The 57,671-nt window shown below is 50.3% G+C and carries 52 protein-coding genes and 1 pseudogene (1 of these 53 running past the window's edge); 29 read left to right on the forward strand and 24 right to left on the reverse strand.

Annotated elements, in window-relative coordinates; all coding sequences use genetic code 11:
• The 4 genes from ACO0LG_RS12050 to ACO0LG_RS12065 all read left to right on the forward strand — a co-directional run.
• Positions 1–227 (forward strand): hypothetical protein (locus ACO0LG_RS12050; RefSeq protein WP_423026596.1); only part of this gene is annotated, 227 nt, incomplete at its 5' end.
• Entirely contained in the window at positions 224–2,371 is a 2,148-nt protein-coding gene (locus ACO0LG_RS12055; protein ID WP_423026598.1) for a hypothetical protein, read from the forward strand. The genes ACO0LG_RS12050 and ACO0LG_RS12055, both read left to right, overlap by 4 nt.
• A 135-nt stretch (positions 2,372–2,506) precedes the next feature.
• Positions 2,507–3,583 (forward strand): RHS repeat-associated core domain-containing protein, encoded by a 1,077-nt coding sequence (locus tag ACO0LG_RS12060; RefSeq protein ID WP_423026600.1) that lies wholly within the window; start codon positions 2,507–2,509, stop codon positions 3,581–3,583.
• A 6-nt stretch (positions 3,584–3,589) separates the two neighbouring features.
• The gene (locus tag ACO0LG_RS12065) at positions 3,590–4,504 is read left to right on the forward strand and encodes a hypothetical protein (protein ID WP_423026602.1); all 915 of its coding nucleotides are present in this window, start codon (positions 3,590–3,592) and stop codon (positions 4,502–4,504) included.
• 242 nt (positions 4,505–4,746) lie between these two features.
• On the opposite strand, the gene ACO0LG_RS12070 is transcribed toward ACO0LG_RS12065, so the two are convergent.
• Positions 4,747–5,598, reverse strand: coding sequence for a transposase (locus tag ACO0LG_RS12070; RefSeq protein ID WP_423026604.1), 852 nt, complete (start codon positions 5,596–5,598; stop codon positions 4,747–4,749).
• A gap of 52 nt (positions 5,599–5,650) precedes the next feature.
• Between ACO0LG_RS12070 and ACO0LG_RS12075 the strand changes: the two are divergent.
• A pseudogene (locus ACO0LG_RS12075) lies at positions 5,651–6,269 on the forward strand (hypothetical protein).
• 8 nt (positions 6,270–6,277) lie between these two features.
• Here ACO0LG_RS12075 and ACO0LG_RS12080 read toward each other — a convergent pair.
• The 4 genes from ACO0LG_RS12080 to ACO0LG_RS12095 form a co-directional block, all read right to left on the reverse strand.
• Complete coding sequence (locus tag ACO0LG_RS12080; protein ID WP_423026605.1) at positions 6,278–7,099, reverse strand: substrate-binding periplasmic protein; 822 nt, start codon at positions 7,097–7,099, stop codon at positions 6,278–6,280.
• A 195-nt stretch (positions 7,100–7,294) separates the two neighbouring features.
• Positions 7,295–8,095 (reverse strand): hypothetical protein, encoded by an 801-nt coding sequence (locus ACO0LG_RS12085; protein ID WP_423026606.1) that lies wholly within the window; start codon positions 8,093–8,095, stop codon positions 7,295–7,297.
• Between the two features lie 328 nt (positions 8,096–8,423).
• Positions 8,424–10,763 carry a DUF6600 domain-containing protein gene (locus tag ACO0LG_RS12090; protein ID WP_423026607.1) on the reverse strand — a complete coding sequence of 780 codons (2,340 nt, stop codon included), beginning with the start codon at positions 10,761–10,763 and terminating at the stop codon, positions 8,424–8,426.
• A gap of 143 nt (positions 10,764–10,906) precedes the next feature.
• Entirely contained in the window at positions 10,907–11,887 is a 981-nt protein-coding gene (locus ACO0LG_RS12095; protein WP_423026609.1) for an alpha/beta fold hydrolase, read from the reverse strand.
• 87 nt (positions 11,888–11,974) lie between these two features.
• Between ACO0LG_RS12095 and ACO0LG_RS12100 the strand changes: the two genes are divergently transcribed.
• Positions 11,975–12,598 (forward strand): TetR/AcrR family transcriptional regulator, encoded by a 624-nt coding sequence (locus ACO0LG_RS12100; protein ID WP_423026611.1) that lies wholly within the window; start codon positions 11,975–11,977, stop codon positions 12,596–12,598.
• A gap of 162 nt (positions 12,599–12,760) precedes the next feature.
• Here the strand turns inward: ACO0LG_RS12100 and ACO0LG_RS12105 are convergent, their stop codons facing one another.
• On the reverse strand, positions 12,761–14,749 hold the full coding sequence (locus ACO0LG_RS12105) for an OPT family oligopeptide transporter (RefSeq protein ID WP_423026613.1): 1,989 nt from the start codon (positions 14,747–14,749) through the stop codon (positions 12,761–12,763).
• 318 nt (positions 14,750–15,067) lie between these two features.
• Between ACO0LG_RS12105 and ACO0LG_RS12110 the strand changes: the two genes are divergently transcribed.
• A complete protein-coding gene (locus tag ACO0LG_RS12110; protein WP_423026615.1) occupies positions 15,068–16,279 on the forward strand; it encodes a hypothetical protein in 1,212 nt (403 codons plus the stop codon).
• On the opposite strand, the gene ACO0LG_RS12115 is transcribed toward ACO0LG_RS12110, so the two are convergent.
• Positions 16,276–16,971 carry a flavin reductase family protein gene (locus tag ACO0LG_RS12115; RefSeq protein ID WP_423026617.1) on the reverse strand — a complete coding sequence of 232 codons (696 nt, stop codon included), beginning with the start codon at positions 16,969–16,971 and terminating at the stop codon, positions 16,276–16,278. The two genes, ACO0LG_RS12110 and ACO0LG_RS12115, sit on opposite strands and share 4 nt — an antisense overlap.
• Before the next feature lie 596 nt (positions 16,972–17,567).
• Positions 17,568–18,014: an Lrp/AsnC family transcriptional regulator gene (locus ACO0LG_RS12120; protein WP_423026619.1), complete on the reverse strand. Its 447-nt coding sequence runs from the start codon at positions 18,012–18,014 to the stop codon at positions 17,568–17,570.
• 131 nt (positions 18,015–18,145) lie between these two features.
• On the opposite strand from ACO0LG_RS12120, the gene ACO0LG_RS12125 reads away from it, so the two are divergent.
• Entirely contained in the window at positions 18,146–18,769 is a 624-nt protein-coding gene (locus tag ACO0LG_RS12125) for a LysE family translocator (RefSeq protein WP_423026621.1), read from the forward strand.
• Between the two features lie 33 nt (positions 18,770–18,802).
• Here ACO0LG_RS12125 and ACO0LG_RS12130 read toward each other — a convergent pair whose 3' ends face one another.
• The 4 genes from ACO0LG_RS12130 to ACO0LG_RS12145 form a co-directional block, all read right to left on the reverse strand.
• Complete coding sequence (locus ACO0LG_RS12130) at positions 18,803–19,108, reverse strand: putative quinol monooxygenase (protein WP_423026623.1); 306 nt, start codon at positions 19,106–19,108, stop codon at positions 18,803–18,805.
• A 39-nt stretch (positions 19,109–19,147) separates the two neighbouring features.
• A complete protein-coding gene (locus ACO0LG_RS12135) occupies positions 19,148–19,969 on the reverse strand; it encodes a helix-turn-helix domain-containing protein (RefSeq protein ID WP_423026625.1) in 822 nt (273 codons plus the stop codon).
• Between the two features lie 19 nt (positions 19,970–19,988).
• Positions 19,989–21,563: a DUF4139 domain-containing protein gene (locus ACO0LG_RS12140; protein ID WP_423026627.1), complete on the reverse strand. Its 1,575-nt coding sequence runs from the start codon at positions 21,561–21,563 to the stop codon at positions 19,989–19,991.
• 124 nt (positions 21,564–21,687) lie between these two features.
• Positions 21,688–22,440 carry a substrate-binding periplasmic protein gene (locus ACO0LG_RS12145; RefSeq protein ID WP_423026629.1) on the reverse strand — a complete coding sequence of 251 codons (753 nt, stop codon included), beginning with the start codon at positions 22,438–22,440 and terminating at the stop codon, positions 21,688–21,690.
• Between the two features lie 20 nt (positions 22,441–22,460).
• On the opposite strand from ACO0LG_RS12145, the gene ACO0LG_RS12150 reads away from it, so the two are divergent.
• Positions 22,461–22,625: a hypothetical protein gene (locus tag ACO0LG_RS12150; RefSeq protein ID WP_423026631.1), complete on the forward strand. Its 165-nt coding sequence runs from the start codon at positions 22,461–22,463 to the stop codon at positions 22,623–22,625.
• Positions 22,626–22,802: 177 nt separating this feature from the next.
• Entirely contained in the window at positions 22,803–23,393 is a 591-nt protein-coding gene (locus ACO0LG_RS12155) for a DUF938 domain-containing protein (RefSeq protein WP_423026633.1), read from the forward strand.
• A gap of 108 nt (positions 23,394–23,501) precedes the next feature.
• Here ACO0LG_RS12155 and ACO0LG_RS12160 read toward each other — a convergent pair whose 3' ends face one another.
• The 5 genes from ACO0LG_RS12160 to ACO0LG_RS12180 all read right to left on the reverse strand — a co-directional run bounded on the left by ACO0LG_RS12160 (position 23,502) and on the right by ACO0LG_RS12180 (position 31,939).
• Complete coding sequence (locus tag ACO0LG_RS12160; protein WP_423026635.1) at positions 23,502–23,810, reverse strand: single-stranded DNA-binding protein; 309 nt, start codon at positions 23,808–23,810, stop codon at positions 23,502–23,504.
• 145 nt (positions 23,811–23,955) lie between these two features.
• Complete coding sequence (locus ACO0LG_RS12165) at positions 23,956–25,458, reverse strand: PPC domain-containing protein (protein ID WP_423026637.1); 1,503 nt, start codon at positions 25,456–25,458, stop codon at positions 23,956–23,958.
• A gap of 203 nt (positions 25,459–25,661) precedes the next feature.
• Complete coding sequence (locus tag ACO0LG_RS12170; protein ID WP_423026639.1) at positions 25,662–29,486, reverse strand: SbcC/MukB-like Walker B domain-containing protein; 3,825 nt, start codon at positions 29,484–29,486, stop codon at positions 25,662–25,664.
• Positions 29,483–30,730, reverse strand: a complete 1,248-nt coding sequence (locus ACO0LG_RS12175) for an exonuclease SbcCD subunit D C-terminal domain-containing protein (RefSeq protein WP_423026641.1) — start codon at positions 30,728–30,730, stop codon at positions 29,483–29,485. Before ACO0LG_RS12175 ends, ACO0LG_RS12170 begins: the two co-directional genes overlap by 4 nt.
• A 93-nt stretch (positions 30,731–30,823) precedes the next feature.
• Entirely contained in the window at positions 30,824–31,939 is a 1,116-nt protein-coding gene (locus ACO0LG_RS12180) for a GNAT family N-acetyltransferase (RefSeq protein WP_423026643.1), read from the reverse strand.
• A 284-nt stretch (positions 31,940–32,223) separates the two neighbouring features.
• Here ACO0LG_RS12180 and ACO0LG_RS12185 point away from each other — a divergent pair, with 284 nt between their 5' ends.
• Entirely contained in the window at positions 32,224–33,225 is a 1,002-nt protein-coding gene (locus tag ACO0LG_RS12185; RefSeq protein ID WP_423026645.1) for a M20/M25/M40 family metallo-hydrolase, read from the forward strand.
• A gap of 94 nt (positions 33,226–33,319) precedes the next feature.
• Here ACO0LG_RS12185 and ACO0LG_RS12190 read toward each other — a convergent pair whose 3' ends face one another.
• Positions 33,320–34,000, reverse strand: coding sequence for a Bax inhibitor-1/YccA family protein (locus ACO0LG_RS12190; protein WP_423026647.1), 681 nt, complete (start codon positions 33,998–34,000; stop codon positions 33,320–33,322).
• A gap of 432 nt (positions 34,001–34,432) precedes the next feature.
• On the opposite strand from ACO0LG_RS12190, the gene ACO0LG_RS12195 reads away from it, so the two are divergent.
• The 11 genes from ACO0LG_RS12195 (at position 34,433) to ACO0LG_RS12245 (ending at position 45,209) form a co-directional block, all read left to right on the forward strand.
• On the forward strand, positions 34,433–35,857 hold the full coding sequence (locus tag ACO0LG_RS12195; protein ID WP_423026649.1) for a sodium:solute symporter family protein: 1,425 nt from the start codon (positions 34,433–34,435) through the stop codon (positions 35,855–35,857).
• 92 nt (positions 35,858–35,949) lie between these two features.
• Positions 35,950–36,273 carry an FmdB family zinc ribbon protein gene (locus ACO0LG_RS12200; protein WP_423026651.1) on the forward strand — a complete coding sequence of 108 codons (324 nt, stop codon included), beginning with the start codon at positions 35,950–35,952 and terminating at the stop codon, positions 36,271–36,273.
• Positions 36,274–36,326: 53 nt separating this feature from the next.
• Entirely contained in the window at positions 36,327–36,929 is a 603-nt protein-coding gene (locus tag ACO0LG_RS12205) for a DUF502 domain-containing protein (protein ID WP_423009111.1), read from the forward strand.
• Between the two features lie 61 nt (positions 36,930–36,990).
• On the forward strand, positions 36,991–38,793 hold the full coding sequence (gene aspS, locus ACO0LG_RS12210; RefSeq protein WP_423026653.1) for an aspartate--tRNA ligase: 1,803 nt from the start codon (positions 36,991–36,993) through the stop codon (positions 38,791–38,793).
• A 76-nt stretch (positions 38,794–38,869) separates the two neighbouring features.
• On the forward strand, positions 38,870–39,658 hold the full coding sequence (locus ACO0LG_RS12215; protein WP_423026655.1) for a CsgG/HfaB family protein: 789 nt from the start codon (positions 38,870–38,872) through the stop codon (positions 39,656–39,658).
• Positions 39,659–39,944: 286 nt separating this feature from the next.
• Positions 39,945–40,424, forward strand: a complete 480-nt coding sequence (locus ACO0LG_RS12220) for a cache domain-containing protein (protein WP_423026657.1) — start codon at positions 39,945–39,947, stop codon at positions 40,422–40,424.
• A gap of 175 nt (positions 40,425–40,599) precedes the next feature.
• The gene (nudB, locus tag ACO0LG_RS12225; protein ID WP_423026659.1) at positions 40,600–41,049 is read left to right on the forward strand and encodes a dihydroneopterin triphosphate diphosphatase; all 450 of its coding nucleotides are present in this window, start codon (positions 40,600–40,602) and stop codon (positions 41,047–41,049) included.
• Positions 41,050–41,068: 19 nt separating this feature from the next.
• A complete protein-coding gene (locus ACO0LG_RS12230) occupies positions 41,069–41,884 on the forward strand; it encodes an endonuclease/exonuclease/phosphatase family protein (RefSeq protein ID WP_423026661.1) in 816 nt (271 codons plus the stop codon).
• Positions 41,881–43,044: a phospholipase D-like domain-containing protein gene (locus tag ACO0LG_RS12235; protein ID WP_423026663.1), complete on the forward strand. Its 1,164-nt coding sequence runs from the start codon at positions 41,881–41,883 to the stop codon at positions 43,042–43,044. The genes ACO0LG_RS12230 and ACO0LG_RS12235 overlap by 4 nt, the downstream gene beginning before the upstream one ends.
• The gene (locus tag ACO0LG_RS12240) at positions 43,041–43,853 is read left to right on the forward strand and encodes a DUF429 domain-containing protein (protein ID WP_423026665.1); all 813 of its coding nucleotides are present in this window, start codon (positions 43,041–43,043) and stop codon (positions 43,851–43,853) included. Before ACO0LG_RS12235 ends, ACO0LG_RS12240 begins: the two co-directional genes overlap by 4 nt.
• A gap of 48 nt (positions 43,854–43,901) precedes the next feature.
• Positions 43,902–45,209, forward strand: coding sequence for a hypothetical protein (locus tag ACO0LG_RS12245; protein ID WP_423026667.1), 1,308 nt, complete (start codon positions 43,902–43,904; stop codon positions 45,207–45,209).
• 134 nt (positions 45,210–45,343) lie between these two features.
• Here ACO0LG_RS12245 and ACO0LG_RS12250 read toward each other — a convergent pair whose 3' ends face one another.
• The 6 genes from ACO0LG_RS12250 to ACO0LG_RS12275 all read right to left on the reverse strand — a co-directional run bounded on the left by ACO0LG_RS12250 (position 45,344) and on the right by ACO0LG_RS12275 (position 48,986).
• Entirely contained in the window at positions 45,344–46,216 is an 873-nt protein-coding gene (locus ACO0LG_RS12250; RefSeq protein ID WP_423026669.1) for a hypothetical protein, read from the reverse strand.
• Between the two features lie 72 nt (positions 46,217–46,288).
• Positions 46,289–47,062, reverse strand: a complete 774-nt coding sequence (locus tag ACO0LG_RS12255) for a hypothetical protein (RefSeq protein ID WP_423026671.1) — start codon at positions 47,060–47,062, stop codon at positions 46,289–46,291.
• 31 nt (positions 47,063–47,093) lie between these two features.
• Positions 47,094–47,462, reverse strand: a complete 369-nt coding sequence (locus ACO0LG_RS12260) for a hypothetical protein (RefSeq protein WP_423027251.1) — start codon at positions 47,460–47,462, stop codon at positions 47,094–47,096.
• A gap of 107 nt (positions 47,463–47,569) precedes the next feature.
• The gene (locus ACO0LG_RS12265; protein ID WP_423026673.1) at positions 47,570–47,860 is read right to left on the reverse strand and encodes a tRNA(His) guanylyltransferase Thg1 family protein; all 291 of its coding nucleotides are present in this window, start codon (positions 47,858–47,860) and stop codon (positions 47,570–47,572) included.
• The gene (locus ACO0LG_RS12270) at positions 47,857–48,297 is read right to left on the reverse strand and encodes an AAA family ATPase (protein WP_423026675.1); all 441 of its coding nucleotides are present in this window, start codon (positions 48,295–48,297) and stop codon (positions 47,857–47,859) included. Before ACO0LG_RS12270 ends, ACO0LG_RS12265 begins: the two co-directional genes overlap by 4 nt.
• Positions 48,298–48,347: 50 nt before the next feature.
• Positions 48,348–48,986, reverse strand: a complete 639-nt coding sequence (locus tag ACO0LG_RS12275) for a TetR/AcrR family transcriptional regulator (protein WP_423026677.1) — start codon at positions 48,984–48,986, stop codon at positions 48,348–48,350.
• A 273-nt stretch (positions 48,987–49,259) separates the two neighbouring features.
• Here ACO0LG_RS12275 and ACO0LG_RS12280 point away from each other — a divergent pair, with 273 nt between their 5' ends.
• From ACO0LG_RS12280 to ACO0LG_RS12310, 7 genes are all read left to right on the forward strand, one after another.
• The gene (locus ACO0LG_RS12280; protein ID WP_423026679.1) at positions 49,260–49,643 is read left to right on the forward strand and encodes an RNA-binding S4 domain-containing protein; all 384 of its coding nucleotides are present in this window, start codon (positions 49,260–49,262) and stop codon (positions 49,641–49,643) included.
• Positions 49,644–50,081: 438 nt separating this feature from the next.
• Positions 50,082–50,684, forward strand: a complete 603-nt coding sequence (locus ACO0LG_RS12285) for a TetR/AcrR family transcriptional regulator (protein ID WP_423027253.1) — start codon at positions 50,082–50,084, stop codon at positions 50,682–50,684.
• Positions 50,685–50,750: 66 nt separating this feature from the next.
• A complete protein-coding gene (locus ACO0LG_RS12290; RefSeq protein WP_423026681.1) occupies positions 50,751–52,541 on the forward strand; it encodes an acyl-CoA dehydrogenase C-terminal domain-containing protein in 1,791 nt (596 codons plus the stop codon).
• A gap of 57 nt (positions 52,542–52,598) precedes the next feature.
• Entirely contained in the window at positions 52,599–54,986 is a 2,388-nt protein-coding gene (locus ACO0LG_RS12295) for a 3-hydroxyacyl-CoA dehydrogenase/enoyl-CoA hydratase family protein (protein WP_423026683.1), read from the forward strand.
• A gap of 180 nt (positions 54,987–55,166) precedes the next feature.
• A complete protein-coding gene (locus ACO0LG_RS12300; RefSeq protein ID WP_423026685.1) occupies positions 55,167–56,363 on the forward strand; it encodes an acetyl-CoA C-acyltransferase in 1,197 nt (398 codons plus the stop codon).
• Positions 56,364–56,435: 72 nt separating this feature from the next.
• Positions 56,436–57,308, forward strand: a complete 873-nt coding sequence (locus ACO0LG_RS12305) for an alpha/beta fold hydrolase (protein ID WP_423026687.1) — start codon at positions 56,436–56,438, stop codon at positions 57,306–57,308.
• 30 nt (positions 57,309–57,338) lie between these two features.
• Positions 57,339–57,671 carry the 5' end (the start) of an enoyl-CoA hydratase gene (locus ACO0LG_RS12310; protein ID WP_423026688.1) on the forward strand. It continues 444 nt past the right edge of the window, so the window shows 333 of its 777 coding nt (coding positions 1–333); the start codon lies at positions 57,339–57,341; the stop codon falls past the right edge of the window.

The following is a 57,671-nucleotide window of genomic DNA, read 5'->3' on the forward strand; positions in this document are numbered from 1 at the left end:
AATACTACAAACTCACCACAGAAGATAACTACGAATACTATCTGACCGATGGTATCGGCATCACCAGCATCAAAGACCCGAACGGCAACACACTGACCTACAGCGACAGTGGTGTCACCCATTCCAATGGCACGGCTGCCACCTTTACCAGAGACGCCAGCCACCGCATCACCGCCATCACTGACCCGGCAGGCAAACAGCTCCGTTCAACAATCAGCAGACGGTGACTGACCGCAGGGGCAATAAGACGACCTATACGTATGACAATAACGGTAACGTCACCAAGGTCGTCAATGCGTTGAATCAAACAACGACTTATACCTATGATGCCAATGGGAATCAGGCGACGGTGACTGATCCCTTGGGCAACACTACCAAGAGCACATATGATCCGCAGACTTATAAGCAACTGAGTGAGACTGATCCGTTAAATAAAACGACAACTTGGGATTACGATACGAATACGCGTACTCAACTGAAAACCAGCACGGATGCTAAAGGTAATGTGACATTCTTTAGTTACTTCGCCAAAGGCACGCGTGTAGATCAGCCATTAGGTAGTTACACCCATATTGGTAATGATGATGCAGGTAACATCACATCATTGACGCTCAGTGATCAACTGACACGTTATCAGAATGACGTTAAGGGCAACAGGATCAGCGAGACTGATGCAGCGGGCAAAGTCACGACTTATGCCTATGATGACAATGGTAAAGAACTCAGCCGAAGCTGGATCGCTATAGTAAACGTCAATGGTGTACCGACACAAAAAACCGTTAGTGTCACCAGAACGCTGGATGCAGAAGGACGTGTTATCAGCGAGACGGATGCATTAGGCGCGACCACCAAAACGGAATACACCGCTGGTGGTAAAGTCAGCGCAACGACCGACCCGCAAGGCCGCCGTACCAGCTACAGCTATGACGACACCGGCAAGCTGACGACCACTACCCATCCTGATGGTAAAACTACTACGACTGCTTACGATGCAGGCGGCAACAAGGTCAGTGAGACTGATCGTCAGGGTAGAAGCGTACGTTATGAATATGATGCGCTGAACCGTCTCATCAGAGCAACCGCCGCTGATGGTACCAGTACCAGCACAGGCTATGATGATTCGGGGCGTGTTGCCAGTACGACTGATGCACAAGGCAACACAAGCACCAATGGTTATGATGCTGCTGGTCGTCTGACCAATCTGACCGATGCGAAAGGCAAACAGACGAAGTACGAGTATGACAGCGTTGGTAACCGCACCAAGATCATTGATGCCACCAGCAAAGTAACGCAGTTTGAATACGATGCACTGAATCGCCTCGTCAAAACAACGTATCCAGACAACAGCACCAGTAGTACGGTTTGGAATACGACAGGTACTAAGCAATCAGAAACAGATCAGGCAGGTAATACCACAGTTTATGGCTATGATCCGGTAGGCAGGCTGAACCAGGTCACGCAGACCAATGCGGCCACACAACAGCAAACCATTTATGGCTACGATGTCAATGGCAACAAGACCAGCCAGACCGACGCCCAAGGTCACGTCACAAGCTGGAAATATGATGTAGATAGTCGCGTTACCAGCAGGACTCTGCCAGCAGGTCAGACAGAAAGCTTTGCGTATGACGTGGCAGGCAACCTGACACAGAAGACTGACTTTGCAGGCAAGGTAACAAGCTATGTCTATGATGTTCTAGGTGAACTGATTCAGACAAATTACCCGGATGGCAGCAGTGTCAGTACAACTTATACGGCGGCAGGACAAATCGCTAGCAGCACCATATCGGGCGGTAGCAACAGTAATGGACGACAAAATGGTCAGGCGACATATACTTATGATGCTAATGACAGGATCACGAAACAGGTCAAACCGGATGGCAGTTACCTCGCGTATGCCTATGACGCCAACGGCAATATCAGCCAGCGCAGTACCGCAGCAGGCACAGTCAGCTATGGCTACGACAAGAATCAAAGGCTCATCAACGTAACCAATAGTGCGACCAATAGCAGCACGACATACACCTGGGATGATGCAGGACGACTGGCGAATGCAACGACACCGGATGGTATTACTGCAAACTATAGTTATGATCCGAATGGACGTTTGCTGCAACTGTTGCACATTAAAGGCAGCGGTGTTGTTGCTGGCAGCCGTTACACATTAGCGGCCAATGGTCAGCGGACGAAGGTGGAAGAGTTTGACACGCAAAGCACACAAGTAAATCTGCTTGCTGCAAATCCTGTCCGCACGACCAGTTATCAATATGACGGTGTGAATCGGTTGACGCAGGAACTTGTCAAAGACAGCGCAGGCACAACGACAAGAACGACTGACTATGTGTATGACAAAGTAGGCAACCGCAGCTAGAAGACTGAGACTACAATAAGCGGTACAACGACGACTACTTACACTTATGACGCCAATGACAGGCTGACGCAGGAAACGAAAACCACTGGCGCTAACAATGTCGTCACGACTTACACTTGGGATGACAAGGGTAACTTGAGCACGAAGACCACAGGCGGACAAGTCGCCGTTTATGGCTGGAATGCTGACAATCGTCTGGTGGAAGTGAAGCAGGGTAGTAATCAAGCGACAGCGATTGCGGTGGCACGTTATAGCTATGATAGCAATGGCAACCGCGTTCAGAAGAGCGAGCCTGGTCAAAACACCAGTCCTGACAAGGTTACCAATTACCTCGTGGATGAGACCTTCGAGTATGCGCAGACAGTGCAGGAGACAACTTCACAAGCCGGTGCTACAGAAAGTACCAGCTATGTGTGGGGTAATGGACTGATTCAACAGAGCAGGGTAGGTCAGTTAAGTTACTATCATGCGGATGCATTGGGTAGTACTAAGGCGTTGACTAATAGTAATGGCAGCGTAACTGATGCTTATCAGTATGATGCATTTGGGGCGGTGCTCAATAATACGGGGATTACCGCCAATAATTATCGTTATACCGGCGAGTATTTTGATGACATCATTGAGTTGCAATATAACCGAGCTAGGTGGTATAGCGCTGACAGCGGTAGATTTGTTTCGGTTGATTCTTTCATTGGCACGTTTGAAAGACCATTGACACTAAATAAATATTTATATGCTAGTGCAAATCCCTTAAATATTCTTGACCCAAGTGGATTGGAGAATCTTCCAGGACTGATGACTGGAGTTGAGGGTAGCGGGACAGGAAATAGTATTGCGACGCCTCAAGTGGGGCGGATGGCGTTTAAGAAAACAGGTTGTGCTTTGATGCAGTTTGCTGCTGACGAAACAATAAATTACGGAATTTACATACTGACAGATGGACTTGGAAATTTTTATGTAGGGCAGTCTAACGATATTACTCGAAGATATTTTGAACATTTGCAAGGTATTCGCAAGAAATTTAGAGCTATGGTAGCTGTTTATCCAGTTGAACGCTTGTTAGGACAAGCTGGCAAAGATTTGCTTCAGAAAGCCGAGCAATATGTTATGGATGCATTGAAAGACGCAGGTCATAACATTTCAAATTCACGAAATGCAATTAGTAAATCAAGAGGTCGTTTGCGTAATGATTTTCTGAATTTTTGTAAATAGAAAAATATGGAAACAAAAAATTATCTCGAAACGCTTTCTATCAGCGGAACTGATGAAAATTCGGTTCGTCGAATATCAGAATTTAAGTTTGATCTTCTTCAATTAGTCAATGGAGGCGAAATTTGGCATGATCTGCGATTCCTCATTCCCTTTAAAAATAATATTAAGAAACTTCGTGTTTCAGGTATATTCAACGGATTTTTGGGATTGGAGATGTTGAGCGAGTTGACTCAATTGGATTTGGAAGATTATCCACCATTGCCAGTAGTGGATCTCTCATCTTTGATTGAACTTCGAATCTGCAAAATGGGCTGGTCTCCCAAAATATTTGGAGAGCGTTTTTTTTCTATTCCTGTGTTAGAAGAGATTTCCATAACGAGGTACAGAGGAGTAAACTGTGTCGAAATTGGTCTTGCTAAAAAATTAAGGCATCTTAAATTGAGGCATGGGAAATTAGAGAGTTTGAATGGCATCGAAGGATGCAGTTTACTTGAGGAAATGAGATTTATAAAAGTTACAGGATTAACTTCATTAGACGGTATAGCAGCATGTAAAGCATTGAGAGTTATTGAAATCGAGAAAGGTTCAGTGATTGAAAATATTGCAGAATCTTTTTTTGGATGCTCAAATTTAACAGAAGTTTTTTTAGAGGGAGACTTTGAAATAGCTAATCTGTCATGGATTGAAAAAAATCCCAATATGACTAAATTTAGAGCAGATGCTGTTGTTCTTAATATCGATTGGCATAAACTATTTGGTGCTCCAAAGTTAGATGAAATTGCGTTCAGACATATACCAAATGCATTATGTTCAGATGATGAAATTAAAGATATTGCGAAATCCCAAGGAAAGAAGATTCAATGGATTGAGCATGGTGGAATTCGTCGTTTACCTTGGGTTGAGATTCATTTTGCAATATGAAGTTGCTGCCCTGTTCAGCGTTCAGTTAAACCAAACTCCTCAGCCAGATCAGCATTTTTTGCAAAATCTGACGAAGACTTTGGTTCAGTTGAACACTGAAATGATCATTTTTTAATCATTGTGAACAATAAAAATTGTCCGCCTGATTGAAATTTAAGCGATTCATTTGCTGGAGGCGATCACCACCCTGAACACCTGAAAATGTTCAAGATCGACAGCTATTTTGTTTTATGAGGGTGTCGCTAACGCTGCAAATAGTAGCCAGTCAGCAGACCATCCCAGGCACTAAAATACTGAACAGATTTCGGTGCTGACGTGTAAGGATTTACACCAGTCCACACCTCAGCAGGCGTATACCCATGCAAATGCTGATGCGGCCTGACCAAGTTATACCAGGTCGTAAAATCGACCAGCAAGCAGTCGAGCATCAAGCCATTGACAGGATCAGTCAGATTCAATTTTTCTTTGAGCGTTAAAAAGAAACGCTCAATTCTCCCGTTTTGCCACGGCTTGCCAGGTTCACTGAATTCCTGACGAATACCCAGTTCCTTCAGAGCTTGCCTAAATTTTTTACTGCGAAACACAGACGCATTATCTGTACGAATAATTGTAGGCTGACCAAACAACCGCATCGCCTCTTTGATGCATTCCAGTATTGCTGCCGATGTCGCCAGCTCCAACCGCTGCAATAGCAAATTCATCCGCGTGCCATGATCCAAAATGCCAAGAATGAAATGCTTCACGCCATCAGCTGTCACTTTACCCGTACCATCAATACACCACCGCAAATTCGCAGGACTCGGTTCTGGAAAACGATTCCTCGTCTCTTTACGAATAGCTTCCATCTCTGAACAGTGCTTCTGTACCCAGTTATATACCGTCCCCAAACTGATCGTCATACCCTTATGTGGATAGAGCCGGTTAAACTCCATCATGATCTGGCGATAGCTTTTACCCTCTGCAAATCTCTCCAATACAAATTGCAAAACCCAGCGTGGTTTAGGTCTGCCAGTCCGCCTTCTGTGCTGCTTCGCATAAAACTGCTTCGCTGGCGGGAAGAGGGCAGAAGCATATTCCACTCCGGAGCCTACCATGCCAATGCTGCTATTTACACCAAAACCTCATCCAAAAATCAAAGGATCTGACATGGATATACAACTGAATTTTATCAACAATTCGAATGACGTTAATAATTCAGAAATTGTCATCTTCCAAAAAAATGTGGCAACAGATTTTGACGAGTTGTCCGTTGCCTGGATGGTCATCAAATATTGCGGTGTTGGTGACAACCACCCATTTACTTTTCCCATGAGCATGTCTGTTGGTGCCAGCGATTCATGGGGTAACTATACACCGCAGTTAGCCGCGCAGAATGCGCGGTCTATATAGTATGGCGCTCACGACGTCCGGTGACAGGCTGGTTCCTTATGGCAGTGGTACCAGTCCCAGGGAAGTACAAGTCCTTAATAATTTGTCGAAAGGTGCTATCAATGCATCTATCTATAAAAATGGACAATTGCTGGCGACTAAAACTTCCATCGCTCCGCATCAAAAAGCAGTGTTCGAATTCGAGCCAACAATCTGGATAGGCGTTGCTTCTCAGGTCGAACAAGGTCAGGTCATGAACTCGGCCATTATTTCGAATATCAATACTGAATTGTCACTGCTGGGTATAGCGAGTGCGGATATTGTCATGACCGGTGGTGGGCCAGGTCCCAATTCCACGCCTTTTTCTTTTAATCTGCAAAATATCGTCGTGGCCTGAGGACAGGTTCAGGGCTTGCCAGGTGGATCAAGCCGTATCACCGCCATCGGTGGTGGTTCATTCGGTAGCCACTTCTGATGGATGCGGGCGAATTGGCCTTCTTTCTTCAGCCAGCGCAAGGCATCTTCCCAAACCTTGATGGTGGCTGGTGAAGTGGAGGTGGAAAAAGCCAGGTAAAGTTCAAGGCTGTCGAGAACTTTGACTTTTTCCACATCATCAGCAGTATGGCCAATTTCCTTGAGCACGGAAGAAACTACCAGGCTGCCTTCGACCCATAAATCAAAGCGTTTAGCCAGCAGCATATTCGCAATGATTTGCGGTGTTGGCGCCTGTTCTATATTTTGGAAACCCTTCTTGCGGGCGGTATCTGCAAAGATGCTGGAACGATAGGCACCGACCTTGAGTTTTTGCATCTCATCGCCCATGCTGTTCAGGCGCGTGGCATTGCCCTTGCGGGTATATAGTGAGGTGGTGGAGATGGCGATGGGACCCAGCAAGACCATGAGCTTTTCACGCTCTTCAGAACGTCCAACCGTAAACAGCAAGGTATTCGGTTCTTCCAGTAGTGCCTTGTAGCCGCGTGCCCAGGGTACGACTTGGATGGGTTGGCTGCTGCCTATATGTGCCTGCATGGCTTGCACGACTTCGACAGCCATGCCTTCTGCCTTGTTGCCGCTGCCAAAGCTGATGGGTGGCCAGTCTTCAGTGAAAATTTGCAGGTCTTGTGCCATTACCGGCGTCATAAAACCGGGCAATACCAGTATGCCTAGCAGCAGGATGTTAAGCAGGCGGGAATAAGTCTTGAAGAAGGAGGCATTTTCCGGGCGCATCTTGAACCATTATCTTGTTGTGCAAAATGTAAGTAGCATGAGCGGATTGCGATGATAGTGTCTTGCGTGAGTATTGCATTAACGGAATTTACAACAATTGCTGCCCTGAAGATAGCTGTATGCAAAAACTGTGTCGCTTATGACGCATGCCGACACAGTTTTCTACAAAATGGGATTTGAGTTTCAGGCGGGTATTCAGGTTTTTTCAGCAGATGGTTTTTCCGTCATCCTCAATTCCAGTGCATTTTTACATTCGGTGAAAGTACCGCTGCGGCCATGCACGCCAACCAGTTGCTGCACTTGCAGTCGATGTTGTGTGATCAGACTGTCCAGCTCAAGGCCTACATCAAACACGGGCGGGATGGGGCCGACCTCAGGCAGGTAAAACAGGTCCCCCTGAAACAGGGTCTGTGTGCTGGTTGCGGTTTTTGCCCTCAATACCTGGCCGCTGTTGCGCTTGATGATCATACTGGCAGGGCGGCCTGTTGCATCATTGAAATTCACTGGCAGGCAATTTTGATTTTCAGCACCAGGTAAATTGATGGGCATGCGCATGCTGTCAAGTTCCAGCAAGAGTGCCGGGCTCAGGAATAGCAGGTCGGCATATGCATTGCGTGCCTCAGCGGCGTTCTCGCGCTCTATCTCTATGCCTTGCCGCCATGGCAGCAAATCCACCGCTGCCGCACCGTCTTTGTTGCCAGTCGTCAGGAAATGAAAGCGTATAGTGCCTGGCCACACAGATTCACTGATGGTGCGAAACTGTCCGTCTTTTTGTAATATCACTTGCTGCTTGAGCTGCTTGAGCTGCTTGAGTTTGATTTCTTGTTGCGCACTTTGTGGTGTCGCAACCCGGTGTGATGCAAAACGCACGCCCTGTATCTCCAGCGTGAGTGCAAAAGCAGAGGACATGTCTTGCGCCATGATGCGGCTGCCAGAAAATAAAATACAGATACCGGTAGCGGCCAGTATCAGCCGCAAGCTATGTGATGCAGGCAAGGTTGTCTCTCGTTATTGGGTGAAGGTAGTGAAGCGGTCAGCCTTGATATGGCACACAGCTTTGGGCAAGAGACAGCAAGACTGGTTCAAAAAAACCAAACCTTGGCAGCATGCTTTCGTCACATCACAGTAAAGCGTGAGACGGTAAGGAAGGAAATGCAGGAATGAAGATGCGAATGAAAAGGGGGGAGGGGGAAGGGGCGCGATTGCCACATCTCCACGAGACATACGTGTCAGGTCAAGCAACTTTAGAAAAAGTGATGGAAGAAAAAAACCAGCCTGTAATCCCTGTGACAGGGCAGGCTGGCTTTTTGCGGGGCATCAGGTTCTAGCGTTCGCTCAAGCCACGCATCTTCGCATTGCGTGCATCATCCTTTTCTTTTGCAGGTTCAGCCTTTGGTGCTGGAGCCGGCGCTGGTGCAGGGGCAGCCCGTGGCGCTGGAGCCGGGGCTGCTACTGGAGCGGGAGCAGGCGTATGCACTATTGCTGGTGCCGGAGCCTGTCTCTGTTCCATTCTTGGCTCCATCCTTTGCTCCATGCGTGGTGCCTGTTGCGGTGCTGGCTGTATCATGGGCTGGGGGGCCTGTCTTTCTACCGGCCTTTCCACAGGCCGCTCTACCGGCGCGACTGGCACTGGCCTTTCCCTCGTGCGTTCAACCGGTCTTTCATTGCCACGGTCTATACGCTCTGGCTGGCGTTCCACACGTATTTCCTGTGCTGGATTATTGTTGATGCCGTTGCCATATCTGGATGACCTGTCATTGTTTTCTACTGGCCTGTTCTGGTTCACGGGATTGGGCGTGCCCATGATGGCATTATTGACCGGGGTATTCGCGGCAGGCGAGCGCATAGGTGGATTGCTGATAACATTGACCGAGGGGGCAACATTCGGTGCGACATTATTGTTTGACTGCACATTCACTGTTGCCGCTGGTGGATTAGCTGATGGATTATTCAGCTGCGGACGCTGATAAACATTGTTGCCCTGGTTGACAGTGTTAGGCGCGCCATTGCTATAGATGCGGGGCGCGTTACCCTTTATTTCCGGGCTGCGGTTCATATTGCCCATGCCCTGATTGGACGGGTTATTCGCTGGAGCAAGACTATTACCGTTGGCAGGTGGCGTATTGACTGCATTTGAAATAATGCCCGACACGGTATTAGCCGGAGCTGCCAGATTATTTTGTCCGTGTGGGCTGCCGTTCACTTCTGCCGGACGGTTCACTGGCCTGGCTTCATTCGGATTCAGGTTGGTGATCGTGCCAGCATTGCGTGCCGGAGGCATGTCCAGATTTCTTTGCCTGAATTGTTCACCGCTACGCAAGTTACCCTGACGTGCTTCACCAAAACGGTTATTGCCAACAGGTGTAATATTCGGTGCCTCGGTGACTACCACCGGCGCCTGGCGGTTTTGTACTGCTGCGACAGGATTCCTGGAGACTGGCAATACATGCTCACCGCGTACAAAGGTGTTGGTAGGTACGATGGTGACAGCGTTACGCACATTCTGGTTAACAAAGCGGGCATTGGTAATGCTGCTGTTGACCACCATGTTTTGATTCAGGCGTTGTATGTATTGATTGCTATGGGCGTAACCCGGTTTATAGACTTCACCAGGCCCCAGCGGGAACCATGCAACCGAGGGATGCGAACCTGGCTTCGAACCATAATAATTATTGACGTAAGTGTTGCCACCGACAAACGCCACCAGGGCCGGTGCATATACTGGGCGTATATGTTGCTGGCGAGGACCAGGCACCCAGGCCCAGCGTGTGCCCACATAAGCCCAGCGGCCATAGTGATAAGGCGCAAATCCCCATGGGGCACGATCTACCCAGGTCCAACCCCATGGTGCAACCCAGACCCAACTGCCATCGCGGTAAGGTGCCCATGTCACGCCGACCTGGCGCGGATACCAGACTGCGCCATAATCGCTGGTGGTTTCCCATGACCCATATTGGTCAAGCTGTTCATAGCCTATGACTTCACGCGAGACATAGCGCACGGTTTCTACACTTTCTTCGGCACGGTCGCGGTCTGCTGCCCACATGTCAAAAGTATCTGGCGGTGGTACATAGCCTATCATTGTATGTTGCAGATTCGCTCCAGAAAAGCGCGACTGCTCGCCTTGTCTTATGGTGACAGTATCGCGCTCGCCACGGGCAATCCCAGTGCCACGTCTTACCAGCACAGTGGTGGTATTGTCGTCGTTGACATTGATCCTGTATTCACCAGGCTCCTGCAATGAGAACACCAGGTTGGGTGTGCGTATGTCAAAGTTTTCTTTATTGTTGAGCTCACGCACGCGTATCACCACGCTGCCCTGGTTCAGGTCGATTTGTGTGTTGTCATCATCCAGCAGGCTGAAACTCATGCGTGTATTTTCTGCCAGGCGCAGGGCATTTGGCCCTACATGCATTTCTGCCTTGCCTGCGTACGGCACTTGCAGACTGTCGCCGGTAGAAATTGGGCGGTTTTGTACCAGCGAGCTCCAGTTATTGCTGCCCGCATCGGCAAAACTGACATTGCCATAGGAATAACTGACCCTGGCGACGCGGCCGGGTGGCTCATCCTGAGCCTGGGCCGAACCTAAATAAAACAGGCCCGCCACTGCCAGGGCGGCAATTTTCAGTAAAGGCTTAGTATGTGTACGAGTATGTGCTGACATGAATTTCTTCCTGCGCGAGTAATGTGGGTGAGCAAATTTGCTCCATAATTACCTTAACGCACGAGCAGGGGTTTTGGATGTCAGGTATTTCACATTATTTGAAATTTCTGCTGTGCATTGCACAAGTGATTGATTTTGTTCGACTAAATCCCCATATCATTGATCTTGCGCAGCCATTGCTGACCTAGTGCAACCAATTCCGCATTGAATTCAGGCTGCAAAGAAAAATGCCCCCAGTCAATTTCTGCATACGTTTTTTGACCTGACAGGCGTCGGTAGCAATCGCGTGTCAGTTGCGGGTTGACCATCTTGTCCCGCTGTTGGTTGATGACCAGTACCGGTACTTGTGTATTTGCTTCCAGTGGGATCGCAAATGCGGTATCGAGCATGCTGGCGAAGTAGCGTGCCGTCACTGTACGCAGGGTTAATGGGTCAGCCTGCCATTTCGCGTAAAAGCCGGTTGCCAGGTCGCGTTCATCCATCATGTTTTCAAAACGTGCCAGCGGGCGATAGGGCAGGCGCATGCGTGGTGCCAGTTTTGCCAGCAGGTCACTCATGGCTCTGCATGCTCTGGCCAGGCCGGGAATGTTTGCCAAGCCTGCAAAACGGGTAAATGTGAGGCCAGTGACAGCGTCACCAAAGTCATACAGGTTCAGGCAGACAGCTGCTACCGGGGGCTTACCCTGTTGTGCCAGCGCGGCGGCAGCCGCATATGTCAGGCCACCACCTATGCTGCCACCGCAGAGGTAGAGCGGGCCAGCAAACTCTGCCCTGGCCCAGGCCGCCACATCGAGGATGTTTTGCACAGCCTCTGACACGGTAAAGTCGCCCATCGCGCCGCCAGAGCGGCCCTGGCCTTTCTGGTCTGGTACGACGACGGTATAACCATGCTCATAAAAAGCCAGGGCCAGGCCGACAAACAAGCCGCCGTAGCCACCGCCACCGTGATTCAATATCAGCACAGGGGCAGTGTTATTTACCTGCTGATACAGGTCTATATGCAACTCCACTCCTGTGGATTGCAGGTGCCTGGTTTGTACCACGGCCAGCACACTTGCCAGCAAAGCAGGGTCATGGTAGCAGTGCCAGTAAGTCTGGCTGGAGCGTGCCTGGGAGATATTCATGCTGCGACAGTCCCGTCAATGTTTGTCGGGCTATAATATGAATAATCATTCATATTGTCTATTCGCATTCGGAGGCTGTTTACTGCCATGACAAAATCGCGCGTACAGTCTTTAAAACAGCCTTCTCAGCAACGCTCCAGGGTCACCGTGCAGGCGATACTTGAGGCAGCTATTCATATTTTCGATGCGTTTGGCTATGCTGGGGGTACTACTTCCCGCATCGCCAGCCGGGCTGGAGTTTCAATAGGTTCACTCTACCAATACTTTCCCAACAAAGACTCGATACTGACAGCATTGGCTGAACAGCATATGGCCGAGGGTCTGGCGCTCAGCGTGCGCCTGCTGGAAACCCTGCGCTCGACCACGCACGCTCTTGAGCCAGTATTGCATGACATCGTTGGCCACATGATTGCCCTGCATGAGCACAATCCAGGGTTGCATAGATTGCTGTACGAGGAGGGATTGTTACCAGCACAATTGCGGCAGACTGCCAGACAGGCAGAACAGTTTTTGATAGAAGAAGTGGCACGCTGCCTGAGTGTGCGTGCGGATGTCGTCGTTGTTGCTGACCGCCAAATGCAGGCTTATTTCGTGGTGCATGCGATCGAGCATTTCACGCACAGGCTGGTGATAGACCAGGCACCGGTGGAGTTTCAGTCGCGGGGGAAGAGTGAATTGGTCGGTATGTTGCACAAGTATTTGCAGGCATAGACCTGGAAAGGGCGTAGGTTGGGCTACGGTTTACCAGCCCAACACTCAGCGTCTAAAAAACGTATACGTTTGCAAAGACCCAGTGTTGGGCTGATACCCCGTAGCCCAACCTACGAAGTTAGCCCTCCCCTTGCAGGGGGAGGGAGTCTTGCGATATTGCACCTACATCATCACATTTATGATGGCATTACCTATCCCCAGGATAGCCGCACCTGAGATCAGGCCAGCACTGATAGCCTCACAACCCTCTACCCAGAAAGTATGGCCTTTCGTGCCTTTTTCAGCATTTCTCTTGCCCATGTACCAGAATATCAAGGCACCCAGCCACATGGCGAAGCAGGATTCTGGCGGCAAGACTACGCCCAGGCCGATGGATACGGAAGACAGCGGCAAACGGCCACGGGTGATGACGTTGGTTACTTCAATGAACACCGCACACAGGCCAGCGACCGCCATGGCAATGATGGCAGACACGGGCAGGCCACTGACACCTTTGGCAATAATCTCGGCCACGCCCTTCCATTGCAGCGCAGACGGGAAGGCGAATTGCTCACTGACGATAGTCGCCGTGCTGCGCAAGCCATTGGCATCTGGTGGCAGGAACAGCAGGAAGAACAGTGGCACGCAAGCCAGTGCACCCGAGACGATACCGATGATATGGCCAATGACCTGATGACGCGGCTTGCCACCCAGCATATAGCCAGGCTTGATATCAGACAGCAGTGAAGACGCATTGAAGGCGATGTCAGCAGTCATACCGGCTGGCAGCAGGTTATTGGCTGGATTGCTGCGGTCCATCGCACCCATGCTGAATTGCGTGATCTTGGCCAGCGCACCGATAGGTGCCCAGGAGGTCAGCGCCATCGCATTGATGCAAATGATGGTCAATACAAAAATCAGCGGGAAGGCGATCAGCGCCATGATGTAAGGCACGCCAAACAGGGTGTTCACCAGCCAGGCAGCCAGTGCACACAAGATCGGAACACCGACATAAGAAATCCACAGCGGTACTTCAATATCCTTCAGCGGATCGGGGCCAGTATCTTTCTCTTTCTTGCCACCGCCAGTCATGGATTTGAAGGCCGCCTTGAACAGCTCAGGTTTCGCCAGCAAGCCGACCATGGAACCCACCACCATCATCGTCACTGCCCACCACAAACCCCATTGGTTGACAATCTCGGTACGGGAAATTGCCACCACCGTGCCATTTGGCAAAGTGCGGGCAGCGATGTCGCCGTTTTGTATCATCCACGGTGCCAGGATCACAAAGTTGATGAAGGCTCCCAGCATGACGCTGCTGGCAACCCGTATGCCCATCAGCCCGCCGACACCAAACATGGCAACATCCAGGTTCAGGCGCAGGCCCAGATTGCGTATGTCGGTACCCATGATCTTGGGTATCCACCACTGGAACTTCATGGCTGCCGTGTAGTAATAAGTATCCAGACGCTCAGGCAGGCTCCAGGCTTCCGTCATGCCTGCCCATTTGTCCATGCGCAATATCTTGAACTGTATCAGCCGCATCCAGCCATCACTGACGATGATCTGGTACAGACCGGCAAACAGGCTGGTATAACCGAGTAGCTTGGCCTTGTAGATGCCACTGCCTGCACCACCGGTGTAAAGAGAGTCAAGTACCACGCCACAGGCGCGGCCTTCAGGGAAGGGCAGTTGGTCTTCATTGACAAAACGGCGCTTGAGCGGGAAGGCGACCAGCACACCTATCAAGGCCACTACCGTGACCCAGATCATCATCTGCCACCACGGGATGATCTTGCCGGTGATGAGCATATACGCTGCCAGGCTGGAAATCATGGGGTTGACCATGTAGCCAGCAGCAGTGGCGACCGATTGCGTGAGGTTGTTTTCCAGAATGCTGTAGTCGGCAGTGATGCCCATGCTATGCAAGATCTTGAAAATCGCAAACGATAAAATCACCGAAGTCAGGCCAACACCAATACCAATACCAGTCTTGGCACCGATATACAGTGCCGTGGCGGCCAGTATGCCACCCAGCAGGAAACCTGTCAGGGCAGAGCGCAGGGTAAGCTGCGCCATGTCCTTGCGGTAGATATTGTCAAACCACCACTGATCCTTCTGTCGTCGTGTCCAGGTGCGTATCTGTTCATCATCCAGCTGTTGCAGAGCCATGTATCCTCCATTTTTATTAAGGACTTGCGCAAAACCACCCCGACTGCACAGCAAAGACTGGCAATAACAATTTTGCGTAAGCCCTGATTATGATCTGCTGCCTCGTGGGCCGCATATCTATCCTCAGTGTCACGCCATGGCTCAATTTTTGTAAGGATGAGCTCAGGCGGTAGCGCAATATAGTGTTAGCTGAAGATCATGTCAATTTTTGTGCACCGCGCTGATGAAATCAGCCTGAACTTGAACAAGCTAGAGGTGTCCAACAGCAGTAAAATGCTGGCAACAAAGTTTGTAATAAATACATGCGGAGAACATTTCATGGAACTCAATCAGGTAGCAGAAGCCTATGTCAAACTCGTCCTGGCAGTTGGTCAGCATGATCCCGGCTATGTCGATGCCTATTATGGCCCACCAGAATGGCAGTCTGCATCAAAAAAACTGCCCCTGGCAGACTTGTTGCAGCAAGCAGAAAAATTGACCGCGCAGGTACAATCCCTGCCACCTCCAGAGGCAGGACAAGAGTTGCGCCAGGATTTTTTACGCCTGCACGTCACCGCCGTGCGCACCTACATCGCTCATCTGGCAGGCCATAAACTGTCTTTCGATGATGAGTCTCTAGCCTTGTACGATGCCCGCTCACCTGATCTGAGCCCCGCAGATTTCGACCCCATCCTGGCTGAACTGAGCCAGCTCTTGCCGGGAGAAGGTGATTTGAATACCCGACTTTCTGTCTATGCAAAGCAATTTGAAATACCGCAAGACAAGCTGGATGTCGTCTTCAAAGCCGCCATCAATGAATCCCGCGCACGCACCAGGAAATACATCAGCCTGCCAGAAGAAGAAAATTTCGAGATTGAATATGTCAAAGACCAGGTCTGGAGTGCCTACAACTGGTACAAGGGCAGTAGCTATAGTCTGATACAGGTCAATACCGATTTCCCCATGTTCATCAGCCGCGCCATCGATCTGGCCAGCCATGAGGGCTATCCCGGCCACCACGTCTTCAACCTGCTCATAGAAAAACACCTGGTCAATGAAAATGCCTGGGTTGAATACAGCGTCTATCCCCTGTATTCACCGATGTCTTTCCTGGCCGAGGGCAGTGCCAACTACGGCATAGAAGTCGCCTTCCCGCATGCTGAGCGCATGGCATTTGAAAAAGAGACATTGTTCCCGCTGGCAGGCATAGACCCTGCCAAAGTGGATCATTACTATCAAGTGCAGGCAGTCCTGCAAAAGCTGACTTACGCTGGCAACATGGTCGCCAAACTCTATCTCGACGACGATATTGATACTGAAGCCGCCGTCGCCATGCTGATGAAATACGCCTTGTCTGATGAAGCCAGATCACGGCAACGCCTGCGCTTCATGGAAAAACACAGGTCTTACGTCATCAACTACAATCTTGGCCAGGATATGACCAAGGCCTATGTAGAAAAACTCGCCAAGGCGGGTGATGAACAAAGCCGCTGGCAAGTTTTTGCCGAGTTGTTGTCCAAGCCCCGCACCGCATCGATGATGAAAGTCTAACTCTCTGACAGCGCAGTTATCTTGCTTATCTGACGGGCCTTATCGACATCCGGACTGCGGTAAGCTTTTTCCGGTATTGTAGCCAGGGTCGATACATGTAGCTGCTGATTATCGAGCCCATAGAATTTCTGGAAGCTCATGATCAGCGGTTTCCATTTGTCCGGATCTATGCGGTCAGGATTGCCATACAGCAGTAGCGATGCATCGACATGCAGGCGTTGTATGCGCAATTCGAAAGTCAGTATGCCACCCTTGAGCATAGCTTCGTCTTCCGCAATGCCATGCATGGCTGCGACTGTACATTCTTGCTGCACCAGGCATTCCTGTACCCGCGCCGCTGTCACTGTTTCTGATGTTTGCGGCGTCAGGCCCGCCAGTTCAAATTTATTTCTCTCTAGTCGGTAACCGCGCGCTGCCTTCCAGGGCGACATCGCATCCGAGCCTGTCGTCAGTGCGAGTTTGTTGACAGCGGCTACTTCATTGACGGATGCCAGATTGAGTACGCAATGGCCGTTTCTTTTCAGGTTGCGGGCAGTTTGTGAGCTTGAGCCTACACCGATGACGGCACGCCAGCCCAGCCAAAAAATGGATGAGATAGGGGCCAGGTTAAAACTGCCATCTTCATTGACGGTGCTGACCAGGATGACAGGGGTGCCGAAATAGAGTATGGCGGATTCGCTGCTGATGTGCATGGTGTCCTCGCATGTGGGTTGTTCGATGTTTGATTCGATGGAGGGGGAGTATGCGGGGTGTTTTTTGTTTGGGCTGGCTGGAAACGGACGGGGGATTTTTTGCGATCAGCTTGAGGGTTTGCAGATATTAACCAAGTTAACAGTCCGTCGTGAAACAGCAATTTTAAATACGTCATTCCAGCGTGGGGTTAGCTGGAATCCAGTGGCGTTCTTAGCCTGTCGTGAAGTGTATAAACTTCTGAATCTTGGTATTTTGGGCGATTTGATTTTCAAATGCCTGCACACATAATTTAAGATTGCCGGCCGGTGGTAGACCGGCAGCTACCCACCTTTTTGTCTCGCCAAAAAAGGTGGGCCAAAAAGGCGACCCAGGCATAGCCGCCCCTACGGGGTTCCCGTTTGTGCAGTACAAAAAATGGGAAGATCCGAAACTCGCTACGCTCAGACAGCGGCTCTTCTTGATCCATTTTCTGTACAGCACAAACGGCTACACATGGGAACTTCGAACGTCAAAAACAACGGCAACCCCAGAGTCAAAACCAACAGCAACGTCAATACAACCAGCGTCACTCTTGCTATCAGTTCACATCATTCACTTAACCCTCCACCGGCATCAAAGCCCGCAAAGGTATCGGCGCCGACATGATGATGGAAGTACGCGTCTCACCATAATGATTAATATTTCCGACAAAGCTTTCCAGATGCCGCAAGTCCCTGGTAGCAACGCGCAACAAAAAAGAATCCTGCCCCGTCACATGCAGGCATTCCAGCACTTCAGGCAAAGATTTCAGATGCGCAATGAGGCTGGCTTTTTGCGGCTGGGGGACGGTGATACCGATGACGGCCTGCACTTGCAGGCCCAGCGATTCTGCGTTGACTTCGGCACGATAGCCTTTGATAACACCAGCTTCTTCCAGACGTTTGACCCTCTCTGATGTGGCGGGCAGGGACAGACCGGTTTCATCAGCGAGTGCCTTCAATGAAATGCGGGCGTCGCGTTGCAGGGCGGCCAGGATTTTCCAGGCTTTGGCGTCGATATCCATGATTTTAAGTCCAGATGAGGATGCGCAAGAATTATGAAGGCAATTTAGCAGTTTTACCTGAATTATTCCATGTTAATCACTGATTCAAATCTTCATACTGGAGCTATCTTCTTTTTGATTGGGGAGCAAGCATGGAGTGGGATTTATTTTTCAAAGCGGTGCTGATAGGCCTGTCGATTGCGGCACCGGTCGGCCCCATAGGCTTGCTGTGCATACAGCGCACACTCGCATATGGCATGCGTACCGGTTTTGTCAGTGGCATGGGTGCAGCCTGTGCTGATGCGGTGTATGGTGCGATAGGGGCATTCGGCATGGTAGCTATCACCGATTATTTTGTGTCGCTGAGTAGACCATTGGCAATAGCGGGAGCCGTGTTCCTGGCGTGGATGGGTGGCAAACTGCTATTGAGCAAAGTGCAGCTTGTGGATCAGGATGTCGCAAACAAGCAGACTGTGATCAACACATTTTTATCCATTTTCATGCTGACCATCACCAACCCCATGACTATCGTGTCTTTCATTGCGGTGTTTGCCAGCATCGCTGGCCCGGTTGCGGTGCATCCATCTGCGGCGGCTTTCATGATTGCGGGTGTATTTTCGGGGTCAGCCTTGTGGTGGCTGATCTTGAGTGGTGGTGTGGCATTGATTCGCGAGAAAATCAGCGTCACATTAATGACGCTGATTAACCGTGCAGGTGCTTGTTTGTTGCTCGGTTTTGCGGCTTGGCAAATTTGGGGTTTGCGTGCTGGGGCATAATATGCACCATGTTGAACAAGGCGCAGTATAAGTTTAAGCCGTCATGGAAGTATGAGCGACAGTATCGAAAAAAGTGATTGCCGGTGGCCGTGCCAATAAAGTTTCCATGCGCTGCAATGCAGCTTTGACAGACTCGGATTGCAGATGAAAATCACACGCAGCCTTGTCGCGATATAACTCATACACCATGAAATTATTGGGCTGATCTTGTTGCTGATGCACTGCATAAAAAATACTGCCAGCTTCTTCTTGTGTAGTAGCGACCAGTTTTTCCAGGATGCTTTTAACTTCGTCTTTTGCGGCAATACGGGTTTGCAGTTGAGCCAGTAATAACAACATGTCTTACTCCTATCAATGATGAAGAGCATGTAGTTTGCTTTAGCGGTGCTGGCTGGTATTGTAAAAATGCGTCTTCGTACGTGCCAGCTTCAAATATTGATCTGGGCTGATACCTGTGAGTTTTTTAAAGTCGTGAATGAAATGCGCCTGGTCATAGTAACCATGCTCCAGTGCAGTGATCGCCGTACTCTTTGCGTCGCTTAACATCAGACTGCGCAGGGTATGCTGAAAGCGGCACATGCATTTCACCGTGCTGGCAGTCTGCCCGCTGACAGCCAGAAACCGGCGTTCAAACTGTCGCCTGCCAATGTGAAAATGATCCGCCAGCCTTTGTATGCTGATGTCTGCATATCGTCGATAGAGTAGCGGCATGGCTTGCTCTATCAGAACATCTGTCGCTACCTGACGCATTTGCCCGAGCAGGAAGGTATTGATCAATTCCAGCTTTATTTCCAGCGTATCTGCATATGACAATTGCCAGCATAAAATGTTTGCTGCCTGACCCCAGATATCTTCTGCCGCCACAGCGTGGTCAGCCAGCTCCCGCATGGCGATGTCGGTAAACCGCGGCAACATGCCTATCTTGAAACGCACTGCGATAAAGCCAATATCTGCCGCCGCAACAAGAGCAAGCGTCTGCCGGCGCATGCACAGTAAATGACTTGGCGTCAGCTTCTCTACTGTATTTGTACTACCATTACGGTACTGAAATGGTGAACGATAATGAAAATACAGTTCCGCCCCTGTACCGGGTAATAATTCTGGCAAGGCGATGACTTCATCTGCTTCACTCTCCCAACCCCACAGGCGATCTATATAAGGATGTAACTGTGGGGTGGCTTGAATCTGAAATCTCTTCATTTTGATTTAAGAACCGCTCTCAACGCAAACCATTCACCGTCGCATCCTTGGGATAGCTGATCGTGTAGTCGGCCCTGAGCTTCAATTTCTTGCCTGCTTCCAGCGGCAATTGCCAGGCGATGATGCCGGGTTGTTTGTTCCAGCTGCTTTGTGTTGCGTCAGGCGTAAACTTCGTCTCTACCTTGATGTCTTCATGGCGCGCTATTGGTGAGGCTTCCAGTACCTGCAGTGTGACCGCAGTCTTGTGATTGTTTTCTATGACATAGGAGTTGGTATATTTCTTTTCTATGCGACTGTTGATGAAGCCCTTGTTCGCATCATCACGCAGCTCTGGTTCCACTTCGACCCTGACCATATTGTCACGGCCAAAGAAGAGTTCCAGTTTTTCCTGGCTGCCAAAAGCCAGCTGGCTTTGGCCGATAAAATCATTGTCGCGGTATAACTGCAGATTGCCGCTCGGCCATGAGCCGGCAGGGCGGGCGGCATTGGCCAGCAGGTAAGCCTGGGCCTCCTGTTTAGGTTGCACGCGCACCAATACCTGCGCATCAATGATCTGGCTGCCCAACACAAAACCGGTTTTCTGACCATCGCTGTTCAGGCTGATTTTGCCTGGCACCTGGAATTCTGCCGCATATTCACTCTGGAATACGCTGACATCAAAACTGGGCATCTCGGCTCCTCTATAATCACCGGGAGCGGCAACAGCCATAACAACAGGAGCAGGCGGTGCCATCATCACAGGCTGCACGCGTTGCGTTTCTCTAGGCAAAGGCGGGATGATGCTCAGCGTCCATGGTGAAGGTGGATACAACTGGCTGGACTGATCAGGCTGTGAGGTTGATAGCTTGAGGTTGATACCATTCCAGTCTTCACCACTATTCTGGGCAACCTGGGCATGGCGTTCAAGTCTGACCTGTGATTTGGCTGTGTCCAGATAGGCGCGATATACCGGCGTCCAGCCCGCCTGGCTTAAGCGATAAGAGAGTTTCACTTCACCTTCGTTTTGTGCCGACAGGCGGATCTGCACACTGCGTACTTGTGGATTGGCCTGCATCTGCCTGCGTTGTTCCGCCAGCAGGGGTGTCAGTTGCAAGTCCAGATCATTCAAGCGTTTTTGTGCACTCAAGCGGCGTTGCAAGGCATCTTGCCCGGTGCGGCGTAATTGTTCTGCGGTAGCGACAAGTGCTGTATTGCTGCCCGATTTTTCATTGCCAAAGTTTTTCAGATAGCCTATTACCAGTTCTTGGGCTTCACTCTCTGCACTGATGCTGGCTTTTTGTTCCTGTAACTCACGTATGCGTAAATCCAGGCCAGTGTTTGCACATTCCGGCGCACGTACCCTGTCCACTGTTTGCACGCTGACGTCACCTACTTGTATGCCAGCATCGGCCTGCACCTTCAGGGAATCGACATCAAAGCGGGCAGACAGGCAATTGAGCTTCAACTCCCTGGCACCAGCGGCTACCCTGGCCACTCTTTCGACGTTGGCACCACCGGGATAGACCAGGACATTGCTGATCTTTGAATTTGCAGGGTTTTGTGCCAGCGCGAGTTGTGGCAACAAGGTGGCAAGGATGATGATTTTCTTTTGCATGGGTATTCCTGATGAGACGCGATCGATCTTCATTGATGATGGTTTTTGCAAGTATCGCATTAATTATGCAATTGGCAAAATTGGCTGGTTGTTGCTTGGCCTTGGGTTGTGCGGGGCGAGTACTTCAAGGCAGCATATTCTGCGCCTCGTGCGCGCCCACATATTTGCGGTAGATTTTGAGTAAAGTACCATCCTGCTGAATCGCCCTGATCAGCATGCCCCATTCATGCGCTTCGGCGTGGGTAAAGCGCGCTTTGCTGATGCCCAAATTACCCACGGCTTGCAGATTGCTCTTGTCCCAGTCTGCCATGCGCACAGAATTGGGATTGACCCTGGCATTGATGTAAAACTGGAAGACTCCGGGATAAGTAGTGACTGCTGCAACCTCGCCCTGCATCAAGGCATTGACCAGATGTGCTTCGTCGGCATATACCCTGACCCTGTCTTCCTGGGCCCAGGCAGCGATCAGGGGATCATAAAAGGCACTGTGTACGAAACCCCTGACGACACCAAATTTAAGTGAACGGGCTACCTGGAACTGCTCCAGCGTATGCAAGGTAGTCGGCGTTGACGGCCCGAGCAAAATGACATGGTGGCTGCGCACGTAGGGAAATAACCAGAGCTGTTCTTCTCGCTCGGGCGTGCTCAGTGTGGCGGTCATCATGTCGATGCGGCCAGCTTTTAATTCTAGCCAGGTGCGTGCGCGTGGTTGCACTTTTGCATCGAAAATACAGCCGCTGCGCTTGCTGAGTTCATCTACCAGATCGCGGTCTATGCCATTGCCCGCAGCGATGCCGCGCTCGGATTTGAAATAGATGCCAAGTTCTATAAAGTCCAGTTTAAGTGGTTGTGGCGGGCATTTGGGAGCGGCTGTCACTATATTGCAAACAAAGCAAAATGGCAGCAGGCAAGCAGGAAGGTAGCGATTCAGCATTTGTCACCATCGAAAATACCTGTCAACACTGGCAGCACAGCGAATTCCAAGGCTGTTCCAGTAGATTTTTAGCATATCACTTGTCTGAAAAAATGATGCTTTTGAAATGTCAAGCTTTGAAAAAATGAGGGGAAAAAATACACTTTAAGGAATTTGCACGCGATGGCAACATACTTGATATTGTCTAAAAAATATCCTGATACATTTTTCATGCACACGCCGTATACTGTCGGGCTTGCAATAAGCGTCATAGTCAGCGCAACAACAAGCGTCACAAAAAGCCATCGCCACATGAAAGTAGCCTTATGAGTAAATTGTTTTCCGCCGCTTGCGAAAGAAACAGCACACCTATCCTGCAAACCATAGAGCCGTTTTTGAGTGGCAGCCACGCCGTGCTGGAGATAGGTAGCGGTACTGGTCAGCATGCGGTGAGCTTCGCACGGCAACTGGCCCATCTGCAATGGCAAACCAGCGACAGGCAGGAATACCATCCCAGCATCATCGCCTGGATGGCAGAGGCCGCTTTGCCCAATCTCTTGCCGCCATTCGAATTGAATATCAGTATCAGCCCCTGGCCAGAAAACCAGTTTGACGCCGTCTATACTGCCAATACCTGCCACATCATGGCATGGGAAGAAGTTGAACTCATGTTCGCAGGAGTATCAGCTTTGCTGAGTACCGGAGGCTTGTTTCTTATCTATGGCCCCTTCAACTATGCAGGTGAATTTACCAGCGAAAGCAACAGGCAGTTTGATGCGTCACTCAGGCAACAGGCTACGCACATGGGCATACGCGACATTGAAAAGATCATTGCGCTGGCGAATCAGCATGGCATGCAGGCGCAGCAAGACATCACCATGCCGGCCAATAATCGTTTGCTGGTGTTGGTGAAGTAGCTGCGGGTTTGTAGAAATATCGGCTGTAGGGTGCGCCGTGCCCACCATTTCAGGAAATTAAACGTTGCTGTATCGGTGCGCACGGCGCACCCTACTGTGTGGTAAAGATTATTCAGCCGTATTCAAATGCGCGGTGATCACCGCATGCGCAATCAGATCCAGCGCCGGTCTGGACTTGCCCTGTTTGTCTGTCCACACCTTGGGTGTCAGCGCCCCCGACAGTGACAGGCTGTCGCCATCACCGAGGCCCAGCAAAGTATTGCGTGTTGCATCATTGAAGGCAATCACATTACAGATGATGAATTCACCATCATCCGTCGCAGCGCGCACCTTGCAGGTGACATAGACAGAACCGTTTTGTCCTGAGCGTTCTTCGACCTGGCCGTAAATGCGTCCGGCGATGAGTGCGTCTATCATGGATGTTTCTTTCGTGTGTGTTGGTGAGTTTGACTTTTCCCGCGAACATACACGCGTTTGGCTGGCGATACAAGTCACTGGACTGCACTTTGATTGGCGATCCAGTGATATGACGCTGATTTACTATTTTGCCTGGCTCTTGTGACTAATAACTGACAGTCAGGTTGTTTGATGTATAGGCAGCGTATCCGTAAATAGCAATATAAAAATCCCCGGCTGGTGGTGTGCCAACGGTGAAAGATTCATTATTGCCATCCAGGTTTGGACGAATGTCCCATTTGTTTAATGTTGGATAGCCACCCCAGCGAAAATACACATCGCCATCGCCAGCTTGCGTGCTATTCATATTTACACTCAATTTACTTTTTCCAGCAGGAACAGTGATCTTGAAATATTTCCAGCTACCCGTTGCACCAGAAATGCCTTGCACGGTTTGGCCATTGATCAATACCTGCGTAGGTGGCAGGGTATCCATTTTATAGGCGCGTATTTTTGCATCATAGCCAGTGCTGGCATTGGCGCTATGCCAGCCAACTAAAAAATTGCCCGCCATATCCATTGCGACTTTACTCGCTGCTGAGCCATCGCCATTCGGCGTGCTGACAAAAAATTCATCGGCAACCGGTGTTCCGTCACTCCTGAACTGCTTGGCTTTGATGGCAGCTTTAGAAGCCGGGACTGAGAGTTCATCGTCAGTATTCCAGGCGGCAACAAAGCTGCCATCATCCATCATTGCTGCAGAGAGCGATGGTTCTCTTGGCAAGGCGGTTGTGTTGACCCGAATAGCATCATTCACAGGATTGCCATATTCGTTATATCTTTGTATGTAAGAATTCCAGATGTTGGTATTGGGCTGATTATCGTTCCAGGTAACGATAAAGCTTCCTGAGCCGTTCATCGCAATTTGTCCACCAGTTTGTGTGCCCACCGTATTCAGGTGCACGGTTGCTGGTGCTGTAATGGGGGCGCCGGAAGCATTAAATCGGCGTATCCATATATCAGGCACGGAAGAAAGTATATTCATCCAGGTGACGGTGATGTTACCGCTTTCGTCAATGGCTAAGTCACTTCCACCTAAATATGCTCCATTGGTGGATTGGGCGACAGTGATAGCATTACCAATCTGAGCGCCGGTTGCCGTGTAGCGTTTTAAAAATAGTGTGGAATTAGAGCCCGCATATTCAGAATACAGCACGGCGAAACTTCCATTGGATGCCATGCCAACTGCACCCCCTGCGTTTGTAAATGAGCTGAAGCGTATAGGCGCGGTAATCAGGCTGCCGTTGCGATCGTACAGGTTAATAAAATAGCCGGGTTGAGAAACACTTTGTGATTGGGACATGACTGCAAAATTCCCAGAGCGGGTTGTCTTGATGCCATAAGCCCGTTCAAGCTGAAGCAGCATCTTGATCGGCGAGAGTATGCCCGCCGTATCAACGCGTTGTACATAGTAGGTGCTTTGTGTTTCATCCCGCCATAGCACCAGCTTTTCACCGGTAGGGTTTGCCGTAACACCTACCATCAATTGGTTGCCAGGCAAATAGGTATTGACAATAATGGCATCACTTACAGCCTCAGCGTGGGCTACGTGAGAGAACAGTGCTGCGCTAGCTACGCAAAGATGCGAAGTAAAATTTTTGAATTTCATGAGGGCCTTTCGTGGTTTTGAAGTGGAATGAGTCAGATACATACAAGCAGATGGTTTGATGATTTGTTGCGTAGGGAGAATTGGTAAAATTAAAACATTGGTACATTAACATTAAAAATGTTTTTTATGCAACCCGTTCTTATTTGCGTCTTTTTTTGCCCGACCCATTCAACAAACTCACCTCATTCAAACCGGCAAGCCACTCAGCCCACGCCTACTGAACTACTTCCTCCAGACACCCGCTGTACCACCACCCTGGTTGCAATCCTCTCCGTCATTTCCTGCACATGCGATATCACTCCCACCTTGCGGCCCTGGGCTTGCAGGCTGTCGAGCGCATCCATGGCGATGCGCAGGGTGTCTGCATCGAGACTACCAAAGCCTTCGTCGATGAACAGGGATTCGACCTTGATGCGGTTGCTGGACAGTGATGCCAGGCCCAGCGCCAGGGCCAGCGATACCAGGAAAGATTCGCCACCAGACAGTGAATGGACAGAGCGCTGTTCATCGCCCATGTCCTGGTCGATGACCATCAGTGCCAGCGTCTCTGCCACGCGTTGCAGGCGGTAGCGGCGTGAGAGCTGGTGCAAGTGTTGATTGGCATAGGCGAGCAAGACATCCAGCGTGATTTGCTGGGCATAGTTGCGGAATTTTTTGCCGTCTGCTGCGCCTATCAATTCATTCATCTGTGCCCACAGGCGGGTCCGGCTTTCTTGCTCCTGCATGTCGGCGATCAGGCTTTTGGCTTGCTGGTGACGCGCTTCGTCCTGTGCCATGGCGAGTTGATGGCGGCTGTATTCTTGCTGTGCCTGTTGGCGTTTATCACTGACATTGTTGAGCAGGGATCGCAAATGCTCACTCTCGCTTATTGCAGATACTGCAATCTCTCGCTCTTGTTCGTCTTGCTTTTTCTCCGCCCGATTCTGCTCGGCTTCTGTTTCAGTAAAACGGAGTGGAGCAGGGCGTTGTAACAAGTGCTGCTGCCTTTGCTGGCTGCGTTCACGGAGTATAGTTGCTGCTTGCTGGACTGCATTGTTGATGGCTTGCATGGCCTGGCGTTCTGCATGGATCCAGGCATGTGGATGTGTCAGCCATTCACGCAAGTGTGCTTCGTCCAGATTTTCTATAACAGCTTGCTGCTGCGTTATCCACTCCTTCAGTTTTTCATGGGTGATGTGCAGTTCCTGGCTTTGCTGGGTAATGCGCTTGCTGATTTGTTCCAGTGCTTCATGCAGGCGTGCCAGTTGCTGGCGTACCTCATCATGCGTTTGCAGTTGGGTTTGCAGCGTCGCTTTTGCCAGATTGATGACCAATGTGAATTGCGCTTCCACCTCGCTGACTGCGCGCCCCTGGAATAATTCCTGCCGTTTGGCCAGTTGCTGTTTTAATGCAATATCGGCATCCAGATAGCGTTTGTTGTTGCTGGAAAATTGTTCTTCCAGTTGCTGGGTTTGTGCTTGAAGTTTATCGATTTCCAGCTGCAGCTTCGCCAGTTGTTCAGCACTCTGGCTGGAGGCGAGTTGATGGCTTTGCCATTGTTGTACATGGATTGCGCACTGGCTCTGGAATTCTAGCGGTGAGGCATGCCAGTTGTCTTGCCAATTGTTGCCATCATCTGGTTGCGCTGAAAATGCCGGTGCTAACTGGGCCAGGGCTTCATCCAGTTTTTGACTGGCATCCTGTTCCTTCTCTGTAGCTTGTGTCAGGGCCGTAGTGAACTGTCCAAGGGCATGGATTACTGCTGTGTGGCTGTCTTTATGGTCTTGCAGGGTGCGGCGTACTTTTTCTGTATTGGCAAATGTCTCCTCCCTGGCTTTGGTTGCCTGCTGATAAGCTTGCTCGGTTTTAAGCAATTGTTGTAGTTGTTCTTGCAAGCCAGTTTGTTGCTGGCTTAACCAGGTGCTGACTTGTTCATGATCGATTTTCGCAATCCGCAATTCATTGACGATGCTGTGCACTTGCCATGCATTTGTTAGGATCTTTTCCTGTTGCTGCAACAGCATCAGGTCATGTTGAAATTGTTTTTGCTGTTGTTGATATTGCTTTTGTTCAGCCGTTGCAGTTGCAAGTAGCTGGCGCTGGTCTTGCTCGGCTTGCTGACACTGTTTGAGTTCGTTTTCCAACTGTACCAGCAAAGCATGCAATTGCTGGTTGCCGGTTTTGTAGGGATGTTCGATTGCCCCGCAGACCGGGCAGGCTTGTTCGTCTTGAAGGGCATTACGCAGGCTTTCTACATTGGCATTGCAGGCGGTCTGGGTCAGTTGCAGACTTTTCTGCGCTTGCTCTTTTGCAGCAATCAGGCCGGGTAATTGAGCGTTGATTTGGGTGATGGTTTTATCTGTAGCAAGCCTGCTCATTTGGTTGGCTTGCTGCTGGGTTTCCACAGCCTGTTTGCGTTGTACCTGTTCATACATTTGCTTGTGCAAGTCAATAGCATTACTTAAAAGTTCGCGCCTTTGATCAAGTGCAAGTCTTTGTACCTGCATGCCGGGCAGGTCAAATTGTCCCAGTGTTGTTGCTGCTTGTTCGCGTAATTTTTCTGTAGCTCCCCAGCTTTGTTCGCTTGCCTGGAGTTGTCGAGCGCGTTCTGCCAGCAATTGTTCTTGCTTGTCTTTATGTTTTTGCAGATCAAGTATGCTTTGCTGCTGGTAGCTGGTATCTTTTTGGGCTATTGCTGCCTGCTTCAATAATAATTCCCATGCTGTCCAGTTGTCGGCCAGGCGTTGCAAGCCCGCATGCCGGGTCAACCATATTTGCAGGTCTTGCTGTTTCTTGTGCAGTTGTGCCAGGTCAGCCTGTTTGCTTTTATGCTGCTGCGTTGCTGTTGCCAGCGCCTGCTCTGACTGTGCTTGTGTCTGTTGTGCAGCCAGCCAGTTACTGTGCAAAATGTTCAGGCTGCTGTCGAGCGCCTTGGCTGCATCCAGCAAAGGTGTTGCTTCTTGCAGCGCATGTTCGGCTTGCTGTAATGCTTGCTGTGCTTGTGTCAGGGCCAGATGTTTTTCTTGTGCGCTGAGCGTGCCTGTCTGTATATTGTTATGGGCTGTGGCAATTTCTGCCTTGCCTTGGCTGATTACCTGTTGCAGGCGTTCGAGTTCTGTCAGCAGTGGGCGTGCAGTTTGTATGCTTTCTATTTTTTGCAGATAAGCGGCTCTTGTTGCGGCGGCTGTCTTTTCCTGTTCGTGAATTTGCAATTGCTGCTGTGCTTGCTGTTCGCCCTGTAGCAGCTTGCTGTCATCGGCATGCCAGCGCAAATGTGTTTGCAGCTCCGCGAGTTGGGTGTCCAGTTGTTCCAACTGGGTTTTGCTGACGCTCAGGTCTGTCTCTAGTTGTGTGCGCTCTTCTGCGCTAAGAGGTTTGTTGTCTGCCAGGCGCACATGAAAGCGGTCCAGCGCTTCGCGTTCCAGCTTGGCGCGGGCAAAGGCACGTTGTGAAATTTGCCCGTAGATGTCACTGCCAGTCAGCGTTTCCAATAATTCGCCGCGGTCATTGTCGTCGGCTTTTAAAAAGCTGGAAAACTCGTTTTGTGCCAGCAAAACGGCGCGTGTGAATTGTTCAAATTTAAGGCCAAGGCGTTTGATGATTTCTTCCTTGACCTCGGTTTTCTTGCCGCCTATGGGCTGCAGTTGCGGTAACTGATGCAGTGACATGGTGGTCGGCTGCAAGATGCCTGAGGCTTTATTGCGTGAGCGGCGCACGCTCCAGCGCGAGCGATAGGCATTGCCATCAGTGCCGACGAAATCCACTTCAGCATAGCCTTCTCCAGTGCCGCGCCTGAGCAGGTTGCCGGTATCTTGCTGGGTTACCGCATCGGCACCATCCGGTAATTTTGCCGTGCCTGCCTTAATCAGGCGCGGCGTGTTTTCATACAGGGCCATGCACAGCGCGTCCAGCAAGGTGCTCTTACCCGCGCCAGTTGGGCCGCTGATGGCAAACAGGCCGGCCGATTGCAAGGGTTCTTGCGTGAAATCAACGGCAAATTCACCTGCGAGAGAAGCCAGGTTTTTACCGCGGATGGCGAGTATCTTCACTGTGTGTCCTCGCCATGCAAGAGTTCGCCAAAAGCCTGCAGCATGCTACCCGGTGCATCTTGCTGGTATTTGCCTTGATACAGGCGGCGGAAGATGTCTTCTGGATGCAAGCGGTCCAGCGTATCCTGCGTTGCCTGTTCATCGCTATTGTCATCCTGTGCTTTGCCCGGGTAATGCGTATCTATCTTGAGCAAGCGCAAGGGCTTGCTCAAGATATAGCTTTCTATGCGTGCACGCAGGCCGGGTTCTGGTGCCTCCAGCTTTACCCTGACTTCCAGATACGGATCATATTCTGTGCCTTTGCTGGTATTAACGATGCCTGCCATATCGAGGCTATCAAGTGCATCCAGCACGGCAGGCAGGGGTGCTGCCTGTTTGGGGATACGCAAAAGCTGTACCGTGCGTGGTACGTGCAGTGGCGTTACCTGAGTGAGTTTGTCATCCTCGATATCCACACACAAAACCTGATGCTGGTAATCGACTTCAGAAAAAGACAGGGGGAGGGGGCTGCCGCAATAACGCAAATGTTCTTGCTTGCCGACTCTTTGGGCCAGATGCAGATGACCCAGTGCAACATAAGTAATTTCATTGCCGAACATGCTGGCAGACAAAGCCTCAGTGCCGCCGATGACGATGCGGCGTTCAGAGTCTTCTGATGTTTCACCACCTACCATATGGCAATGTCCCATGGCGATGATGGCCTGGCCAGGCTGGCGCAGGCTGAGTGCATGCGCCGCCACATCCTTGTATAGCTGGGCGATGCCCGCCGTGTAAGGATCACTGACATTTTCTACCCGAGGTACGTCGCCAGGTCGAAGGAAGGGCACTGCCAGGCACCAGGCGACAATTTCATCATTCTGCCGTAATGGCAAGACCATGGCGGCTACATTGATGCTGCCATCCGCCAGGCGCGGCACCATACCTATGACGCTGATGTCCATGCCATCCAATAGTGGGCCGGGTGCTTCCAGCCTGCCGGGTGAGTCATGGTTGCCTGCAATGATAGCGATATCTAGTTTGGGCAGGCGCGCCTTGGCTTGCTGCAGGAAGCGGTAAAACTGTTTTTGTGAACTGGCAGACGGGTTGGCATTATCGAACACATCACCGGCGATCAGCAATGCATCTGCCTGTTGCTGTTCGAGTGTAGTGATGAGCCAGTCCAGGAAATGCTGGTGTTCCAGGCCGCGTTCGGCGCTGTGCAGGGTTTGGCCCAGGTGCCAGTCTGAGGTGTGGATGAAGCGCAAGAGTTTTCCTTAGCCTATGCAAATACAGGTGGGCATGGTATGCCAACGCAGGCAAGTGTAACTGTTTTTTATAAGCTGATGTAGCGTGTACGCTCAGGCTTTTGTCCTGCGCGATTTGCGCATCTTCAGGATGGCGCTGCCCAGTGTCTTGCGCCAGGCCTGGTTTTTTACGCACTGGTATTCAACATATTCCGTGACGGCTGGGCCCCAGCGGGTTTTTGATACATCCTCACCCACCGATAAATTGACGCGCTTGAAGTTCTGCGTAAATGACCATTGTATGATTTCTGCCAGCAAAGTCGTCATGACGCTGTAGCGCGCAAACTTCAAGTCATAGCCTGAATAGTAGAGATACAGTTCTTCGCCCATGGCAAATGCGAGGCGCATGGCAACCACGCGTCCATCGAGTTCCAGGCTGAACAGGCGCATGCGCTGGCCAAAATCATTGTCCAGCAAGCTTGTGATGAAGGCGCGATGTTTTGGAGCGGCAAAATAGTCGGGGTGTTCTACCGTATTGGTGGCACCTGCGCGGGCCGCGTGCAAGGCATAAAATCCAGCCATTCTGGACTTGATTTCATCGCCGCCTTGCCAGACTTGCAGCTTCAGGTTCAGGTTATCCCGCGCCAGTGAGTTATAGCAGTGGCGTAATGATTCCTTGATATTGCGTTTGAGCCCGGATTTAAAACTCGCCCAGCTCTCATCCAGATGCAGGATGTAGTTGGGTATCGCTCTGGCTTCCAGTGAATGCACTGCAGTATTGCAGGCCAAAAAATGCGTCGCATGCTGTCTGGTGTGGATGACCTGGAATTCGGTCAGGCCAAAGGTTTCCTGGCGTGACAGATCTTCCCATTGCTGCAAGATGGTTTCAGTGTAGGCGGGCAAGGCCAGCGGTACGCGTATTTCCGTCAGATTGGGGTCTGAGCCAAAAGGGCGCACATAACGGTAGATGAACACGCTGTGCAGTCCGACATGGGTATTTGTCAGCGGCATCACCGCAACTAGCTGCCCTTGCTCATGCAGAGTGCAGATCGCAAGTTCATCCTTGTGATACCAGGAAGAGTCTGAAAAAACCTGCCACCAGGCGTGGTTCCAGTCATAAGTCTGAAAAGGCAGCAACTGCGGTACTTGTTTTTCCAGCAGCCGCCATGAAGCCGCCAGGGCTTCAAATTCTGCATCTGTGTTGACAACAAGTTTTGTGAGGTTCGACATCTATGGATAAATCTTGTGCTTCGTAAGCTGGCTATAAAATGATATCAGGAGATTGTTAAATACTTTGTCGCAATAAGCTCAGGTTGGGGTTTATGCCATGTAACGCCAGTAATTGCAAGCTTGCAACCATGTTTGGCGCTATTTTGAAGCATCAATGTCAGGGATGTATGGTGTTTTGTGTAAGTAGAACTTATATTCATGTCCGCCTGTCTTACTAAAAGATTTAGCTACAACGATGCAGCATCTGCCAATATCACCCTCATCACACCTCAGGTTAATGATCCATGTCAAAAATTCGTCAAGCGCTTAGAAGTTTGTTGCCCAGGCTGCTACCAGTATTTGCTATCGGCCTCACACATTTGCCTGTGCAGGCAAATGAATCCGCTACTATAACGGCGCAGGCCATCATCGACGTCAATAAACTCGCCAGCGAAGAAATGGCTGGTCGTGCCACAGGCACCAAGGGCAACACGCTGGCAGGTGACTACATTATCAGCCGCCTGCAGCAATTGGGCCTGACACCATGCAAGGACAATTTTGTGCATGAGTTTGAATTTCAGACCCGTCAGGGTGCCAGCCGCAAAGGTAAAAATATTATTGCCTGCAGCCCCGGCAGTATGAGCGGGCATGCAACGGCACCTGTGCTGGTGATTACGGCGCACTATGATCACCTTGGTGAAAAAGGGGGCAAAATTTATTACGGTGCCGACGACAACGCCTCCGGCGTGGCAGCGGTATTGGCGATCGCTGCTGCCATGAAAGAAAATCCATCTCAGCATGACCTCATGGTCATCCTTTTTGATGCTGAAGAGATGGGACTGAGTGGCTCACGAGCTTTTGCGGCCACGCCTGTCATGGATATGGCACGGATAGGCTTGAACATGAATTTCGACATGATAGCCCGTGGTGACAAGGGTGAGCTGTATGCCAGCGGGGCCTACCATACACCGGTACTCAAGAATTTGCTGGTCAGTCTCGACGGCACGCAGGGCGTGAAGCTCAAATTTGGTCATGACAGACCAGAACAGGGCCAGGATGACTGGACCAGGCAATCAGATCATCTGCCTTTCTTCCTGGCAGGCGTGCCGCACATCTATTTTGGTGTCGAAGACCATGCCGATTACCACCAGCCTACAGATACGGCAGACAAGATCAATCCCCAGTTCTATCTTGGTGCGGTGGATTTGCTGACCAAAGCCAGCTACCTATTGGACCAGGCGATGTTGACGACAGATTTCAGGAACAAGAACAAAGACTTGAAGGCGGCGCATAACGGCGCGAATTAAGCAGGTAAGAGAGAGGGGTGCCTGCACTCCAGCCTGCATCCCTGCATGCTGGAGTGGGTGAAACTACTAAACCTACTTAATGCCTGATCCCTGCTTAGTCACGCAGGCTCATGACGATGCGCAATACATACCAGAACATCAGGGCAACGGAGGCAAACAACTGCAGTGCAGCACCGACATAACGGTCTTCAGGATAGTGGTTGATGACATTGGATGCATCATACAGGATCGCTGCACCGGCAAAGGCGACCATGGCTACGCTGAAGAACAGACCTAGCTGGAAGCCAAAGATCATGCCGCAGGCGATCAGGATCAGGGCAACCAGTCCACCCCATTTCAAGACACTGCCGAGGAAAGAAAAGTCCTTGCGCGACACATAGGCAACACCGACCAGGCCTACAGTTGCCAGTATGGTCACCAAGCCAGCATTGGCGATGGCACCGGGTGCAAACTTGTTGGCGACATACAGCATGGGGATGAAGATAATTGCTTCAGCCACGATGTAGATACCCAGCGCCGCATATTGCAGTGGCAAGCTTTCTACCGTGTGTGCTGCGCGCGATGCCAGCCAGCCTATCAACATGAATGCGCCCAGGATCAGGAACCATGGCAGGTGGCGCATGGTTTGTGCCATGACATCGGCAATACCGGATTTAAACAAAATGACTTCAACGGCAGTGAACGCCAGGATTGCGCCGCCGAGATGATTAAAAGTCTTGCTGATAAAACGCTCACGCGCTGGTCCGTAACCTTGCTGGGTGCTTGCCAGTTCCATGGATGTTCCTATCGTAAATGTGATGAGTATTGCCTGAGTAAAATTTTACTGAGCAAGCTTGATTAACAACCTGTTCAAAAACAACCTGTTCAAAAAAACTGCAAAGTTTGCAAGTTTCAGGGGATTTTATCTGAATACACAGAAATTAAGAAATTCATGTTTCAAAGTGTTTCAAGTTGTTGCTTATGTAACACCTATTTGGTTTCCATTATTGTTTTTATAGGCAATGAAATTTTTGCTTATAGGTGGTAAACATTTCATTTCCAGGTACATTCTGATACATAAGCCAAATTCGCGTGTTTTTTAAGCAAATAAGCGCAATACATCGCAGAAAATTACCTGTTCCAGCATCAAACTTCGTGTAACTTACGTCTATAATGCCCGCAGCAAAAAAAGCGGGTTTTTTATTGACATCATTGCACGTTCCCCCCCATGAATACACTCATCTGGTTTGTCATCCTGTACTGGGTCATCTCTGTTGGCATCGGTTTGTATGCCGCCCGTTATGTCAATAACTCCAAGGACTATGCAGTTGCTGGCCGCTCATTGCCCATGTACGTGGTGACCGCCACGGTATTCGCCACCTGGTTTGGCTCGGAAACGGTGCTGGGCATTTCATCCACCTTCGTCAAGGAGGGTTTGAAAGGTGTAGTGGCTGACCCATTTGGCTCTTCCTTGTGCCTGATTTTCGTCGGGCTGTTCTTCGCGCGGCCTTTGTACCGCATGAACTTGCTGACCATCGGCGATTACTACCGCAATAAATTTGGCCGTACCGCCGAAGTGCTGGTGACCCTGTGTATCGTGGTGTCTTACCTCGGTTGGGTGGCTGCCCAAATCAAGGCGCTAGGCCTGGTGTTCAGTGTGGTATCCGGAGGTTATATTACTAACGAGTGGGGCATGATCATCGGTGCAGGCAGCGTGCTCATTTATACCCTGATGGGCGGCATGTGGTCGGTGGCGATTACTGACTTTTTGCAAATGATCATCATCGTGATTGGCATGTTGTATATAGGCTGGGAAGTCTCGGGCATGGTTGGCGGTGCCAAAGTCGTTATTGAACATGCAGCAAATGCTGGCAAGCTGGAATTCTGGCCCCAGCCTACGGCCAAGGAGTCGCTCTGGTTCTTTGCCGCCTGGATCACCATGATGCTGGGCTCGATACCGCAGCAAGACGTATTCCAGCGCGTGGCCTCATCCAAGAATGAAAAAATTGCCGGTAATGCATCGGTGTTAGGCGGCGTATTGTATTTCTGCTTCGCCTTCATCCCCATGTTCCTCGCTTATTCAGCGACGCTGATTGACCCCAAGATGGTCGAGGGCCTGATTGATAAAGACCCGCAACTGATTTTGCCTACCCTGATCATGACCAAGGTACCTATGTTGGCCCAGGTGATGTTCTTTGGTGCCTTGCTGTCGGCGATCAAGAGTTGCGCCAGTGCTACCTTGCTGGCACCGTCAGTGACCTTCTCTGAAAACATCCTGAAACCCTTCTTTCCTAAGCAAAGTGACAAGCAATTCCTGTTCATGATGCGTGTGGTAGTGTTGGTGTTTACGGCAATTATTACTATTTTTGCCATGAATACCCAGTCCAGCATTTATAAAATGGTGGAGAATGCCTACAAAGTGACTTTGGTTGCTGCTTTTGTACCGCTGTCCTTTGGTCTGTACTGGAAGCGCGCTACGACCCAGGGTGGCCTGGCGTCTATCATTCTTGGCATCGTCAGTTGGGTCAGTATGGAAATTTTTGCCCCGGAAGGCTTGTGGCCGCCACAATTGGTGGGTGTGCTCATGAGTGTGACAGGCATGGTAGCTGGGTCTTTGCTGCCGCAATTTATACAAAAACGGCTGGCAGTTTGATACTGGCTTTGGTCCCGGCATGATGCAATGCGCAAATTCTGATCAAAAACCTTTATAATTCAGGGTTTTATCAGTTTTTTTAGGGCTACGCCATGCCGATTTATGCTTACCGTTGTGAAGAATGCGGCTTTGCCAAGGATGTACTGCAAAAGATGTCTGAAGAGCCGCTGAGTGTTTGTCCTACCTGCGGCAAGTCTTCTTTCCGCAAGCAAGTGACTGCTGCCGGCTTCCAGCTCAAGGGCTCGGGCTGGTATGTGACTGACTTCCGTAATGGCTCTGGCGGTGGCGCCGCTGCACCAACAGCACCAACTGCTGACGGTGGTGCAGCAACGTCGACAAGCCCGGCTCCGGCGGCAACGCCAGCGGCGGAGTCAAGTGCGCCTGCCCCTGCCAGCGATGCTGGCAAGGCTGCCTGATTTGCTCTTTATCCCTTATTATTGCCGTTTAATTCACAAAGCTAACCATTACCATGCGTAAATACTTTATTACTGGCTTGCTGATTTTAGTACCCCTGGCAATCACGCTGTGGGTGCTGCATGCCATTATCAGTACCATGGACCAGTCCCTGTTGCTGTTGCCAGTTGAATGGCGGCCAGAAAAACTGGTAGGTTTCAAAGTGCTGGGCATAGGTACGATCCTGACCTTGCTGATCGTCTTTGTAACTGGTTTGCTGGCACAGAACTTTATTGGCAATTACGTCATCAAAGCCTGGGAAAGCCTATTGCAGCGCATTCCTATCGTCAGCTCCATTTATTCCAGCGTGAAACAGGTATCTGATACCTTGTTTTCATCATCCGGCAATGCCTTCCGCAAAGCCGTGCTGATTGAATATCCGCGCCGTGATTGCTGGACCATAGGTTTTCTGACCGGTGTACCGGGTGGCGATGTGGTTAATCACCTCAAAGGCGATTTTGTCAGCGTATACGTGCCGACAACACCTAACCCGACTTCCGGCTTTTTCCTGATGTTACCCAGGGATCAGGCCATAGAACTGGACATGAGTGTTGATGCCGCACTCAAGTATATTGTTTCCATGGGCGTGGTGGCTCCCGAGCATCTCCCCACCAAATAAATGATGTGGTTATCCACTGCATCAAATCATTTTTAATTTTGAATACAGACAGGTAAGAAATATGTCCATGCGTACCCAATACTGCGGCCTCACTACTGAGGAATTACTCGGCCAAACCGTCAGCCTGTGTGGCTGGGTGCACCGTCGTCGCGATCACGGCGGCGTAATCTTTATTGATTTGCGTGACCGCGAAGGTCTGGTGCAGGTTGTTTGCGATCCTGATCGCGTTGATGTATTTAAAGCTGCTGAATCCGTACGTAATGAATTCTGCCTGCGCATTACTGGCCTGGTACGCAGCCGTCCAGATGGCACTGGCAATAGTAATTTGAAATCCGGTAAGATCGAAGTGCTGGCGCATGAAGTGGAAGTCTTGAATCCTTCCGTCACGCCACCGTTCCAGCTCGATGATGACAACCTGTCTGAGACGACACGCCTGACCCACCGCGTGCTGGATTTGCGCCGTCCGCAAATGCAAAACAACCTGCGCCTGCGTTATAAAGTAACGATGGAAGTGCGCAAGTTCCTCGATGCGAACGGTTTTATCGATATCGAAACGCCAATGCTGACCAAGTCCACACCGGAAGGCGCACGCGACTATCTGGTACCATCCCGCGTCAATGCCGGCAGCTTCTTTGCCCTGCCACAGTCTCCGCAATTGTTCAAACAATTGCTGATGGTGGCTAACTTTGACCGTTACTACCAGATCACCAAGTGCTTCCGCGATGAAGATTTGCGTGCAGACCGACAGCCAGAATTTACCCAGATCGATTGCGAAACTTCGTTCATGAATGAACAAGAGATTCGCGACATGTTTGAAGGCATGATACGTCTGGTCTTCAAGAACACGCTGGACATCGACCTGCCAAATCCTTTCCCTGTCATGGAATACGCAGAAGCCATGGGCCTGTATGGTTCCGATAAACCAGACATGCGCGTCAAACTGCAATTCACCGATTTGACTGACGTGATGAAGGATGTCGATTTCAAAGTATTCTCCGGTGCCGCTAACATGGTCAATGGCCGTGTCGTCGGTATGCGTGTACCTGGCGGCTCCAACATGCCACGTTCCGAGATCGACGCATATACCCAGTTCGTCGCCATCTATGGTGCCAAAGGTCTGGCTTACATCAAAGTCAACGACAAGTCACAAGGCCGTGATGGCTTGCAATCACCTATCGTCAAGAACATCCACGACGCAGCATTGACAAAAATCCTTGAGCTGACAGGCGCGCAAGATGGCGACCTGATTTTCTTCGGCGCTGACAGGGCTAAAGTGGTGAACGACGCCATCGGCGCATTGCGCGTGAAAATCGGCCACAGTGAATTCGGCAAAGCCAATGGCTTGTTTGAAGATGTATGGAAACCATTGTGGGTAGTTGACTTCCCGATGTTTGAACATGATGAAGAAAACGACCGCTGGACAGCGACCCATCATCCATTCACAGCACCAAAAGATGGTCATGAAGATTTGATGGAAACAGACCCAGGCAAGTGTATCGCCAAGGCCTATGACATGGTTCTGAACGGTTGGGAACTGGGCGGCGGTTCTGTCCGTATCCATCGTGCTGAAGTACAAAGCAAAGTGTTCCGTGCATTGAAGATTGATGATGCAGAAGCGCAATTGAAATTTGGTTTCTTGCTGGATGCCCTGCAATATGGTGCGCCTCCACATGGTGGCCTGGCTTTTGGCCTGGACCGTATCGTCACCATGATGACAGGTGCAGAATCCATCCGTGACGTGATCGCTTTCCCGAAAACCCAGCGCGCACAGTGTCTGTTGACACAAGCACCGTCTGAAGTCGATGAAAAGCAATTGCGTGAACTGCATATCCGTTTGCGTGCAGCAGAACCAAAAATTGCCTAACTTAGCTTAAGTAAGTCAGGTGCCTTTAATACGCAAGCCGGTTCAATAAACTGTGATCAATGAAAAGAGTATGCAAGTGAATAACAAGACAGCCTTATTTTTATTGTTGAGCAGCAGTTTGTTACTCGCCGCTTGCGGAGAAAAGAAAACCGAACTCGGTGAAGGGTCTTCCGAAGTGACAGGTGCTGCCGGCCCTGCTGGTGCCAAGGGTGCCAGCAAGACCCCGGTCAAGTGTGATGCACCTGTCGCGACCCTGTCACTGGTTGAGAACCCGAACGGCTACACCATGAGCAGCCAGTACAATCTGCCGTCTTCACCTGTGCCTTTGATACGTTTGCTGGCTCAGCAAAGCGGCTGCTTCCGCGTGGTTGACCGGTCATCTGGTTTGAAGGCTGTAATACAGGAACAGGAACTCAAGGACCAAGGCATTATCCGTAAAAATTCCACGGTGTCCAAGGGTAAGGGGTATGAAGCGCAATATACGATTACCCCCAGCCTGACTTTTTCCGAGAGCAAGGCTGGTGGCGGTATTGGTGCCATCATGGGCATGATCCCTTTCCTCAGGAATTTCACAGGATACGCAGAGAAGGTCAGCTTCAAGGAAGCACAAGTGGTTTTATTATTGACCGATAATGAAACCACCGAGCAACTGGCCGCCGCAACCGGCTCTGCCAAGACCACCGACCTGGGTATGGGTGGCCTCAGCTTTGGCGCAGCCGGTGGTGGCTTCGGTGCAGGCTGGAGCAATACCAATGAAGCCAAGGTCATCGTTGCGGCCTTCCTGGATGCCCACAATAAACTGGTGCCACAAGTCAGGCAATTGCAGGAAAAAGAAATGCCGCCGGCTGTGCCTGTGAAGAAATAAGTCTTCATTCGCGTTGTTATTTGTTTGACTTAAAAGGCCTGCTCTGCAGGCCTTTTTTGTATTTGCTGCGTTGCGCAAAAGATTCAGGCTGCATATTTATACATGCTGACAGCCAGCTAACTCACATGCGTTTGCCCCATATCTATGGCAATGCAACAAAAATCCTTCAATGTGAACTCTTGTTGCAAGAAAGTACGTGGGCTACAAAAATGCTATAAAGAAATATGTTGCTGACGTCAGGCTGCTTGCCAAGTGGGTACGTGTTCACTTAATAGGGAGAATTACTATGTATCAGGTTAAAAAAATGTTGCCGCTCAGTTTGATAATCGCTTTGTACGTGCCACTGGTTCAGGCAGCAGGTGATCATGGTTCTGAGGCTGAAGCGCAAGACATGGTCAAAAAAGCCGTCGCCCTGGTCAAGTCAGCTGGCGCAGAAAAAGCCTACAAAGTATTCACTGATCATCCCGATGGCGCATTCAAGGAAAAAGACTTGTACGTCTTTGTGTATGATTTTGAAGGCAATTGCCTGGCGCAGGGTGCGAATGCAAAAATGGTGGGGAAAAACCTCATGTCAATGAAGGATGTGGATGGCAATGCCTTCATCAAGGGCATGATAGACCTGGTGAAGACCTCCACCAAAGGTTGGTATGGCCCCTACAAGTTCAATAACCCAGCGACGCAGAGTTATGAGCTGAAGCGTTCCTATTGCGAGCGCGGCGCTGGTGACAGCATGGTTTGCGTGGGCACTTACTTCGAGAAAAAATAAGGCATACTGACCAGGTTGGCGAAAATATCTCCAGGCAGCGTTCGTGTAGTTTTAGCGGCATTCTATTGAGCATATTGCTCAAGGAGTGCCGTTTTACTTTGCGGTATCAATATAGATGTGCCAAAGGCGTTAGAATGGTGGTTTTGAAAACACCGGATCATCACTTCGGCCTGGCATGTCAACGCATAAAATCCCTGAATCTGTCCTGGTAGTCATTTACACCGCTGCACTTGATGTTCTCTTGCTGGAACGCGCTGACAAGGCGGGATTCTGGCAATCTGTCACAGGGTCGAAAGATACTGTGGATGAGGCGTGGCAGACCACCGCTATCCGGGAAGTGGCTGAAGAAACCGGTATTGATGCCCTGCAGTTCGACTTGCAAGATTGGGGTTTGACCAATATCTATGAAATTTACCCGGTGTGGCGCCATCGCTACGCACCAGGTGTGACGCAAAATACCGAGCATGTGTTTGGCCTGTGTGTCAGCCGCGATGTAACAATCAGGCTGGCACCGCGCGAACATCTGCAATATATGTGGTTGCCATGGCAGGATGCAGCAGATAAGTGCTTTTCCGCATCGAATGCAGAAGCCATACTGCAACTGCCAAAGCTGATCCAGGTTTAACAAGCTAAAGGAAGCCACCATGAAGCTGCGCATTGCCACCTACAATATCCACAAGGGCGTCAGTGCATTTGGCCGCAAGGCCCGCATCCATGGTATCAAGGAAGCGATAGATTTGCTCGACGCAGACCTGGTATTTTTACAGGAAGTGCAGGGACAACATGATCTGCACGCAGAAAACCACACGCTCTGGCCGCAAGAAAGCCAGCATGATTTCCTGGCCGGACAATCCCATCAGGCGGTGTATGGCATGAATGCCGTGTATGAGCACGGCCACCATGGCAACGCCTTGCTGAGCCGCTACCCGATTGCCTCGTTCACTAACCATGATGTCTCAGACCATGCTTATGAACAGCGCGGTATCTTGCATGCCGTGGTGCAGATAGACAAGGAGCAGGTGCATTGTTTTGTGATTCATCTTGGTTTGTTTGCTGGCAGCCGCCGTCGCCAGATACAGGCACTGATAAAAACCATCAAACAAGATTTACCTGCCGATGCGCCACTGGTGATTGCCGGTGACTTCAATGACTGGAGCCAGCGCCTGAGCCAGACCCTGTACCAGGAACTGGGTGTCATCGAAGCCTTCGATGTTGAAGCACAGGGGCCAGCATCACGGTTCTCGCTCAAAGGCATGCGTAAAATATTGAACAAGGACAACAGCGGCCATGCTCGTACCTTTCCCGCTGGTTTGCCCTGGTTATGCCTGGACCGTGTGTATCTGCGCGGCTTCAAGGTGGTAGAGGCGCATGTCATGAAAGGTGCACCCTGGACCACCCTGTCCGATCATGTACCGATCACTGTCAGCCTTGAATTGCTGGACACGACAAAAAGCCCATGAGTAAGCTGCATTTCATTGAAGGCAATGATGTAGAGCTTTTGCACAGCGGTGCCCAGTTTTTCCCTGCCCTGATTAGATCCATCAACCAGGCACAGCATGAAGTGTATCTGGAGTCCTACATCTTTGCGGCTGACGAGACTGCGCAGTCCGTGCAGGCGGCACTGGTGCAAGCAGCAGCGCGTGGCATACAGGTGAGGGTGGTTATTGACTGGATAGGTAGTGACAGAAGCCATGCGATTGATTTGACGAGACATTTCAATGAGCAGGGCGCAGCTTGCCGCTGCTTTAACCCCTGGTTCAAGCGCGGCCTGGCACGCACCCATAGAAAAATCTGTGTGGTTGACAGGCAGGTCGCCATCGTCGGCGGCCTGAATATCATTGATGACTGCATTGCTGATGATGGCTCCGGCATTGCCCTGCCTTTTCCTCGCTGGGATTTTGCCGTGACAGTCACTGGCCCCCTCGTCGAGAATATCCACCTGGAAGTGGAATCACAATGGCGCAAACTGGGCAAACTGGGTTTTCGCACCCGTCTGGCATTGATGAAGAACTTGCGTGCCGATGCCAAGATCGCAGGCAAGCAAATTACTGCAGCCGCGCTGGTGGTACGCGACAATTTGCGTAACCGTAGCACCATACAACGTGCCTACATGCAGGCGCTCGGCATGGCGAGGTCACGCGCCATCCTGGTCACGCCTTATTTTGCCCCAGGCAGAAAATTTCGCCGTGCCCTGGTGTCTGCAGCCACCCGTGGCGTCGATGTGGTGCTGTTGCTCGGTGTTGGCCAGTTTGCCTTGCAGGATGCAGTGTCACAATCCTTTTACCCCAAATTACTGGCAGCCGGTGTGCGCATCGTCGAATACCGCAAGACACAATTGCACGCCAAAGTTGGGGTCATTGATGAAGACTGGGCGACGGTAGGATCCAGCAATTTTGATGGCCTCAGCCTGTTCGTCAATCACGAAGCCAATATTGTTATCCGCGACAAGACATTTACAGCAAGCCTGGCCCATGAACTGGAATTGGGTATCGCAGATGGCATAGAAATCTTTGCAGAAGATGTGCACAAAAAAGCCTGGTACAAGCGCGCCTGGTATGGCACGGCGTATCTGATTTACCGCGGCCTCATGCGCGTCGTCACCTTCGGGCATTACGGATGAAATTGCACGGTGTGGATTTCACATCAGCACCCTCACGCCGCAAAGGCATCACGATTGCCAGTGGTCAGATGCAAGGCGATATACTGCGTCTGGAATTCCTGCAAACACTCAGTGACTTCACCGCTTTTGATAACTGGCTCATGCAACCTGGCCCTTGGCTGGCCGGTTTTGATTTACCATTTTCGCTGCCGCGCGAACTGGTAGAGCATCTGCACTGGCCGACAAGCTGGCCAGACCTGATGCGCCATATGCAAACGCAGACTCGTGCGGAATTACGCCTGCAATTCAAGGCCTTTTGCGATGCACGCGCAGTTGGCAATAAATTTGCCCACAGGGCAACGGACATGCCCGCTGGATCATCACCGTCGATGAAATGGGTGAATCCTCCGGTAGCCTACATGCTGCACGCAGGATCCCCGCGCTTGCTGGACGCCGGCGTCAGCATCCCCGGCATGCACAACGGCGACCCGCAACGCATCGCCCTCGAAGCCTACCCCGGCATGGTGGCACGCAGCATCACCAAGGCCTCATATAAAAGCGATGACAAGAGCAAGCAAACACCCGCACGTCAGCAAGCGCGGGAGCTCATCGTCAGCGCTTTGGAAGCGGGAGCGACACCCTGGAAACTCAAGCTGGATTTGGGAAACTACAAAATAGAACTGATAGAAGACGGCAGCGCCGATCTGCTCGATGCCGTGCTATGCATGTTGCTGGCAGCCTGGGCCTGGCAAAGGCGGGATCAGAATTATGGCTTGCCAGAATTTGATGTGCTGGAAGGCTGGATAGTTGGGGCTGATCAGGTGGCATGAAACATAAGAGTAGGATATTTTGCATTTCAAATATGGAATCAATTTTTAATGACTCAATTGAAATTTAACCCGCATGATTTGGTTAGGGAATATGCGTACGTTTTCCTTAGAAGTGATTTGTTTGGCCCAAAATTGTTTACTTCCCCATTCCTGGATTTCGATGTATTTGTAAATCGCGCCAGGTATTTGCTGACTGTCATTGAAGATGAACATATTCTTGACATGTTTGCACATGATCATGTCGATAGCATGGCTTTAGGATTTGATGGCTCGCAATCTAGTAGAGTCGCGGCATGGATTGTTGGCTTACAAAAAAATAGAGATTTTATTGCCTGCATTGATGCAAGTATCAATGATATGGGCCCATACCATAGATCTTATGAGGTATTTTACGCAGCTGGCTTATTGTTTGAAGATCCGTCTTTACACACTCTTTACCGGCGCGCATTCGATAATTTCGAAAAAATAGAATCTGAGATTCACATAGACGAATATTGCAGAGACGATTTTTCTGGAAAGAAAAGAGCCTTGGCAATTGTTTGTCTGGAGTATATAGATCTTCGGTTTGGTACGCGTCATGCAGAATCAGTCTCTCACTTGGTAAGTGAGGCTCAGCGCAGCCGTATACTTTCTAGATTGACAAAAATATTGGATGCGTCGATCGCATTGAGGGCGGGCTTTGATTTTCAACTTAAGTCTGAGTTCATCACGAAACTAAGAGAATTTCTCGCCATTTCTACCAGTTTTATGCATCAGGCGCTGGGAGTAACGCGACCGGTTTTCTTGCGTTCTTCCAGAGCTGAGTTTGATCTCTACCGGAAATCTTCTGATGCAAGAGACGCATTTGTAAAAGAAAACGAAATTTATTTTCAACCCGGAATGACAATTTCTACTCAAAAGGGCAGAGATTTTTTAGATAGTCGATCCAGGCTTACCTTAGAAGATTTTCCTCCAATTTCAAAAGATAATCTGTTAAGGAGAGGGGTTAGAGAATATTTGAATGACAAAGATAAAAATCAGTTTCTGCTTCGAGTGTATGGTCGGGCAGCAAAGGACTTGATTGATATTTTATGTGTCCTGGAATGTGACTTGCTGCAAAAACTACCTGTTGATTTCATCGATATTTTGTTTGAAAAATTACGGGAAATAGCGCATTTCAATGCAGAAGCATTTGAGCAATATGCTTATGAACTTTTACTAAGAAGCAATCAGTATGACGAAAAAGCATCCGGTCTGCTGAAGCAAGCGGGCTTGATCAAGCAGCGCATAAAAGCACATCCCAGATATTCGGGGGTCTGGATGCCTTCAGATTGGGATGAAGGTAGCAACGAGATTGTGCAGATTCCAGGTATTTGATAAAGGTTCATGCGGACTCGCATTGAAGACTTGACGTGAGCGATTGCTTATTGCAATCAGATGCCCGGTGATTGACTTTGTGCCGTGCTATACACGTTACTGGCTACTTGGGCCTGGCAGAGGCGGGATCAGAATTATGGCTTGCCAGAATTTGATGTGCTGGAAGGCTGGATAGTTGGGGCTTGAGTAAATCTCTGTTTTGCCGTTTTAAGTTCCAGAAGATACGAAGCAACACCATAAGTAAGCCCTGCATACACCGCCAGCCTGGGATCAAAAACGGTCAGCGTAAGCGCACCGCAGACGCAGCCTGCTGCACGGTACAAAGAATCTTCACCCTGTATTTTGGCCTGTAGTGCAGATGCTATTGCCGCTACAGCCAGTATGATAGCGCTGTATGTACACCAGGCCAGGAAATGTCCCGGATTGATATCAAAGACAGATGCTGCAAATGCTTCTTCAGCAAAATTTCCCTGTTTATATAAAAAGTTAAAAAAACTGGAGAAATTAAAATTCTGGGGTGGCAGTGAATTCACATAATTTGTTGGGCAAATGATGAGCAGCGCCAGCGCAGCTTTGAATAATGAAAATAAGCCCCAGACGCTGGGTTGTTTGCTCAGCCATGCCAGACTGACAGGGTAGTTGTTTTGATTTGCTGGTGAGAACAGGTTTTTCAAACTCGTAAACGTGCCCAGGCTGGTGAACAGCATGAAAGCCAGATACACCAGATGTTGTGTGGAGTGTTTGGCGTACTGAAATTTTGCTTGTGCATATAATACGCCCAGTATCAGTGCAGCGATTGCGGCAACTATAAATCCTGCGTATTTGCTTTTTTGTGGCTTGCGCACCAGCCCCGTCCAGATATGCAGCAAAGGTGTGCACAATGCATAGGAACCAAGCATTAAGAACAGCGTGAACAGGAACTGCATGCCAAATGCACCCAGACTCAGTCCCCGTTCATAAAAGCATGTGTCCACAGCTGTGAGCAACCAGGCAAGCGGCGCAAACATGGGGGCCAGCAAATAGGCTTAAAAGGGGATTTGCTGTGTCCCGCTATCGTGGTGGTCATTCGGCATCTGTTATTAGTCTGAGCAGTTCTCGACATCGATTTTCAACTGTTCTAATTTTACAAGTTTAATTCCCTTGCAAAGAAAAACCGTAGAGTGCCCAAAGAAATCATTTAACCTGACTTCGTAGTAATGTCGGCTACCAATTTTCTGTTTCTCGATAGACATTGTAGGGGAAAATATTTTTTCCAACTGAGCTGCTTGTTGAATTGCATCTGTGAGTGCAAAACTCGCTGCCCATCGTGAAACCAATATCCGTTCAAATTTTCCCTCGTCTAGGTAATTGCGCACGAAGTGTTCGACCAGGATTGTGAATTCTGCTATGTACTTTGCAGAATAATGAGGGATAGTTTGTCGTATTGAGAATTCTGTAAAACTGCAATCGCTTAGTTTGGGATCATAGTTCAGTACTTCTTGCAAAAGTTCTCCACCATGAATGAACGTAACGCCCTCTATTGCATTTGGTAATGGCAATACGTGAATGGCTTCTTTATCGATCAAGTTGCCCGTTTCAAGTATCTCTACCACTTTCTCCATTTCCTTGGTTTTGTCATGATAGAAGTTTCCTCCCACTATAAAAAACACCCAGGACCCATGTTGTCGAAAGAGCTGGATATCTTCGAGTATGCGCTCCTGTACCTCAATTGGAGCATTCGAGAAAAAACTTGTCTCACCTGTTTTTGCAATACCTTCTTCACATACTGATATCAAAAGGGGTAATACAGGTTCCCCTTTTTTCCATAAATCTAGCCAATAGTTCATCTGCTCTTGATAGGATTCTTGAGTCATTTTTTTTCCTGATAAATTTGATGATGCAAGATCAAGTACTTTGGCTGCTTATAAGATGCCACAAGAATTCACTATATGTGTCCCCCTGCGGCAATTCATAGTCTGTCTTCAAGACTTTTCTTGTGCTGATGACTTCTTTTTTTTCTTTCGGATTAAAGCCAATTTTTTCTTCTTCGACCATGTACAGGCCAGTGCCGCGTTTTTGCCATAGCGGCAGAGTCTTGAAATTGATATCCCTGCTTTGCAGTAAAGCTTCTTTGTCGGCCAGTGACTTGCCTTCTATGAAGCTGGTGGTTTCGTTTTGCGATTTACCTTCTTTCCTGAGCTGCCAGTAGCAATGCGCATTCAGGGTATTTCTGTTGGCATCTTCATTGCGCCAGCGAAAATAATCGACGACCAGATTCTGAGAGGGTAACTAGCAGATGCGGCAATCGAAGGCGGCGACCTGACCCAGCATGAGGCTGAATTTGGCCGAGGCTTCACCTGCCAACAGGGAATTGTATTTTCTTAATTTGCGACCAAAGGCATTGATATGCAGGTCAAACAGCAAAGAATTTCATCGCTCTGGTTATAGGCATAAATGACCTTGAAGCCGCAATTCATCAGATGTTTACAGGTTTCCACCATCAGATCGCGGAACCTGATGTCAAATGGCGCTTCAAATGCACAGGTTTCTTTGGTCAGGCGAGTAAAACCGCGGCCATCCATGCGGGCGACCATATACGTCCCGATGGGGACGTAGTCGTCATGTGCCGTTTCATAGCCGCGCATGAGGTTTTCCAGTTCATCAAACTTCATTTTTTCCAATCAGTGGCAGTTAATTTGCCATCCATAAAATCGACGTAATACACGCGATCAAAGCCCTCGTCATCATCGGGGATTTCTAGTTTTTTATGCGTATCCAGTATGCCGACCTTGGGTATAAGTTCTTTGCCTTGCCGCTGGCTATTCCATGCCAGCGCTCTATCGAGATCAGTCTTGAAGTAATACGCAATCACTGGCCATTGCCTGGCCTTGATCTGTTCCAGATAGCTAGCCTGGATTTTTCTTGTTGGATTGGTGTTGTCAATGACAAACGGCATGCCGGAGTCAAAACAAAAATCCAGCAGGCGTTGCTGGCGGTTTTTGGTTTTCAGCAAATCATTGCTGATACGCAGATGGCTATTGAAAAAGTGTTCTTTGTAAAAAGAAGATTTACCACTGGCCTGTAATCCTATGAAGATGATGGCTTCCATTTGTCTGCATGCGAGTCCGTTTGGCCTGCATTGTGACACAGGCCAGTGCTTCAGCCCACCCGCGTGGCTGCCTTGATGCCATCAGTGATAAAGCGCAGCAGATAAGGTGCCGCCAGGTCAGCCTGTCTGGCCGGGCACAAGCCGTCAGACAGGCGCTCTATGCGGGTATCTACCACATGGTGCAATAGGGCACCAAGAGCGAACTGATAACTCCAGTAGACGCTGTCAGCGGTGGCATGGGGCAGGGCATCGTGCAGGGCGGCGATGAATTCGCGTGCCATGGGGTCGTAGAATTCTCGTGTGATGCGCTCGCTGGCCTCATGCTGGTCAATGACACCGCGCATGACCATGCGTGAAAAGTTTGCGCCTTCGGCTTTTTCATTGAGTTTTAATACCGGTAACACAAAGGCGGCGATGATGGCTTCAAGTGTCGTGCCGGGTGCACTATGCGTGCGAGCGTGGCGCAAGCCATTCAGCCGTTCGGCGATATAGCCGCTGTGATGTTCATAGATGGCGTGATACAACTCATTCTTTGCACCAAAATAATAACCAATCAGGGCGATGGGTACATTAGCCTCGTGGGCGATGTCACGTATGGACACGCCTTCATAGCTTTGGGCGGCAAAGCATTTCTCTGCGGCAATGAGAATTGCGCGTTTTTTTCCACTTAGTTCTTCAACAGAGCTCATGAGCTGATCCGACCAAATTGGGGAAGCATGTGAATGTCAATAAATTAATACAAACTTTGCCGAATTGTACGGTCGTTCAGTTTATTGTCTATGCGCACTGCAACATAGCTCAACTTAATGGCACGCTTTGTTGTATGCACAAACATTGGGCAAAAATGCCTTGTATTTGCCTGACAGCTGCCATACATTGCATCAAAATAGAATGAACGTATTTTTTAGGGCCATACTGGATAGTCGTGGCCTATATCCCTGTAAAGAAAAGCGACATCCTTCATGAGTGACACCACCCGTATCGATAAATGGCTATGGGCAGCCAGATTCTTTAAAACCCGCAGCCTGGCAACCAATGCCGTAGAGCTGGGCCGCGCTTTGCAAAATGAACAGCGCGTCAAGCCTGCCCATAACGTAAAAGTTGGCGACCTGATTGAGGTGCAGCAGGCTGAGCAGGTATGGCAGGTCAGGGTATTGCGCATACTGGAAACCCGTAGCTCGGCGACCATCGCCCAGACCATGTATGAGGAAACCGCTGAGAGTGCTGCAAAACGCGCCAAAGTGGCAGAAGACAGAAAGTATTTCCGTGAACCGACAGCGAAGCTGACAACCAGACCAACCAAGCGCGACAGAAGACAGCTGGACCAGACGCATAATCATGAATAAGCCAGGAATGAGCCAGGACTAAGCAGAAAACAAAAAAACGAAAGCGCAGGAGGCAAAGCAATCAGGACTTACGCAAAATTGTCCCAGCAAGAGCTAGGCTCGAGGAAACTGTCCTTCAAGGGCAGTTCGTTACGTTGGCAGACAACATGTTGTCTGAATTCCCAAACCACCGCAGCGACGAAGACGGTACTTTAGTACCTAATTTGATAAATGCGGGCGCTGTAACGCAGCTTGGGCGGTTTTGCGTAAGTCCTGATATAGATACTCTCCTCTAAAGACGCAATCTGGTTTGACTTTTAAGGCGCTGTGCATAATAGTACGAGCGTTCGATAAATTCATTTGTTTGCATCATTTTTTGCTTCACTCATATGTTTCGCTGCGGGCAGACATGAATCTTTTCAACACAATCAATGTAATATGAATATGACATCAAAATTCATGCGCAAGGGGGAACTGACCCGCGCCGCCATTCTCGACGTAGCCCTGGACGCTGCCAGCCGGGATGGCATCGAGGGGCTGACCATAGGTTTGCTGGCCGACAAGATGAACATGAGCAAGTCTGGCGTGTTCGCCCATTTCGGTTCGCGTGAAGATTTACAGATCGAAGTGCTGAAGCTGTACCACCATCATTTCGAGCAAGAGGTGTTTTATCCAAGCATGAAAGAAGAACGTGGCTTGCCGCGTTTGCAGTCCATGTTTGCCTTATGGGTCAAGCGCGTCACGGTAGAGATTGCATCGGGCTGTATCTACATTAGCGGTGCGGCTGAATACGATGACAGGGCAGGGCCCATCAGGGATGAACTGGTCGGCATGGTCCATGCGTGGCAGGGTGCCTTGCACCGCGCCGCAGCACAGGCGATACAACTGGGCCACTTGCGTGAGGATGTCGAACCTGAACAGATTGTGTATGAGATGTATGGCCTCATATTAGCCCTGCACCATGATGCGCGCTTTTTGCGCAAGCCGGGCAGTGTAGGTCGTGCCGAAGTCGGATTTGAACGAATGATCGAGTATTACGCGCCGGTACAGGCCACAGCCTGAATTAGCGCCGCCGTAAAAATTTAGTATCCACATTTACCGTTTTAACTTTGCCGTCAGGAGAAAATCATGGGTCAATATATCGCTCCATTGCGTGATATGCAGTTCGTGTTGCATGAGCTGTTGAATGTAGAAGAAGAATTGAAACAGCTGCCTAAGCATGCTGATGTTGATGGCGACATCATCAACCAGATTTTGGAAGAAGGCGGCAAGTTCACTGCCAATGTATTGTTCCCACTGAATCACTCCGGTGACCGCGAAGGCTGCCACCACGACAAGACCAACCACACAGTCACCACACCAAAAGGCTTTAAAGAAGCTTACAAACAATATGTGGAAGCTGGTTGGCCTGCATTGTCTTGCGACCCGGAATTCGGTGGACAGGGCTTGCCACTGGTGGTCAACAATTCTTTCTATGAAATGTTGAATTCATCCAACCAGGCATGGTCGATGTATCCGGGTTTGTCCCATGGTGCCTATGAATGTATCCATGAGCACGGCACACCAGAACAAAAATCCCTGTACCTGCCCAAGCTGATCTCTGGCGACTGGACTGGCACTATGTGCTTGACCGAGCCACATTGCGGCACTGACCTGGGCATGCTGCGTTCCAAAGCCGAGCCACAGGCTGATGGCAGCTACAAAATCACAGGTGCAAAGATTTTCATCTCTGCCGGTGAACATGATATGGCTGAAAATATTATCCATCTGGTGCTGGCACGTTTGCCGGGCGCACCAGAAGGCTCGAAAGGTATTTCCCTCTTCATCGTTCCTAAATTCCTGTCGAATGCAGATGGCAGCATCGGTGAACGCAATCCTATTTTCTGCGGCGCGATCGAAGAAAAAATGGGCATCCACGGCAATTCCACTTGCCAGATGAACCTGGATGGCGCAACTGGCTGGCTCATCGGTGGCCCGCATAAAGGTTTGAACGCGATGTTCGTGTTCATGAATGCCGCACGTCTGGGCGTGGGCATGCAAGGCTTGGGCCTGACTGAAGTCGCTTATCAAAATGCCCTGGTCTACGCTAAAGACCGCATCCAGATGCGCAGCCTGTCTGGTCCTAAAGCACCGGACAAGCCAGCTGACCCTATCATCGTTCATGCTGACGTACGCCGCATGCTGTTGACAGCTAAAGCCTATGCTGAAGGCGCACGCGCATTCTGTTCCTACGTTGCCCTGCAACTGGATAAAGAATTCAACCATCCTGACGAACAAGTCCGTAAGGATTGCGCTGACGAAGTCGCCTTGCTGACCCCAGTCATCAAAGCCTTCATCACGGACAATGCATGGACTGCAACGTCTGAATGTCTGCAAGTCTACGGCGGCCACGGCTTTATCGCTGAATGGGGCATGGAGCAGTATGTACGTGACGCCCGTATCAACATGATTTATGAAGGCACGAATACGATTCAGTCCCTGGATTTGCTGGGTCGTAAAATCCTGATGGACAACGGCGCAAAACTGCGCAAGTTTGGTGCCAAGGTACAGGCTTTTGTTGAAGCCAATGGCACCAACGAAGCACTGGCAGAATTCATCACACCTTTGGCTGAGCTGGGCGACAAAGTCACCAAGCTGACCATGGAAATCGGCATGAAAGCCTTCCAGAATCCAGATGAAGTCGGTGCTGCTGCGGTACCTTACCTGCGCGTAGTCGGTCATCTGGTGTACAGCTATTTCTTTGCACAAATGGCAAAAATCGCTCTTGAAAAACAAGATTCTGGCGACAAGTTCTATGTCTCCAAACTGGCAACGGCACGTTTCTATTTTGCCCGCCTGTACCCGGAAACAGCGATGCTGATCCGTCAGGCACGTTCTGGCTCTGCCAACCTGTTGTCACTCGAAGCTGACTTGTTCTAATCAAACATTCGCGCCATCCCATGTGGATGGGCTGGCGCGAAACTCTTGAGGTTAAAAATGACCAATTTCATCGTTAAAAAAGTCGCCGTTCTGGGCGCTGGCGTGATGGGTGCGCAAATCGCCGCCCACTGCATCAATGCAAAAGTGCCTGTCGTCCTGTTTGATCTGCCAGCCAAGGAAGGCCCTAAGAACGGCATCGTCCTGCGTGCTATCGAGAACCTGAAAAAGTTGAATCCTGCGCCACTGGGCAACAAAGATGACGCAGCCCTGATCCAAGTCGCCAATTACGAGGACAACCTCGACGTGCTGGCCGGTTGCGACCTGATCATCGAAGCCATTGCAGAACGCATGGACTGGAAACATGATCTGTACAAAAAAGTGTCCCCGCACATTGCACCAAATGCGATTTTTGCATCCAATACTTCCGGCCTGTCCATCACAGCCCTGTCTGATGGCTTTGATGCAGAGCTGAAAGCCCGTTTCTGCGGCGTGCATTTCTTCAACCCACCGCGCTATATGCACCTGGTGGAATTGATCCCTACCGTTGCGACCCGTCCAGAAATCATCGACCAGCTCGAAGGCTTCCTGACAACGACACTGGGCAAAGGCGTCGTCCGCGCCAAAGACACACCTAACTTCATCGCCAACCGCGTCGGTATTTTCGGCATGCTGGCAACGATTTATGAAGCAGAAAAATTTGGTCTGACTGTCGATGTCGTCGATGACTTGACAGGCAAAAAACTGGGCCGTGCTTCTTCCGGTACTTTCCGTACTGCTGACGTCGTTGGTCTCGATACCATGGGCCATGTCATCAAGACCATGCAAGACAATCTGTCGGATGATCCTTTCTTTGCTGTCTACAAAACTCCTGAAGTGCTGGCCAAACTGGTTGCTGCAGGTGCATTGGGGCAAAAATCCGGTGCAGGCTTTTACAAAAAAGTTGGCAAGGATATCCAGCGCCTGGACTTCGCTACCGCACAATATGTGACAGGCGGCGCCAAGGCTGACGACGTTGTCGCCCGTATGCTCAAAGAAAAAGACCCGGTCAAGAAAATGAAGACCCTGCGTGAATCGACCAATGTACAGGCACAGTTCCTGTGGGCGATTTTCCGTGATGCCTTCCATTATATCGCCGTGCATGGCGCAACGATAGCCGACAATGCACGCGACATCGACTTTGCGATGCGCTGGGGCTTTGGCTGGAATGTAGGCCCGTTCGAAACTTGGCAGGCATCTGGCTGGCAAGAAGTGGCTGGCTGGGTCAAGGAAGATATTGATGCAGGCAAGGCGCTGTGCAATGCACCGTTGCCAGCATGGGTATTTGATGGCCGCACGGGCGTGCATACTGCCGAAGGTTCCTGGTCGCCAGCGAGCAGCACTTACGTGCCACGTTCCACATTGGCTGTGTACGACCGTCAAGCCTTCCGTGCACCAGTACTGGGTACAGGCGTGGCAACTGGCGCAACTGCCGGCACGACTTTCTTTGAAGATGAATCTGTCCGTATCTGGCATCAGAATGACGACGTACTGGTCCTGTCACTGAAAACCAAGATGCATGTGATTGGCCCAGGCGTGATCGAAGGCATGGAAAAAGCCATTGCTGAAGCCGAGAAGAACTTCAAGGGTCTGGTTATCTGGAGTGCAGATGCAGCGGATGGCGGTGCCTTCTCTGCCGGCGCTGACTTGCAAGCCATGCTGCCTTTGTTCATGTCCGGTGGTGTCAAAGCAATCGAGCCAGCGATCTCCCGCCTGCAAAATGTGCATCAGGCTTTGAAATACGCGAACATTCCTGTGGTTGCGGCTGTTTCTGGCCTGGCACTGGGTGGTGGTTGCGAATTGATGATGCACACAGCCAAACGTGTGGCATCCATCGAGTCTTACATCGGTCTGGTAGAAGTTGGCGTAGGCCTGGTTCCTGGCGGTGGTGGTTTGAAAGAAGCAGCAGTACGTGCAGCGGCAGATGCCAAAGGCACAGATTTGCTGCAATTCCTGAAAAACTACTTCACCAATGCAGCCACAGCCGCGGTATCCAAGTCTGCGCTGGAAGCACAGAAGATGGGTTATTTGTCTGCGGATGATGTCATCGTCTTCAACCCTTATGAATTGTTGCACGTTGCCAAAGTTGAGGCACGCGCCATGTTTGATGCCGGTTACCGCGCACCGATGCGCAAACTGGTGCCAGTCACTGGCCGCCATGGGATCGCCACAATTGCGGCACAACTGATCAATATGCGTGATGGCGGGTTCATCTCTGCACATGATTTCAAACTGGGCAAAATGATTGCCGAAGTGGTCAGCGGTGGCGACATCGATAATGGCAGCCTGGTCAGCGAACAATGGTTGCTCGACATGGAGCGCAAAGCGTTTATGGAATTGCTGAATCATCCAAAAACACAAGAGCGCATTATGGGCATGATGCAAACTGGCAAGCCAGTCCGTAACTAAATAGAAAGGCTTACAGACCAAAAACCCTTGGACACCGAGACACGGAGACACAGAGATGGCACAGAGAACACCCTGTTGTTTTGAATTTCTCCGTTTTTCCTCTGTGTCTCTGTGCCTCTGTGGTGAGAGGTTTTTGAAGAGTGAGCCTGAGCTGACCTTAACGAATTGAGGTAATCAAAAATGACTAAACAACTCCAAGACGCCTACATCGTCTCTGCTACCCGTACCCCGATCGGCAAATCTGGTCGTGGCATGTTCCGTAACACCCGCCCTGATGACTTGCTGGTGCGCGTACTGCAATCTGCTTTTGCACAAGTGCCTAATCTTGATCCTAAACTGGCGGAAGATGCGATCATCGGTTGCTCTTTCCCTGAAGGCCCGCAAGGCCTGAACCTGGCGCGTATGGGCATCTTGCTGGCAGGTTTACCTAACAGCATCGGTGGCGTCACCATCAACCGCTATTGCGCATCCGGCATCACTGCTGTTGCGATGGCGGCAGACCGCATCCGCGTCGGCCAGGCTGACGTGATGATCGCTGGCGGTGTTGAATCCATGTCCATGGTCCCTATGATGGGTAATAATCCATCGATGAACATGGCTATCCTGAAAGACGAAAACGTAGGCATGGCCTACGGCATGGGCCTGACAGCAGAAAAAGTGGCCCAGCAATGGAAAGTATCCCGTGAAGCTCAAGATGCGTTTGCCCTGCAATCGCACCAACGTGCCATCGCTGCGCAAAACGCTGGTTATTTCGATGCTGAGACTACTTCTGTCGATATCATCGACCGTGTGCCTAACCTGGCAACGGGCGAAATCGAACTGAAAACCCGTACCGTTAGCCGTGATGAAGGTGCACGTCCAGATACCTCCATCGAAGGCCTGGCAAAACTGAAACCCGTATTCGCCGCCAAAGGCAGCGTTACTGCAGGTAACAGCTCACAAACTTCTGACGGTGCTGGTGCCCTGATCCTCGTCAGCGAAAAAATCCTGAAAGAATTCAACCTGACGCCACTGGCACGTTTTGCTTCTTTCGCAGTACGCGGCGTACCACCAGAAATCATGGGTATCGGTCCTAAAGAAGCCATCCCGGCAGCATGCCGTGCCGCTGGCATCACGCAAGACCAGATCGACTGGTTTGAATTGAATGAAGCCTTTGCAGCACAATCCCTGGCCGTGGTACAAGACCTGGGCCTGGACCCATCCAAGGTCAACCCTATGGGCGGCGCGATTGCCCTGGGCCATCCACTGGGTGCAACTGGCGCGATCCGTTCTGCAACGACTATCCATGCCCTGCATCGCAACAACCTCAAATACGGCATGGTCACCATGTGCGTAGGTACAGGTATGGGCGCTGCCGGTATTTTTGAACGCATGTAATTCTTCGTGTTTGCCTGAATAAAATTAAACCGCGCAGACTGAAACTGCGCGGCTTTTTTTTAAGGAGCTGTGATGGAGACGATACAAATTATTACCGCTGACGATACCTCGCTGACAGCAAAAAAATTTACACCCACAAGCGCAATAAAATCAGTGGTCGTCATGCCAGCGGCCATGGGCGTGAAGCAGAATTTCTATGAACCCTTTGCCGAATTTTTGGCAGAGAATGGCATTGCCGTACTGAGTTTTGATTACCGCGGCATGGGTGAATCCATCCCCGTGCAATACCGCAATTCTTTACGTGGCTTCGATGCAGACATCCTGGTCTGGGCAGAGCGTGACTACAATGCCGCCCTGAAAACTGCCAAGGAATGGCAACCCGATGTCCCCCTGCTCATCGTCGGCCACTCGCTCGGCGGGCAACTGCCTGGCCTGGTACCTGATAACCATCTCATCGATGGTATGCTGACCGTAGGTTGCGGCAGCGGCTACTGGCGCGACAATTCGCCGCAGTTGAAACGCTTTGTCTGGCTCATGTGGTATTTTCTCGTGCCTTTATATACCCGTATCTGGGGTTACTTCCCCGGTAAAAAAATGCGCAAGGTCGGCGATTTGCCCAAGGGCGTGATTTACCAATGGTCACGCTGGTGCCGCAGCCCTGAATATTTCGTGGAGAAAGATGGCAGCCCCATGCAAACCGGCCACCATAAGATCCACAAGCCCATACTCTGCATGAGCTTTACCGATGATGAAATGATGAGCCGCCGCAGCATAGATAGCATGCATGACTACTACAGCAATGCCACGGTTGAGCGGCGTTACATCAATCCAAAGGAAGTGGATGCCAAGCGCATCGGGCATTTCGGCTTTTTCCGCCCACAGTTCCGCAACACACTTTGGCAGCAAGCCTTACAATGGCTGAACACTGCGCCACAATCTACCTGATCAATCCCTGATAATGAAGAGACTATAACAATGGATATCCTGACCCACAAAGAAAATGGAATTTTGACGATCAACTTCAATCGTCCAGAAAAGAAAAACGCCATCACCCAGGCCATGTACCAGGCCATGGCGGATGCACTGCGCGATGCGGAAACAGATGTGGCAGTACGCGCCATCCTCATCACCGGCAAGCCAGAAATTTTCACTGCCGGTAATGATCTTGAAGACTTCATGAAAAACGCACGCAGTCTGGCTGAGCCAGACGCCGTGCCACCCGTCTATCAATTCATGCAGGCACTGAACGAGTCTGGCAAGCCGGTGATTGCCGCCGTCTCCGGCGCAGCAGTCGGCATAGGCACCACG

Origin of the sequence: Undibacterium sp. Ji42W, from assembly GCF_049340405.1 — a bacterium.
Lineage (GTDB): Bacteria > Pseudomonadota > Gammaproteobacteria > Burkholderiales > Burkholderiaceae_D > Undibacterium.

What these genes read in the sequence shown, in the direction of transcription:
- ACO0LG_RS12065 (WP_423026602.1), top strand. Translation starts at nt 3,590, where the DNA reads ATGGAAACAAAAAATTATCTCGAAACGCTTTCTATCAGCGGAACTGAT.
- ACO0LG_RS12070 (WP_423026604.1), bottom strand. Translation starts at nt 5,598, where the DNA reads ATGGTAGGCTCCGGAGTGGAATATGCTTCTGCCCTCTTCCCGCCAGCG.
- ACO0LG_RS12080 (WP_423026605.1), bottom strand. Translation starts at nt 7,099, where the DNA reads ATGCGCCCGGAAAATGCCTCCTTCTTCAAGACTTATTCCCGCCTGCTT.
- ACO0LG_RS12090 (WP_423026607.1), bottom strand. Translation starts at nt 10,763, where the DNA reads ATGTCAGCACATACTCGTACACATACTAAGCCTTTACTGAAAATTGCC.
- ACO0LG_RS12095 (WP_423026609.1), bottom strand. Translation starts at nt 11,887, where the DNA reads ATGAATATCTCCCAGGCACGCTCCAGCCAGACTTACTGGCACTGCTAC.
- ACO0LG_RS12100 (WP_423026611.1), top strand. Translation starts at nt 11,975, where the DNA reads ATGACAAAATCGCGCGTACAGTCTTTAAAACAGCCTTCTCAGCAACGC.
- ACO0LG_RS12105 (WP_423026613.1), bottom strand. Translation starts at nt 14,749, where the DNA reads ATGGCTCTGCAACAGCTGGATGATGAACAGATACGCACCTGGACACGA.
- ACO0LG_RS12110 (WP_423026615.1), top strand. Translation starts at nt 15,068, where the DNA reads ATGGAACTCAATCAGGTAGCAGAAGCCTATGTCAAACTCGTCCTGGCA.
- ACO0LG_RS12115 (WP_423026617.1), bottom strand. Translation starts at nt 16,971, where the DNA reads ATGCACATCAGCAGCGAATCCGCCATACTCTATTTCGGCACCCCTGTC.
- ACO0LG_RS12120 (WP_423026619.1), bottom strand. Translation starts at nt 18,014, where the DNA reads ATGGATATCGACGCCAAAGCCTGGAAAATCCTGGCCGCCCTGCAACGC.
- ACO0LG_RS12125 (WP_423026621.1), top strand. Translation starts at nt 18,146, where the DNA reads ATGGAGTGGGATTTATTTTTCAAAGCGGTGCTGATAGGCCTGTCGATT.
- ACO0LG_RS12130 (WP_423026623.1), bottom strand. Translation starts at nt 19,108, where the DNA reads ATGTTGTTATTACTGGCTCAACTGCAAACCCGTATTGCCGCAAAAGAC.
- ACO0LG_RS12135 (WP_423026625.1), bottom strand. Translation starts at nt 19,969, where the DNA reads ATGAAGAGATTTCAGATTCAAGCCACCCCACAGTTACATCCTTATATA.
- ACO0LG_RS12140 (WP_423026627.1), bottom strand. Translation starts at nt 21,563, where the DNA reads ATGCAAAAGAAAATCATCATCCTTGCCACCTTGTTGCCACAACTCGCG.
- ACO0LG_RS12150 (WP_423026631.1), top strand. Translation starts at nt 22,461, where the DNA reads ATGGCAGCAGGCAAGCAGGAAGGTAGCGATTCAGCATTTGTCACCATC.
- ACO0LG_RS12155 (WP_423026633.1), top strand. Translation starts at nt 22,803, where the DNA reads ATGAGTAAATTGTTTTCCGCCGCTTGCGAAAGAAACAGCACACCTATC.
- ACO0LG_RS12160 (WP_423026635.1), bottom strand. Translation starts at nt 23,810, where the DNA reads ATGATAGACGCACTCATCGCCGGACGCATTTACGGCCAGGTCGAAGAA.
- ACO0LG_RS12165 (WP_423026637.1), bottom strand. Translation starts at nt 25,458, where the DNA reads ATGAAATTCAAAAATTTTACTTCGCATCTTTGCGTAGCTAGCGCAGCA.
- ACO0LG_RS12180 (WP_423026643.1), bottom strand. Translation starts at nt 31,939, where the DNA reads ATGTCGAACCTCACAAAACTTGTTGTCAACACAGATGCAGAATTTGAA.
- ACO0LG_RS12185 (WP_423026645.1), top strand. Translation starts at nt 32,224, where the DNA reads ATGTCAAAAATTCGTCAAGCGCTTAGAAGTTTGTTGCCCAGGCTGCTA.
- ACO0LG_RS12190 (WP_423026647.1), bottom strand. Translation starts at nt 34,000, where the DNA reads ATGGAACTGGCAAGCACCCAGCAAGGTTACGGACCAGCGCGTGAGCGT.
- ACO0LG_RS12195 (WP_423026649.1), top strand. Translation starts at nt 34,433, where the DNA reads ATGAATACACTCATCTGGTTTGTCATCCTGTACTGGGTCATCTCTGTT.
- ACO0LG_RS12200 (WP_423026651.1), top strand. Translation starts at nt 35,950, where the DNA reads ATGCCGATTTATGCTTACCGTTGTGAAGAATGCGGCTTTGCCAAGGAT.
- ACO0LG_RS12205 (WP_423009111.1), top strand. Translation starts at nt 36,327, where the DNA reads ATGCGTAAATACTTTATTACTGGCTTGCTGATTTTAGTACCCCTGGCA.
- aspS (WP_423026653.1), top strand. Translation starts at nt 36,991, where the DNA reads ATGTCCATGCGTACCCAATACTGCGGCCTCACTACTGAGGAATTACTC.
- ACO0LG_RS12220 (WP_423026657.1), top strand. Translation starts at nt 39,945, where the DNA reads ATGTATCAGGTTAAAAAAATGTTGCCGCTCAGTTTGATAATCGCTTTG.
- nudB (WP_423026659.1), top strand. Translation starts at nt 40,600, where the DNA reads ATGTCAACGCATAAAATCCCTGAATCTGTCCTGGTAGTCATTTACACC.
- ACO0LG_RS12230 (WP_423026661.1), top strand. Translation starts at nt 41,069, where the DNA reads ATGAAGCTGCGCATTGCCACCTACAATATCCACAAGGGCGTCAGTGCA.
- ACO0LG_RS12235 (WP_423026663.1), top strand. Translation starts at nt 41,881, where the DNA reads ATGAGTAAGCTGCATTTCATTGAAGGCAATGATGTAGAGCTTTTGCAC.
- ACO0LG_RS12240 (WP_423026665.1), top strand. Translation starts at nt 43,041, where the DNA reads ATGAAATTGCACGGTGTGGATTTCACATCAGCACCCTCACGCCGCAAA.
- ACO0LG_RS12245 (WP_423026667.1), top strand. Translation starts at nt 43,902, where the DNA reads ATGACTCAATTGAAATTTAACCCGCATGATTTGGTTAGGGAATATGCG.
- ACO0LG_RS12250 (WP_423026669.1), bottom strand. Translation starts at nt 46,216, where the DNA reads ATGTTTGCGCCGCTTGCCTGGTTGCTCACAGCTGTGGACACATGCTTT.
- ACO0LG_RS12255 (WP_423026671.1), bottom strand. Translation starts at nt 47,062, where the DNA reads ATGACTCAAGAATCCTATCAAGAGCAGATGAACTATTGGCTAGATTTA.
- ACO0LG_RS12265 (WP_423026673.1), bottom strand. Translation starts at nt 47,860, where the DNA reads ATGAAGTTTGATGAACTGGAAAACCTCATGCGCGGCTATGAAACGGCA.
- ACO0LG_RS12270 (WP_423026675.1), bottom strand. Translation starts at nt 48,297, where the DNA reads ATGGAAGCCATCATCTTCATAGGATTACAGGCCAGTGGTAAATCTTCT.
- ACO0LG_RS12275 (WP_423026677.1), bottom strand. Translation starts at nt 48,986, where the DNA reads ATGAGCTCTGTTGAAGAACTAAGTGGAAAAAAACGCGCAATTCTCATT.
- ACO0LG_RS12280 (WP_423026679.1), top strand. Translation starts at nt 49,260, where the DNA reads ATGAGTGACACCACCCGTATCGATAAATGGCTATGGGCAGCCAGATTC.
- ACO0LG_RS12285 (WP_423027253.1), top strand. Translation starts at nt 50,082, where the DNA reads ATGCGCAAGGGGGAACTGACCCGCGCCGCCATTCTCGACGTAGCCCTG.
- ACO0LG_RS12290 (WP_423026681.1), top strand. Translation starts at nt 50,751, where the DNA reads ATGGGTCAATATATCGCTCCATTGCGTGATATGCAGTTCGTGTTGCAT.
- ACO0LG_RS12295 (WP_423026683.1), top strand. Translation starts at nt 52,599, where the DNA reads ATGACCAATTTCATCGTTAAAAAAGTCGCCGTTCTGGGCGCTGGCGTG.
- ACO0LG_RS12300 (WP_423026685.1), top strand. Translation starts at nt 55,167, where the DNA reads ATGACTAAACAACTCCAAGACGCCTACATCGTCTCTGCTACCCGTACC.
- ACO0LG_RS12305 (WP_423026687.1), top strand. Translation starts at nt 56,436, where the DNA reads ATGGAGACGATACAAATTATTACCGCTGACGATACCTCGCTGACAGCA.